49 protein-coding genes and 1 pseudogene (2 of these 50 cut by a window edge) are annotated in these 57,671 nt (G+C 69.5%); 26 read left to right on the top strand and 24 right to left on the bottom strand.

Features of this window, described 5'->3' with window-relative positions; translation table 11 throughout:
- On the top strand, positions 1 to 757 hold the 3' portion of the coding sequence (locus N4R40_RS08780; RefSeq protein ID WP_261606987.1) for a lysophospholipase. 92 nt of this gene lie to the left of the window's left edge; 757 of the gene's 849 nt are visible here — the last part of the coding sequence; its start codon lies off the left edge, out of view; the stop codon is at positions 755 to 757.
- A gap of 128 nt (positions 758 to 885) precedes the next feature.
- Here N4R40_RS08780 and N4R40_RS08775 read toward each other — a convergent pair.
- The 9 genes and pseudogenes from N4R40_RS08775 to N4R40_RS08735 form a co-directional block, all read right to left on the bottom strand.
- A pseudogene (locus tag N4R40_RS08775) lies at positions 886 to 1,050 on the bottom strand (4-aminobutyrate--2-oxoglutarate transaminase); the annotation flags it as partial.
- Between the two features lie 11 nt (positions 1,051 to 1,061).
- Complete coding sequence (locus tag N4R40_RS08770; RefSeq protein ID WP_261606986.1) at positions 1,062 to 2,534, bottom strand: FGGY family carbohydrate kinase; 1,473 nt, start codon at positions 2,532 to 2,534, stop codon at positions 1,062 to 1,064.
- A complete protein-coding gene (locus N4R40_RS08765; protein ID WP_053547078.1) occupies positions 2,531 to 3,334 on the bottom strand; it encodes a BtpA/SgcQ family protein in 804 nt (267 codons plus the stop codon). Before N4R40_RS08765 ends, N4R40_RS08770 begins: the two co-directional genes overlap by 4 nt.
- Positions 3,335 to 3,368: 34 nt before the next feature.
- A complete protein-coding gene (locus tag N4R40_RS08760) occupies positions 3,369 to 4,160 on the bottom strand; it encodes a DeoR/GlpR family DNA-binding transcription regulator (RefSeq protein WP_053547079.1) in 792 nt (263 codons plus the stop codon).
- A complete protein-coding gene (locus N4R40_RS08755; RefSeq protein ID WP_236967222.1) occupies positions 4,160 to 5,509 on the bottom strand; it encodes an amidohydrolase family protein in 1,350 nt (449 codons plus the stop codon). The genes N4R40_RS08760 and N4R40_RS08755 overlap by 1 nt, the downstream gene beginning before the upstream one ends.
- Positions 5,506 to 7,050, bottom strand: a complete 1,545-nt coding sequence (locus N4R40_RS08750; RefSeq protein ID WP_261606985.1) for an ABC transporter ATP-binding protein — start codon at positions 7,048 to 7,050, stop codon at positions 5,506 to 5,508. Before N4R40_RS08750 ends, N4R40_RS08755 begins: the two co-directional genes overlap by 4 nt.
- A gap of 28 nt (positions 7,051 to 7,078) precedes the next feature.
- Positions 7,079 to 8,164, bottom strand: coding sequence for a BMP family ABC transporter substrate-binding protein (locus N4R40_RS08745; protein WP_261606984.1), 1,086 nt, complete (start codon positions 8,162 to 8,164; stop codon positions 7,079 to 7,081).
- An 11-nt stretch (positions 8,165 to 8,175) separates the two neighbouring features.
- Complete coding sequence (locus N4R40_RS08740) at positions 8,176 to 9,201, bottom strand: ABC transporter permease (protein WP_261606983.1); 1,026 nt, start codon at positions 9,199 to 9,201, stop codon at positions 8,176 to 8,178.
- A complete protein-coding gene (locus N4R40_RS08735) occupies positions 9,198 to 10,409 on the bottom strand; it encodes an ABC transporter permease (RefSeq protein WP_261606982.1) in 1,212 nt (403 codons plus the stop codon). Before N4R40_RS08735 ends, N4R40_RS08740 begins: the two co-directional genes overlap by 4 nt.
- Before the next feature lie 123 nt (positions 10,410 to 10,532).
- On the opposite strand from N4R40_RS08735, the gene N4R40_RS08730 reads away from it, so the two are divergent.
- The 4 genes from N4R40_RS08730 to N4R40_RS08715 all read left to right on the top strand — a co-directional run bounded on the left by N4R40_RS08730 (position 10,533) and on the right by N4R40_RS08715 (position 13,227).
- Complete coding sequence (locus tag N4R40_RS08730) at positions 10,533 to 10,724, top strand: hypothetical protein (protein WP_261606981.1); 192 nt, start codon at positions 10,533 to 10,535, stop codon at positions 10,722 to 10,724.
- Entirely contained in the window at positions 10,700 to 11,107 is a 408-nt protein-coding gene (locus tag N4R40_RS08725; RefSeq protein WP_261606980.1) for a hypothetical protein, read from the top strand. The genes N4R40_RS08730 and N4R40_RS08725 overlap by 25 nt, the downstream gene beginning before the upstream one ends.
- A 9-nt stretch (positions 11,108 to 11,116) precedes the next feature.
- Positions 11,117 to 12,166 carry a lipoate--protein ligase family protein gene (locus N4R40_RS08720; protein ID WP_261606979.1) on the top strand — a complete coding sequence of 350 codons (1,050 nt, stop codon included), beginning with the start codon at positions 11,117 to 11,119 and terminating at the stop codon, positions 12,164 to 12,166.
- Positions 12,167 to 12,276: 110 nt separating this feature from the next.
- Positions 12,277 to 13,227 carry a DNA-methyltransferase gene (locus N4R40_RS08715; protein WP_261606978.1) on the top strand — a complete coding sequence of 317 codons (951 nt, stop codon included), beginning with the start codon at positions 12,277 to 12,279 and terminating at the stop codon, positions 13,225 to 13,227.
- 1 nt (position 13,228) lies between these two features.
- On the opposite strand, the gene N4R40_RS08710 is transcribed toward N4R40_RS08715, so the two are convergent.
- The 4 genes from N4R40_RS08710 to galT form a co-directional block, all read right to left on the bottom strand.
- Positions 13,229 to 14,752 (bottom strand): carboxylesterase/lipase family protein, encoded by a 1,524-nt coding sequence (locus N4R40_RS08710; protein WP_261606977.1) that lies wholly within the window; start codon positions 14,750 to 14,752, stop codon positions 13,229 to 13,231.
- A 163-nt stretch (positions 14,753 to 14,915) separates the two neighbouring features.
- Entirely contained in the window at positions 14,916 to 15,752 is an 837-nt protein-coding gene (locus tag N4R40_RS08705; protein ID WP_261606976.1) for an alpha/beta fold hydrolase, read from the bottom strand.
- Between the two features lie 136 nt (positions 15,753 to 15,888).
- Positions 15,889 to 17,061, bottom strand: coding sequence for a galactokinase (galK, locus tag N4R40_RS08700; RefSeq protein WP_261606975.1), 1,173 nt, complete (start codon positions 17,059 to 17,061; stop codon positions 15,889 to 15,891).
- A complete protein-coding gene (gene galT, locus N4R40_RS08695; RefSeq protein WP_261606974.1) occupies positions 17,058 to 18,245 on the bottom strand; it encodes a galactose-1-phosphate uridylyltransferase in 1,188 nt (395 codons plus the stop codon). The genes galK and galT overlap by 4 nt, the downstream gene beginning before the upstream one ends.
- Positions 18,246 to 18,349: 104 nt before the next feature.
- Between galT and N4R40_RS08690 the strand changes: the two genes are divergently transcribed.
- Positions 18,350 to 19,318, top strand: coding sequence for a LacI family DNA-binding transcriptional regulator (locus N4R40_RS08690; RefSeq protein WP_407665857.1), 969 nt, complete (start codon positions 18,350 to 18,352; stop codon positions 19,316 to 19,318).
- Between the two features lie 10 nt (positions 19,319 to 19,328).
- Here the strand turns inward: N4R40_RS08690 and galE are convergent, their stop codons facing one another.
- Positions 19,329 to 20,306 carry a UDP-glucose 4-epimerase GalE gene (gene galE / locus N4R40_RS08685; protein ID WP_261606973.1) on the bottom strand — a complete coding sequence of 326 codons (978 nt, stop codon included), beginning with the start codon at positions 20,304 to 20,306 and terminating at the stop codon, positions 19,329 to 19,331.
- A 129-nt stretch (positions 20,307 to 20,435) separates the two neighbouring features.
- On the opposite strand from galE, the gene N4R40_RS08680 reads away from it, so the two are divergent.
- Positions 20,436 to 22,199, top strand: a complete 1,764-nt coding sequence (locus tag N4R40_RS08680) for a glycoside hydrolase family 35 protein (protein ID WP_261606972.1) — start codon at positions 20,436 to 20,438, stop codon at positions 22,197 to 22,199.
- Positions 22,200 to 22,298: 99 nt separating this feature from the next.
- On the opposite strand, the gene N4R40_RS08675 is transcribed toward N4R40_RS08680, so the two are convergent.
- The 9 genes from N4R40_RS08675 to N4R40_RS08635 all read right to left on the bottom strand — a co-directional run bounded on the left by N4R40_RS08675 (position 22,299) and on the right by N4R40_RS08635 (position 33,188).
- On the bottom strand, positions 22,299 to 23,060 hold the full coding sequence (locus N4R40_RS08675; protein ID WP_261606971.1) for an alpha/beta hydrolase: 762 nt from the start codon (positions 23,058 to 23,060) through the stop codon (positions 22,299 to 22,301).
- Complete coding sequence (locus N4R40_RS08670; RefSeq protein WP_261606970.1) at positions 23,057 to 25,285, bottom strand: beta-galactosidase; 2,229 nt, start codon at positions 25,283 to 25,285, stop codon at positions 23,057 to 23,059. Before N4R40_RS08670 ends, N4R40_RS08675 begins: the two co-directional genes overlap by 4 nt.
- A gap of 34 nt (positions 25,286 to 25,319) precedes the next feature.
- Positions 25,320 to 26,351, bottom strand: a complete 1,032-nt coding sequence (locus N4R40_RS08665) for a serine hydrolase domain-containing protein (protein WP_261606969.1) — start codon at positions 26,349 to 26,351, stop codon at positions 25,320 to 25,322.
- 27 nt (positions 26,352 to 26,378) lie between these two features.
- Positions 26,379 to 27,821, bottom strand: a complete 1,443-nt coding sequence (locus N4R40_RS08660; protein ID WP_261606968.1) for an aldehyde dehydrogenase (NADP(+)) — start codon at positions 27,819 to 27,821, stop codon at positions 26,379 to 26,381.
- A gap of 49 nt (positions 27,822 to 27,870) precedes the next feature.
- Positions 27,871 to 28,944: a mandelate racemase/muconate lactonizing enzyme family protein gene (locus N4R40_RS08655; RefSeq protein WP_261606967.1), complete on the bottom strand. Its 1,074-nt coding sequence runs from the start codon at positions 28,942 to 28,944 to the stop codon at positions 27,871 to 27,873.
- On the bottom strand, positions 28,941 to 29,840 hold the full coding sequence (locus tag N4R40_RS08650) for a 5-dehydro-4-deoxyglucarate dehydratase (RefSeq protein WP_261606966.1): 900 nt from the start codon (positions 29,838 to 29,840) through the stop codon (positions 28,941 to 28,943). The genes N4R40_RS08655 and N4R40_RS08650 overlap by 4 nt, the downstream gene beginning before the upstream one ends.
- Positions 29,837 to 30,772, bottom strand: a complete 936-nt coding sequence (locus tag N4R40_RS08645; protein ID WP_261606965.1) for an NAD-dependent epimerase/dehydratase family protein — start codon at positions 30,770 to 30,772, stop codon at positions 29,837 to 29,839. Before N4R40_RS08645 ends, N4R40_RS08650 begins: the two co-directional genes overlap by 4 nt.
- Positions 30,769 to 32,100 carry a Gfo/Idh/MocA family protein gene (locus N4R40_RS08640; RefSeq protein ID WP_261606964.1) on the bottom strand — a complete coding sequence of 444 codons (1,332 nt, stop codon included), beginning with the start codon at positions 32,098 to 32,100 and terminating at the stop codon, positions 30,769 to 30,771. Before N4R40_RS08640 ends, N4R40_RS08645 begins: the two co-directional genes overlap by 4 nt.
- A gap of 83 nt (positions 32,101 to 32,183) precedes the next feature.
- A complete protein-coding gene (locus N4R40_RS08635; protein ID WP_261606963.1) occupies positions 32,184 to 33,188 on the bottom strand; it encodes a LacI family DNA-binding transcriptional regulator in 1,005 nt (334 codons plus the stop codon).
- 62 nt (positions 33,189 to 33,250) lie between these two features.
- On the opposite strand from N4R40_RS08635, the gene N4R40_RS08630 reads away from it, so the two are divergent.
- From N4R40_RS08630 to N4R40_RS08555, 16 genes are all read left to right on the top strand, one after another.
- Entirely contained in the window at positions 33,251 to 34,318 is a 1,068-nt protein-coding gene (locus N4R40_RS08630; protein WP_261606962.1) for a M24 family metallopeptidase, read from the top strand.
- A gap of 450 nt (positions 34,319 to 34,768) precedes the next feature.
- Complete coding sequence (locus tag N4R40_RS08625; RefSeq protein ID WP_261607119.1) at positions 34,769 to 36,457, top strand: ABC transporter ATP-binding protein; 1,689 nt, start codon at positions 34,769 to 34,771, stop codon at positions 36,455 to 36,457.
- A complete protein-coding gene (locus N4R40_RS08620) occupies positions 36,454 to 37,581 on the top strand; it encodes a Gfo/Idh/MocA family protein (protein WP_261606961.1) in 1,128 nt (375 codons plus the stop codon). Before N4R40_RS08625 ends, N4R40_RS08620 begins: the two co-directional genes overlap by 4 nt.
- The gene (locus N4R40_RS08615; protein WP_261606960.1) at positions 37,578 to 38,492 is read left to right on the top strand and encodes a DUF6807 domain-containing protein; all 915 of its coding nucleotides are present in this window, start codon (positions 37,578 to 37,580) and stop codon (positions 38,490 to 38,492) included. The genes N4R40_RS08620 and N4R40_RS08615 overlap by 4 nt, the downstream gene beginning before the upstream one ends.
- On the top strand, positions 38,489 to 39,229 hold the full coding sequence (locus N4R40_RS08610) for a cupin domain-containing protein (RefSeq protein ID WP_261606959.1): 741 nt from the start codon (positions 38,489 to 38,491) through the stop codon (positions 39,227 to 39,229). Before N4R40_RS08615 ends, N4R40_RS08610 begins: the two co-directional genes overlap by 4 nt.
- Positions 39,230 to 39,288: 59 nt before the next feature.
- On the top strand, positions 39,289 to 40,383 hold the full coding sequence (locus N4R40_RS08605) for a Gfo/Idh/MocA family protein (protein ID WP_261606958.1): 1,095 nt from the start codon (positions 39,289 to 39,291) through the stop codon (positions 40,381 to 40,383).
- Positions 40,380 to 41,312, top strand: a complete 933-nt coding sequence (locus N4R40_RS08600) for a glycoside hydrolase family protein (RefSeq protein WP_261606957.1) — start codon at positions 40,380 to 40,382, stop codon at positions 41,310 to 41,312. Before N4R40_RS08605 ends, N4R40_RS08600 begins: the two co-directional genes overlap by 4 nt.
- A gap of 175 nt (positions 41,313 to 41,487) precedes the next feature.
- Complete coding sequence (locus N4R40_RS08595) at positions 41,488 to 42,780, top strand: ABC transporter substrate-binding protein (RefSeq protein WP_261607118.1); 1,293 nt, start codon at positions 41,488 to 41,490, stop codon at positions 42,778 to 42,780.
- Positions 42,781 to 42,861: 81 nt separating this feature from the next.
- Complete coding sequence (locus tag N4R40_RS08590) at positions 42,862 to 43,854, top strand: carbohydrate ABC transporter permease (RefSeq protein WP_261606956.1); 993 nt, start codon at positions 42,862 to 42,864, stop codon at positions 43,852 to 43,854.
- On the top strand, positions 43,851 to 44,792 hold the full coding sequence (locus N4R40_RS08585) for a carbohydrate ABC transporter permease (RefSeq protein WP_261606955.1): 942 nt from the start codon (positions 43,851 to 43,853) through the stop codon (positions 44,790 to 44,792). The genes N4R40_RS08590 and N4R40_RS08585 overlap by 4 nt, the downstream gene beginning before the upstream one ends.
- A gap of 6 nt (positions 44,793 to 44,798) precedes the next feature.
- Positions 44,799 to 45,461, top strand: coding sequence for a hypothetical protein (locus tag N4R40_RS08580; protein ID WP_261606954.1), 663 nt, complete (start codon positions 44,799 to 44,801; stop codon positions 45,459 to 45,461).
- Between the two features lie 17 nt (positions 45,462 to 45,478).
- Positions 45,479 to 46,999 carry an arabinosylfuranosidase ArfA gene (arfA, locus tag N4R40_RS08575; RefSeq protein ID WP_261606953.1) on the top strand — a complete coding sequence of 507 codons (1,521 nt, stop codon included), beginning with the start codon at positions 45,479 to 45,481 and terminating at the stop codon, positions 46,997 to 46,999.
- Positions 47,000 to 47,112: 113 nt separating this feature from the next.
- Positions 47,113 to 48,309 carry a Gfo/Idh/MocA family protein gene (locus N4R40_RS08570; protein ID WP_261606952.1) on the top strand — a complete coding sequence of 399 codons (1,197 nt, stop codon included), beginning with the start codon at positions 47,113 to 47,115 and terminating at the stop codon, positions 48,307 to 48,309.
- 1 nt (position 48,310) lies between these two features.
- On the top strand, positions 48,311 to 49,483 hold the full coding sequence (locus tag N4R40_RS08565) for a dihydrodipicolinate synthase family protein (protein ID WP_261606951.1): 1,173 nt from the start codon (positions 48,311 to 48,313) through the stop codon (positions 49,481 to 49,483).
- A gap of 133 nt (positions 49,484 to 49,616) precedes the next feature.
- The gene (locus tag N4R40_RS08560) at positions 49,617 to 50,486 is read left to right on the top strand and encodes a sugar phosphate isomerase/epimerase family protein (protein ID WP_261607117.1); all 870 of its coding nucleotides are present in this window, start codon (positions 49,617 to 49,619) and stop codon (positions 50,484 to 50,486) included.
- 10 nt (positions 50,487 to 50,496) lie between these two features.
- Positions 50,497 to 51,534 (top strand): LacI family DNA-binding transcriptional regulator, encoded by a 1,038-nt coding sequence (locus N4R40_RS08555; protein WP_261606950.1) that lies wholly within the window; start codon positions 50,497 to 50,499, stop codon positions 51,532 to 51,534.
- Between the two features lie 155 nt (positions 51,535 to 51,689).
- On the opposite strand, the gene N4R40_RS08550 is transcribed toward N4R40_RS08555, so the two are convergent.
- Entirely contained in the window at positions 51,690 to 52,553 is an 864-nt protein-coding gene (locus N4R40_RS08550; protein ID WP_261606949.1) for an AraC family transcriptional regulator, read from the bottom strand.
- Between the two features lie 83 nt (positions 52,554 to 52,636).
- Between N4R40_RS08550 and N4R40_RS08545 the strand changes: the two genes are divergently transcribed.
- The 3 genes from N4R40_RS08545 to N4R40_RS08535 all read left to right on the top strand — a co-directional run.
- Positions 52,637 to 55,849: a DUF5107 domain-containing protein gene (locus tag N4R40_RS08545; protein WP_261606948.1), complete on the top strand. Its 3,213-nt coding sequence runs from the start codon at positions 52,637 to 52,639 to the stop codon at positions 55,847 to 55,849.
- Positions 55,846 to 57,141 carry a cellulase-like family protein gene (locus N4R40_RS08540; RefSeq protein WP_261606947.1) on the top strand — a complete coding sequence of 432 codons (1,296 nt, stop codon included), beginning with the start codon at positions 55,846 to 55,848 and terminating at the stop codon, positions 57,139 to 57,141. Before N4R40_RS08545 ends, N4R40_RS08540 begins: the two co-directional genes overlap by 4 nt.
- A 294-nt stretch (positions 57,142 to 57,435) precedes the next feature.
- A protein-coding gene (locus N4R40_RS08535) for a glycerate kinase (RefSeq protein ID WP_261606946.1) crosses the window boundary here: on the top strand, positions 57,436 to 57,671 show its start. Its footprint extends 967 nt past the window's final position; 236 of the gene's 1,203 nt are visible here — the first part of the coding sequence; its start codon is at positions 57,436 to 57,438; its stop codon lies beyond the right edge, outside the window.

Raw genomic sequence — 57,671 nt, 5'->3', positions numbered from 1 at the left:
TGTGGGGGAGCACGCGGGGCGCTACGCCGCACTGATCGAGCGTCTCGTCGCCGACGGATACACCGTGTACGCCGACGACCACCGCGGACACGGACGGACCGGGGTGCGTCAGCACGACGGCGAGCTCTCGAAGCTCGGCCGGCTGGGCCCCGGCGGACATCGCGCGGCGGTCGCCGCGGTCTGGCAGTTCACGCAGATCATCCGCGCCGAGAACCCGGACGTGCCACTGGTCATTCTCGGCCACTCGTGGGGCTCGTTCCTCACCCAGATCCTCGTGAACGACCATCCGGACGCGTACGACGCGGTCGTCCTGAGCGGCTCGTCGCTACGCTGGCCCGGCTCGCTCAACTCCGGCGACCTCAACAAGCCGTGGAAGGCACCGGATGCCCTCGGCACCGAATGGCTGTCGTCCGACCCCGCGGTGCACCGCGCGTTCCTCGATGATCCGCTGACGACCTCGACCCCCCTGCCGGAGCTGTTCGGGCCGCTCGACGTCCTCCGCCTGATCGGCAAGCCGCGCAAGGACCTCGGTGTGGACCTGCCGCTGCTCCTGATGGTCGGCCGCGATGACACGGTGGGTGGCCCGCGGAGTGTCCACCGCCTCGCCGACGCCTACCGCACTCGCTCGGGACTCACCGACATCACGACCCTCGTCTACCCGGGCGCGCGCCACGAGATCTTCAACGAGACGATGGCCGGCGATGTCTTCGCCGATCTCCTCGCCTGGCTCGACGCACGATTTCCCGCGCGGGACTGAACCGTGTCACGCCCGCGCAAATAATCCCGCCCGCGGCGGAAGACCCCGGCATCCCCCCCACCCCCGCCCCGCGTACGCGACCTCGAGCCGGCCTGGGCGGTGCGCAGCTGGGGCGTCATCCGGATCGTCGTGAGCGGCGGCAGGAAACGGATGACGTTCCCGTACGTCCCGCAGGTGACCACGATCACGCCCTCGGCGATGCAGGCCTTGGCGACGGATGCGGCGAGCGCGGCATCCGGTTCGCCCGTGTCCGCGACGACGAACTCGACGGCCACCATCGCGCCCCGGCATCGCGCCTAGACGCTCAGAGGCGCCCGAGGGCGCGCATCGTCGGGGCCGTCACAACGCCGAGCTCACGCCAGAGTGCATACGCGTCGTCATACCGGTCGGTGAGCGCCGGATCCGGGTCCACCGTAGGGCCCGACCGCACGAACCGCTCGATCGACTCGGGGCCGGGAAGCACCCCCGCCCCGCAGGCGGCGAGGACCGCGGCCCCCAGCGCCGCGCCCGGGTGGTCGACTACCGTGCCCAGCGGCGCACCGAGCACACTGGCGTGGATCTGCTTCCACAGCAGCGACGTGGCCCCGCCGTCCGTGACGACCGCCCGTTCCAGCGCCAGGCCACGGTCGCGGAAGGACTCCGCGTTGTGACGGAAGGCGAACGCGACGCCCTCCAACCCAGCCCGGTAGAGGTCCGCGCGCGTGTGCCCGAGATGGAAACCGGCGAAGACGCCGCGCAGCTCGGGATCGTTCAGCGGCGTCTTCTCGCCGAGGAAGTAGGGCAGACAGAGCACCTCACCGGCCCCGCGCCCGGCGGCCTCGGCGTCCATGGCGGCCAGGTCCTCGATACCGAGCGCGCCCTGCACCCAGCGCACGAGGCTGCCGCTGGTCGCCATGCAGCCGTTCGGCAGGTATCGCCCGGCGATCGGGTGCTCGTCGAGGAAGAACCGCTCATCCGTGACGGGCTCGGGGCTGACCACGAGGATGTCCCCCGCCCCGCCGAGCTTTATCAGCCAGTCCCCGGGCGCCGACAGTCCCGCGCCGAACGCCGAAAGGACATGGTCCGCACCGCCGGCCACCAGGGGCAGTCCGGCCGGGAGACCGAGCAGGGCACTGCCCTCGACGCTCAGTTCACCGACCACGTCGCCGCCTGTCACCGGCGACGCGAGCCGTGACCCGATCTCCGGAAGGGCGCGCAGGACCGGCTCGTAGGGCAGCGCGGCCAGATCGAACAACCCGGACTCGATCGCCCAGTTGCGCTCGACGTGCACGCGCGCGCCGAGCGCGACCAGCAACCAGTCGTACGACCCCATCACCGCCGCCGTCCGCCGCCACGCGTCGGGTTCGTGCCGCGCCAGCCACCGCAACTTCGGCGCGACAGACTGCTGACTGACCGGTGACCCGGTGCGCGCGAGCGTGTCCGCGGCCCGTAGACCACCGGCCAGCTCGGTCACCTCGAGCGCGGCGCGGGTGTCGTTCTGCAGGATCGCCGGGCGCACCGGGATGCCCGCCGCGTCGACGGCGACCACCGCCGGCACCATGCCGCTCGTCGCGATCGCCGCGATGCGGTGCGCGCCGATCCCGCGCACGACCTCCCGCACCGCGCCCGCCGCGTTCGAAAGCCACATTGCGGGATCGGCCTCGGCCCAGCCCGGATGCGGAGAGTGCAGCCGGTTGCTGCGGCTCGCCTGGGCGACGATGCCGCGGTCGGGATCGAGTACAGCCGCCTTGACGGCGGTCGTGCCGATGTCGATACCGATCGTGAATGCGGCCGTCACCCCTTGGCCGCCGCGACGAAACGACGCGCGCGATCGGGATCGACGGGGTTCCAGGTTTCACCGTCGACCTTCAACGACGAACCGACGATGCAACCGTCGGCGATCGCCAGCATCTCCGCGATCGTCTCCGCCCGTGCGCCGGTGTTCAGCAGCACGGGGACCTCGTCCGGCACGGCATCGCGGACCTCGCGGAGCGTGGACACGTCGGGCCCGGCACCCGCCATCGGGCCGGAGACGAGGATGCCGTCGGCGAGGGACGACACCACGGTCGAGCGCGCTACCTGTGCGGGCGTGCGCGTTCCCAGCGGGGAGGCGAACTCGGGCGTCACGTTCATCAGCACGGCCAGGCCGTGTGCGTCGAGCCGGCGGCGCTCGCGCAGGGTGGTTGCGGCATCCGTGTTCCACAAGCCCATGTCGGACTCCCAGACGCCCGTGACGACCTCGCGCAGGAACGATGCTCCGGTCGCGACCGCGGTCGCCAGCGCGATCCGCGGGTCCCAGAGGAAGTCGACGCCGAAGGGGATCGACGTCGGGCGGCACTCCGTGACGACCCGACTCATCACTGCCGCCGATTCCGGCCCGGCGTGCAGCTGATAGGGCCGATCATTCTCGTTGCAGAACATCACGGCGTCGAAACCGGCGTCGACGAGGATGCCGACGTCCCGATGGACGTGCTCGACGAGGGCGTCGACGCCGCCCTGGGCGTCGTAGAGCGGGGTGCCGGGCAGCGCGGGGACGTGCGCCATGGCGATGAGGGGCTTGTCGACACCGGGGAATGCCGAGCGGAACAATGAGGGCATGGAAACTCCAGAGAACAGGTGATGGCTATCGGGGTCAGACGTCCGTGGCCCGCACCGGCGGGGGGACAAGGATGGTGTCGGCACCGGCGGCCGCGGCTGCACGGACGGTGAGGTCGGCGTCGGCGGCGTCGGTGACGAGGGCGGACACCCGCGTGAGCGGGGCAATGTTGACCAGGTGGACACGGCCGAGCTTGGTGGAGTCCACGCCGACGATCAGCCGGGAACTCGCCGCGATGGCGGCGCGCTTCACGCTCGCCTCCTGGGGGTGGTATTCGGTGAGCCCGTGCTCGGCGTCCACGCCGGCGACGCCGATGACGAACGTGTCGCAGTTGTAGCGTGCGAAGGTCGCCTCGGCGTCCGTCCCCACGAGGCTCATCTCGCCCGACCGCAGCCGCCCGCCGGTGAGGATGATGGTGGTCCCCTCGTCGTCGGCGAGTGTCGAGGCGACCAAGATCGAGGGTGTCACGACGGTCAGGCTGAGCCCCCTGCCGCGGATGGCGCGGGCGACCGCACCCACCGTCGATCCTCCGTCGAGGGCGACCGTCTCGCCGGGACGCAGCAAATCCGCGATGCGCTCGGCGATGTGCATCTTGGATTCGACGGCCGTCCCGGCGCGCAGACCGTACGACGGCTCGAAGGCGGTGCCGGTCAGGGCGATGGCGCCGCCGGAGATCCGGCGCACGACGCCCGCCTGCTGCAGCGTCTCGATGTCGCGCCGGATCGTCATCTCGCTGACATCGAACTCGGTGGCGAGCTGGGCGAACAGCACCTCGCCGTTTCGCACCACCCGCTCCTCGATCCGGGCGCGGCGTTCGCGCGCATCCATCACAGCCACCTTCCGTCGGCCGGCGCGCCCGCCGTCCGCGCGACGAGCGTGTCGTAGTCAGCCTGCTGCTGGATGAGCGCGGCCTCAACGTCCAGCGTGCGCACCACGCGATCGGTCATGAGCCACCGCCCATCGACCATGCTGTGGCTGACCGAGGCTCCGCTGACGCCGTAGACGAGCGCCGCCTCCAGGCTCTGCGCACCGACCGGCCCGCGCGGGATCTCGGCGAGTGGGACCGCGATCAGATCGGCGACCGCGCCGACGGCGATCAGACCGTCGTCGGCACCGCCGTCGAGCGCACGGTGCCCGTTGACCGTGGCGATCCCGAGGATCTCGCGGGGGCTGACGTTGTTCGGGGACCGCGAGGTGAAGGCGGCGAGCTTGCCCAGCATTCGCATCTCCTCGAACAGGTCCACGTTCGTGTTGTTGCAGACGTTGTCGCTTCCGAGCGTCACCGTCACGCCGGCGTCGAGCGCCGCGCGCACGGGTGCCGCCGGAACCCCCGACTGCATGGCGACCGAGGGGATGACGGCCATCGCGGCACGGGTGCCGGCCAGCAACGGCAGCTGGTCGACGGGGACGGTGTTGCAGTGGGCGAGGATCGTGGGCACGTCCAGCATCCCCATCTCGGCCATGACCTCCAGCGCCGGCCGCCCGTACGCCTCCTGGCACAGCGCGTCCTCCTCACCGGATGTCGAGAAGTGCACGTGCAGTCCGACGCCCAATCGGCGGGCGAGGTCGCGCTCGGCGCGCATGGCCTCGACCTGGTTGTCGACGAAGTACGCGTGCGGACCGACCCACCCGCGGACCACCCGGGACACCCCGGCCATGGACTCCGCGAACCGGGTGGCCTCGGCGAGTTCCCGTGCTCGCGCGTCGTCATCGCCGAGCTCGACGATGCCCCATCCGATCGCCGCCCGCAGGCCCGACCGCATCACCGTGGGTGCGATGTCGTCGGCGTAGAAGTACTGGTCCGCGAAAGCCGTCACACCGTGCCGGATGAAATCCGCGCAGCTGACCGCCACCGAGGCGGGCACGAGATCGGGGGTGAGGTGCGCCTCGCGGGTACGTAGCACCTCGAGGTAGCCCTCCATGCACAGGAGCGAATGCCCCTGCGCGACGCCCCGCATGAGGGACATCGGCGTGTGCGCGTGGGTGTTGACCAGTCCGGGCATCAGCAGGGACGCGCCGAGGTCGGCGACGTCCGGGCCGGCCGGCCGCGCACCCCGCAGCGGCGAGACGGCGCTGATCCTGCCGTCCGAGATCTCGACGACGCCCGGCTCCAGGGCGTCTCCGGTGCCGGTCCAGACGAGGTCGGCCACGATGAGGCGGGGAGTGGTGGAGGTCATGCGTCGGCCTTTCCGCCGGCCATCAAAGCGCCGAGACGCTCCCGGTCGACGTCGTCTCGGGGGAAGGGACCGACCAAAGTGCCGTCGTACATGACGGCGACCCGGTCGGAGAGGGCGAGGATCTCATCGAGCTCGGTGGACACGAGGAGCACGCCGCTGCCCTCGGCCCGCGCCGCGGACAGGGCGCGGTGCACGAACTCGATCGATCCGACATCCAGGCCGCGGGTGGGCTGGTTCGCGAGGACGACCTCAGGCCGGCCCGAGAGCTCGCGCCCGATCACGACCTTCTGCAGATTGCCACCCGAGAGCGACCCGACCGGGCGGTCGGGTGCAGCCCCGCGGACCTCGTAGTCGGCGATGATCTGCTCTGCGAAGCGTCGGCGGGCGCCACGGCGGATGAGGCCCGCACGGCTGAACCGGGCGGAACGGTAGGCGGTCGAGGCGGCGTTCTCCTCGAGCGTGGCCTGCAGGTTCAGACCGACCTGCATCCGGTCCCCTGCGATGTGGGCGATCCCGGCGCGGCGGGTGGCGGCCGGGTCGGCATCGGTGAGGTCCGTGTCGCGCATCCGGACGGCGCCGCCCTCGAGGCGCCGCAATCCCGCCAGCGCATCAATCAGTTCGTCCTGTCCGTTACCGCTGACCCCGGCGATGCCGAGGATCTCGCGTTCGCGAAGTTGGAGATGCACGTCCTTGAGCCCGGGGGTCCCGTCGGCTGAGGGCGCGACCCGCGCCTCCCGCACCTCCAGCAGCACATCACCGGCCGCATCCGGGGCGCGATCTGCGGTGAGCAGGACGTCGCGACCGACCATGAGCCGGGCGAGTTCCGCGTCGTCCGCCTCGCCGCGGACCAGATTCCCGACGACCCGACCACGGCGCATCACGATGATGCGGTCGGCGATCGCGCGCACCTCGGGAAGCTTGTGCGAGATGAACACGACGGACCTCCCGCTCGCGGCGAGGCGGCGCACCATCACGAGCAGGTCGTCTGCCTCCTGCGGGGTCAGCACCGCCGTGGGTTCGTCGAGGATGAGCAGTCGCGCCTCGGCGGCGAGCGCCTTCAGGATCTCGACGCGCTGCTGCGCACCGATCGGCAGGTCGCGCACCCGCGCGGCCGGATCGATCACGAGCCCCGTCTCGGCGGCGAGCTCCGCCACCCGGCGTCGCGCGCCCCGGTCGTCGTAGAGTCCGCGGCGACGCGGCTCCCGCCCGAGCAACACGTTCTGGGCGACCGAGAAGCTCGGCACGAGCTCGAAATGCTGGTGCACCATGCCGAGCCCGAACGCGATCGCGTCCTGCTGGTCGCGGATCTCCACAGGTCGGCCATCGATCAGGATTTGCCCCGCGTCGGGATGGTGCACCCCGAAGAGCAGATTCATCAGCGTGCTCTTACCGGTTCCGTTCTCGCCGATGATGGCGACGACCTCCCCTGGCGCGACCTCGAGCGAGACGTCCGCCACCGCCAGCACACCGGACGCGGCGAAGTACTTCCGCATCCCGCGCATCTCCAACCGGGGCGGGGTCTCGCTCGAGGTCTCGATCATCGTGAGAGGTCCTTGTCGTCGTTCGGGATCAGCCGGCGAGGCCGACGGCGGTGCAGGCCGCGCTGGACGGTTCGTTGAGGGCGTCGCAGACAACCAGCGAACCGCCGAGGATCTGCTCCTGCAGCTCCTCGATTTGCGTCTGCACATCGGGCAGCAGCGCGACCATCGCGGCCGGGCCGTTCTCTGCGAACACGGTGGATCCGTCGTCCCACGAGAGCCCGGTGACCCCGTCCTTCATACCGGCGGCGACGAAGCCGGGGGTGAACTCCCCGTCCTGGGCCGCGCGGATGAGGTTCAGGGTGGTCATGTCGACGCGCTTCATCACCGACACGAGGATGGTGCCCGGCGCGTCACCGTCCTGGTTCGAATCCACCCCGATCGCGTAGGCGCCCTGCTGGGCGGCCGCGGCGAACACGCCCTGGCCGGAGAGACCGGCGACGGCGAAGACGATGTCGTTGCCACCCTGGTACAGCGCGAGCGCCGCCTCCTGGCCGACAGACGGGTCGCCGAACTCGCCGTTGAGGTAGCTCGGCGTGACGACGCAGTCGGGGCACGCCGCGAGGACACCCTGCTTATAGCCGTAGAAGAACTGGTTCAGCCCCGGGTTGTCGATGCCGAGGACTGCGCCGACCTTCTTCGTCTGCGTGAGCGAGCCCGCGACGTAGCCGCCCAGGAAGCTCGACTCGTGCACATTGATCGCGTAGGCCTGCACGTTCTCGGGAAGCTCGTCGGCGAAGATGTCGCTCGGTACGCCGAAGAGCTGGTCCGGGTTCTCCTGCGCGACAGCGAGGAGCGAATCCGGGTCCAGCCCGGGCGCGATGATGATGCCGGGCTTGGTCGCGACGGTCGAGCGGAGGACCCCCTCCTGCTGCGAGACCGACTCAGCCTCGACGACGCGGCCGGTGACCCCGAGCTCGGATTCGGCGAGCTTCGTCCCAGCGATGGCCGAGTCGATGAAACCGCCGTCGCCCGCGGCGCCGGGGGTGACGAGCGCGTAGCTGAACGTGTCGGATGCGGGGGCGGCGCCCGTCGCATCGCCGCCGGCACAGCCGGCGAGGGCGATCGCGCTCACCAGCAGGACGCCGGCGCCGATCGACATTCGGGTGCGGGACATGGATGTTCTCCTCAGTGTGTGGATGCGGGTGCGGTGGTGGTGCGTTCCGAGGTGGCGGAAGGCGGGGGGCCGTCGGGCCCGGTGCCTGCCGCCGCCGGCGGTCTGGGCGGACGTCGCAGCCGGATGCGGGTGCTGCGGTTCCACAGGTCGATGAACCGTCCGCGCGACGTGGCGTGCACCCCGACGAGGACCAGAGCGACGAAAGCGGCACCCTGCGGGATGAACTGGGTGAGATTCGCCGGCACGTCGAACTGCTGCAGACGGATGCTGGCCGCGCTGGCGAGGCCGAAGACGGCGGCGGCGGGGATCAGCAGGCCGGGCTTGTTCAGCGCGAGTAGTGCCGCGGTGATCCCGATCCAGCCACGGTCGGCGCTCATGTTGCGGGTGAACAGACCGAGGTCGCCGATGGACAGGAACGCGCCGCCGAGACCCGCGACCGCGCCCGCCGCGACCAGCGCCCACAGCTGCGTGCGACCGACCTTCAGACCGGCGCTCGCGGCGGCCGTCGGCGCCTCACCGACGGCGAGCAGGTGCCGGCCGCTGCGGGTGCGGAACCACACGGCGACGACGGCGACGAGCAGGAAGGCCACGTAGACCATCCAGTTGAGGTGCGCCAGCAGGTGGTCCAGAAAGGGCACCTCGGTCGCGAACGGCACCTCGACCGGCGGGAACTTCGCGACGTCCGGTTTGAAGGTACCGACCCCGTCGAGGTAGGACCGCATGACGAATACCGTCAGTTGCAGGACGAGGATGTTCAGCCCGATGGCGAGCACCACGAGGTCGACGCCGATCCGGTGCGCGCCGGCCATGATCGCACCGATGACCGCACCGGTCAGCGCAGCCGCGATCACCCCGATGAAGGGGTTCCCGGTCGCGGCGCCGACGAGGATGCCGACGAAGGCGCCGCCGAGGACCTTGGACTCGATCGCGAGGTTGAGCACCCCCACTCGCGCCGAGATGAGCGAGGCGAGCGCCGCGAACAGGATCGGCGTGGTCAGTCGTATGCCGCTGTTGAGGAAGTCTGCGAAGACGTTCACGGGGTCACCTCCTCGGCGTGCGGGCGGATGGTCGATGCAGCGTCGTCCCAGCCACCGGCGCGGTGCCCGTCCGGCGCCTCCGGGGCGGGGGGCGAAGGCGGAGGCGGAGGCGGAGGCGGAGGCGCGCCAGCGTCGATCATGCCGTTCGCGCGTCGCCGGTCGGTGAACCGCTCCAGGCGGGCGAGCAGCGGTGCCTGCGCGGCGACGAAGACGATCATGAGCGCGAGGACCGTCGAACCGATCTCACGGGGGACGCCGAGGACGATCTGGAGACCGTTGACGGCGCCGACGGTGATACCGGCGTACAGCACTCCGACCACGGCTGCACCGATCGCGGTCGTGCCGCCGAGGATGGCCGCTGTCAGGCCGGTGAGTCCGGTACCGTCGCTGAATCCCTCGATGACCCGGTAGTTCGTGCCGAGCACCTGCACCCCACCGCCGAGGCCCGCCAGCGCGCCGCCCATGAGCCCCGCGCGCAGCACGGCGCCGCGGCTGGACATCCCCGAGTACCGGGCGAAGGCCGGAGCCTCTCCCCCCATCCGCTGCTCGTAGCCCCGCGTCGTGCGGGAGAGGTAGAACCAGACGCCGAGCGCGGCGAGCAGGGCGAGCGGGAAGGCCAGGCCGAACTTGGTCGACGTGTCGAACAACGGCAGCTTCGCGGTGTCGAGGATGGGCTGGGTGTATCCGACCGTGGATGCCTCGAAGCGCAGCGGATAGTTGACCAGGAAGTCGAGGAGGAGCCCGGCGACCGTGTTCAGCACGATCGTGATGATGAGCTCGTTGACCCCGAGATAGACCTTCAGCACCGCCGGGATCACCCCCCAGAGCGCCCCGACGATCGCGGCGATGAGCAGGCAGAACACCGGGTGCACGCCCAGGGGCAACGGCACCGCGTATCCGACGACCGCGGCGGCCAGGCCGCCGAGGGCGTATTGGCCTTCCTGGCCGATACTGAAAAGCCCGCTGCGGAGGCTGACGACCGCTCCCAGTGCGCAGAAGATGATGGGGGCGGCGAGGGCGAAGGTGCCACCGATGTTGCAGTAGCCGGGATCACAGGTGAAGCCCGCCTGGACGACGGTGGCCGCCGCATCCCATGCGGACACGCCGAGCGTGGAGACGAGGATCCCGCCCACCGCGAGCGCCAGCAGAACGGCGACGCACGGCAGCAGTACGCGCCGTCCGATGCGTTCGATGCGCTCGCGATCCATGGGGTTCCCTCCGCGGCCATGACGTATGACCTGAAAGAAGAGTGTCGAGCGGCTGTTACAAAATCACACGTCTCGCATTACATGGACGTTAATTGTTCACAGGGCGCGGGTCAGGAGTGCTTCGTGGATGCGCGATTCGAGGCATCCACGAAGGGCGGGCGCGGTCCGTGGACGCGCGCTCTTGAGCTCATCCTGGGGCGGACCCTCGCCGACACCGGCTGGCTCGTGCTCACGATCGTGGTCGGCATGGCGGTGCGGACCGTCGTCATCGTGGCCGGATCGGGTGGTCGGTGGAGGTCATCCGGAGCTTCGTGACGGCGCCGCTCGTCGGTTTCATCGTGTTCGCGTCGCTGTTGATCGCGGGATGGTTGCTCGTGCTGGCGAGCTGTGGACTCGTGCGCCTCGCGTGGATGCGGCGTGCGGGGGCGAATGCTCCGGCATCCGCCTGGTGGAGCATCGCTGTCGTCGCGGGGCTCGCGCTCGCCGTGCCGGCGACCTTCGCCGTGGGGCTCTCGGACACGACGTCGGTGTCGCTCGAGGGCGGCGACGCCATCGGCGCGTTCCTGTTCGGCGAGGTGTGGCTCGAGCATCCGTGGCAGTACTTCGTCCTGTGGATCGCCCGGCTCGGCACGTACGCGACGGCGATCAGCCTCGTCGGTGTGATCGTCTCGCGGTGGCAGACGCGGCGGCGCGCCTAGGCTGGGAGCATGCACGGCGAATACAAGGTTCCTGGCGGCAAGCTCGTCGTCGTCGATCTCGAGGTGCGGGGCGGCAAGATCGCCGATTTCCACCTCGCCGGCGACTTCTTTCTCGAGCCCGACGACGCGCTGCTGGACATCGACGCGGCGGTGAACGGCCTGCCGGTCGAATCGGATGCGGGAGCCATCGCCGCCGCCGTCCGTGCCGCACTGCCCGAGGGTGCGCAGCTGCTCGGGTTCACGCCGGAATCGGTCGGCACCGCCGTGCGCCGCGCCCTGGTCACTGCCCCGGGATGGCGGGACTTCGCCTGGGAGATCGTGCACGAGAAGGCCGTGTCGCCGCGCATGAACCTCGCGCTCGACGAAGTGCTCACGACCCGCGTCGGCGACGGGCGCCGCGCGCCCACCCTGCGGATCTGGGAGTGGGACGAATCGGCGGTCGTGATCGGCTCGTTCCAGTCGTACCGCAACGAGGTCGACCCGGAAGGAGCCGCACGCCACGGGTTCGACGTCGTCCGCCGGATCTCCGGGGGTGGCGCGATGCTCATGGCTGCCGGGTCGATCGTGACGTACTCGCTGTACGTGCCGGCATCCCTCGTGGCGGGCATGACCTTCGCCGACTCGTACGCGTTCCTCGACGAGTGGGTGCTGCAGGCATTGCGCTCGCTCGGGATCGAGGCGGTGTACCAGCCGCTCAACGACATCGCGTCGCCCTCCGGGAAGATCGGCGGTGCCGCGCAGAAGCGACTCGCCAACGGCGGGGTGCTCCACCACGCGACGCTCAGCTACGACATGGACGGCCAGGTGATGACCGAGGTGCTGCGCATCGGTCGGGAGAAGCTGTCGGACAAGGGCACGACGTCGGCCGCGAAGCGCGTCGACCCGCTGCGGTCGCAGACAGGACTCTCGCGCGAAGCGATCATCACGCGGTTCACGGACACGTTCGCGCGGCTGTATGCGGCCGAGCCAGGGCACATCAGCGCGGAGGAGTACGCCGAGGCGGAAGCCCTGGTCGCATCGAAATTCGCGACCGACGCCTGGCTGCACCGCGTTCCGTGAGCCCCTCGCTCCCGCCCGCCGCCCATGTCCCCATTCCGGCGGGTCGTGTCCCGATTTCGGCACAGCATGTCCCAGTTCTGGCTGGGACGACCACCGCAAATCAGCCACAAGTGGGACATGGGTCCGTGGCGCCCGGCCGCGTCGAGATCCACCAGGGTGACAACCTCGCCGTCGCGCGCGGGCTCGCCGATGGCTCCTTCACCCTCATCTATCTGGACCCGCCGTTCAACACCGGCCGCCGCCAGGGCAAGGCGATCGAGTCTGCCGCGCGCCCCCCGGACCGTATTCAGTCTGCGCGCAGTGGTGATGAGCCGGCACCCGCGGAAACACGCGGCGGGCTTGTCGCGCCGGAGGCGCGCGGACTGAATACGGCACGGGGTGGGCCGGTGAAGACCGGCTTCCGTGGGACGGCGTATGAGCGGTTGCGCGGCGATCTCCGACAGTACGACGACCGGTTCGACGACTATTGGGATTTCCTCGAGCCGCGGCTGCGCGAAGCGTGGCGGCTCCTCGCCGACGACGGGACGCTCTACCTGCACCTGGACTACCGCGAGGCCCACTACGCGAAGGTCCTCCTCGACGCCCTGTTCGGGCGTGAGTGCTTCCTGAACGAACTGATCTGGGCGTATGACTACGGCGCGAAGAGCAAGAGCCGCTGGCCCACCAAGCACGACACGATCCTGGTCTACGTGAAGGATCCCACGGCGTACTGGTTCGACTCCGACGGTGTCGATCGCGAGCCGTACATGGCACCCGGGCTCGTGACACCCGAGAAGGCCGCGCGCGGGAAGCTCCCCACCGACGTCTGGTGGCACACGATCGTGCCGACCTCGGGGCGCGAGAAGACCGGCTATCCGACGCAGAAGCCGGAGGGCATTCTGCGTCGGATCGTGCAGGCATCCAGCCGTCCGGGCGACCGCGTGCTCGACCTGTTCGCCGGCAGTGGCACGACCGGCGCGGTGGCCTCGGCACTCGGCCGCGAGGTCGTGCTCGTCGACGACAATCCCGAGGCGATCGCCGTCATGCAGCGCCGGATGCCGGACGCCACGCTCGTGGGGTGACTCAGACGAGCGGCCGCACGCTGGCGTATCCGTCGGCGATCACCGCGTCGGCCGATGCCGTGCCTCCGAAGATCCGGGTCGTCCCCGATCGCTCGGACCAGGGTTCCCAACCGGGTGCGTGCGCGCGGATGAGGCCGAGTGCCGCGCCGTGGATCGTGTCGGCCAGACCCTGCGGCGGGTCGTCCCCGGCGATCGCGGCCACCCTCTCCGCGTCGAGGCAGTCGAACCAGAAGGGCACGTCGAGGCAGTGCAGCGCCCAGCGCCGGGTCGGAGACGGCCAGACGAACCGGTAGACCCACGTCGGGGCGCCGAGCGGCCTGGTCCCGGCGCCTCGGGCCTCGGCGACGCGCACCAGCGGTGCCCGGAACAGGGTGTCGCCGGCGAACCGGCCGAGTACGGCGGCAGTCCCGAGGCGACGCTGCGCGAGGTTGGCGCAGAGATATGCGCGGCGACGTGCGTGCGGCACGCCGAGTGCGCGCAGTGCCAGGCTTGCCGGGATGAGACGCAGCTTCGCCCGGAGGGAGTCGGTGACCATCGTGAACTCGTCGTCGTTGGTCCCGAGCACGAGCGGCTTGTCGGCGCCGACGCCGGCGGCGATCGAATCGGGCGTCGAGCGCGTGAGGAGCTCTCCGTCGATGACAGGCCCGTAAGCGAGCCCTTGGGAGAGGACCGCGCGGACCGGTGCCAACCGGTCGCGCGAGGGGGCCTCAGCCGCCCGCTGCTGCAGGGCGACCAGGTCGGCTTCGTCGACGGACGCGAAGCCGGTCCGAGTGGGCTTGACACCGGCGAGGTGCGCGAGCCGCTCGGAGATCGCGCGCGCCCGAGCGGCGGGCACATCGGCGAGCGCGCCCGACATCGACCAGACCGCGTGGAAGAGGTGTTGCGCCGCGGGCATCCCGAGAAGGGTCAGCGCGCCGCCGCCCCCGGCGGACTGGCCCGCGAGGGTCACCCGCGCGGGGTCGCCGCCGAACGCGGAGATGTTCTCCTGGACCCATTCCAGCGCGGCGAGCCAGTCGCGCACCCCGCGGTTCGCGACGGCGCCGTCGATGTGTCCGAACCCGTCGAAACCGAGACGGTACGACACCGATACCGTCACGACGCCGTCACGGGCGAACGCGCGGCCGTCGTACCAGGGGCTCGCCGGCGTGCCCGAGACGTACCCGCCGCCGTGGATGTAGACCAGCACCGGTAGGCCCGCCTCGGGATCTCCGGGGGCAGGGGTGCACACATCGACGTTGAGCGTCGATTCGCCGGCGAACACCGGCTCGGGGATCAGGGTGTCGCCCGGATCGGTGCGGCAGGCGGTCGGCCCGTGCACGAGGGCGTCCCGCACGTCGGGCCACGGCTCGGGGGGCACGGGCGACGCGAAACGCAACGCGCCGATCGGAGCCTGTGCGAACGGGATGCCGAAGAACACCGCCGAGGCCGACTGTCGACCGTGCGCATCAGTGGTGGTGCGCCAGCGCCCGCGCACCTTCCCGGGCGTGATCCTGACGACGGGGTCGGTGCGTGCGGGGGTGGTCATGGCGTCGGCGTCCTCCTCAGGGCGTCCCCCCAGTAAACCGGATGCCGCCGCCGCCGCGTGCGCCGCGCCGCCGCCTCGAGTGCACGGGATCTCGCCGAGTGCGCCGGTCGTGGGCGAGCCCGGGCCGGCGCAGTGGGTAAGAACCAGCGCATTCGGCGGCGGGCTATTCCGCGAGGAATGCCAGCAGGGCCGCGTTGACCTCGTCGCCGTGGGTCCAGAGGAGTCCGTGCGGCGCGTCCTCGATCTCGATGTAGGTGGCCTTCGGAAGGAGCTCGCGGAACTTCCGCGCGGTCTTGTCGATCGGCAGGATGTTGTCGGCGGTGCCGTGCAGGATGAGCGCGGGAACCGTAATCGCCGGGATGTCGCCCCGGAAGTCCGTGGCCCAGGTGAGCGGCGCCGCCGCGATCGCGGCGTTGCCGGCGTGGCGTGCGGACGCGACCGAGGCATCGACCGCCTCGTGCGAGATCCGCTGCCCGAGCGTGTCGTCGAGGTTGTAGAAATCGCGGAAGAATCCGGTGAGGAACGCGTGCCGGTCGTCGCGGACGGCCTGCGCCGTGCCGTCGAAGAAGGCCTGGTCGCCGGCGCCGTCGGGGTGCTCATCCGTGATCAGCAGGTACGGTTCGAGCGAGCCGAGGAAGGCTGCCTTCGCCACGCGACCCGCGCCGTATCGGGAAAGGTAGCGTGCGATTTCTCCCGTGCCCATCGAGAACCCGACGAGGACGGCATCCTGCAGATCGAGGTCTTCGATCAGGGCGTGCAGGTCGGCCGCGAACGTGTCGTAGTCCGAACCGGATGCCGTTTTGGTCGATGCGCCGAACCCGCGGCGGTCATACGCGATGACGCGGTACCCCGCATCCAAGAGTGCAGCCTGCTGCTTGTCCCACGACTCACCGTCGAGCGGGAAGCCGTGGATCAGCACGACCGGTTGCCCCGCACCCTGGTCGGTGTAGAACAGTTCGACGTCTGCTGAGTTCTCGGTTCCGACGGTGATGTAGGCCACGATGTCTCCTCCCGGCCGCGGACGGATGCCGCGGCTCGCCCCCGACGTTACGACGGCGGCCTCTCCGTCTCCACCCCTTGACAGCGCGAGCCACCCGCTGTTCACGCGCCGCGCCGCGCTCCTCGAGGGCGCCGGGTCAGGCGTCGCGGCGTGCGCCCTCGGAGGGGTGCACGGTGAAGACGTTCGGCTCGGTGAAGCCGGCATCCGAGAACGCGGCCTCCACCGCGGCGCGCACCGCATCGACCTGCGCGTGCTCGACGAGCGCGATGGCCGAGCCGCCGAAGCCGCCGCCGGTCATCCGCGCACCGATCGCACCGGCCGCGCGAGCCGTGTCGACCGCGAGGTCGAGCTCGGGAACCGAGATCTCGAAGTCGTCGCGCATCGAGACGTGCGAGGCGTCGAGCAGTGCACCGATCGCGCGCGGCCCCTGCTCGCGGAGGGTCTGGACGGCATCCAGTACGCGCTGATCCTCGGTGACGACGTGGCGGACACGGCGGAACGTGACGTCATCCATCAGCTCTTCGGCGCGTGCGAGGTCACCGACGGACAGATCGCGCAGCGCCGGCACGCCCATGATCGCGGCGCCCTGCTCGCACGAGGCGCGGCGCTCGCCGTAGCCGCCGGTGGAGTGCGCGTGGCTCACACGCGTGTCGATCACGAGGACTTCGAGACCCGCGGCGGCGAAGCCCAGCTCGATCACCTGAGCGTCGAAGCTGCGGCAGTCGAGGAAGATCCCGGCGTCGGCCTGGCCGCGCATCGAGGCCATCTGGTCCATGATCCCGGTCGGGGCTCCCACAGCCTCGTTCTCGGCGCGCCGACCGGCCTGTGCGAGCGCGATCCGGTCGAGGCCGAGATCCCAGACGTCGTTGAGGGCGGATGCCGTGGCACCTTCGATCGCGGCGGACGAGGACAAGCCCGCACCCACCGGGACGTCGGATGCGATCGCGATATCGACCCCCGTGAAGGTCTCGGCGTCGCGTCCGTCCAGCAGGGCCCACGCGATGCCGAGCGGGTAGCGGGCCCACTCCACGATCTCGTCGCGGCGCGCGGGGAAGAGCGCGCCCAGGTCGGCGAGGGCGACCTCGACCGGCACCGGGTCGAAGGTCGAGACGACCCGGATGCGGCCGTCGGTGCGGAGACCCAGGGCGACGACCGTGCGGAAGTCGATCGCGAACGGGAAGACGAAGCCGTCGTTGTAATCCGTGTGCTCGCCGATCAGGTTGACGCGGCCGGGGGAGGACCATCGGCCCGCGGGCTCGGTACCGGTCAGTTCCTGGAAGAGGCCTTCGGCCTGTTCGGCGGCGGTCACAGCTGTACTCCTTCAATGGCGGCCCGCAGACGGTCTGCGGCGGTTTCGGGCGGGACATCGCCGATCCAGGCGCCCATGGCGGCTTCGGATCCGGCGAGGAACTTGAGCTTGTCGGCAGCGCGCCTGGGCGATGTGATCTGCAGGTTCAGGCGGACGGTGTCGCGGCCGATGTTCACCGGGGCTTGGTGCCAGGCGGCGATGTACGGCGTCGGCGAGTCGTAGACAGCATCCAACCCGCGCAGCAGGCGCAGGTAAATCGGGGCGAGTTCGTCACGCTCCTCGTTCGTGAGAGCGGTGAAGTCGGGCACATGACGGTGCGGGAGCATGTGGATCTCGATCGGCCACCGGGCCGCGAACGGCACGAAGGCGGTCCAGTGTTCGCCGCGCAACAGCACGCGCGGGCCCTGCTGTTCGAACTCGAGGATGCGCTGGAACAGATCCGGCGCGGTGCGATCGATCGAATCGAGCAAGCGGGTCGTCCGCGGAGTCACGTACGGGTAGGAGTAGATCTGCCCGTGCGGGTGCTGGAGAGTGACGCCGATCGCCTCGCCGCGGTTCTCGAACGGGAACACCTGCTCGACGCCGGGGAGGGCCGACAGCGCGGCCGTGCGGTCGGCCCATGCTTCGATCACGGTGCGGGCGCGGGTGACCGACTGCGTGCCGAACGAGCCTTCGCGCTCCGGCGAGAAGCAGACGACCTCGCAGCGGCCGACGCTCGTGCGGGTGCGCCCGAGGCCGAGATGCGTGAGATCGTTGAGTCCGCGGGGCGGGTCGGAGGCCTCCGGCAGATCGCCGACGGCTTCGGCGAGGGCCGGGCCGAACGACGGCGACTTGTTCTCGAAGACGGCGACGTCGTAGAGCGAGGGGATCTCCGACGGGTTCGTCGGCGTCTGCGGCGCGAGGGGGTCGAGTTCGGCGGGGGGCAGGAACGCCCGGTTCTGGCGAGCGGCGGCGATCGAGACCCAGTCGCCGGTGAGGATGTCTTGGCGCATCGTGGCCGTCGCCGGGCGCGGGTCGATGTCGCGCGCGTCGACGGCGCGCTCCGCGCCGAGAGTCGTGTCGGGGTCATCGAAGTAGATGAGTTCGCGGCCGTCGGCGAGGCGTGTGGTGCGCTTGGTGACGCCGGCGCCGAGCGTCTGCACGTCGGCCGCCGCGGGGGCGGTGGACGGGGTGTCGGGGTGCATCGTTGCGTGCTCCTTCGCAGGTGGTGACGGCTCTAGGCTACCGCGTTTCCGTGTTATCGTCAACACGACCGGAAAGACCGGATTCCTGCCCGTAGGATGGCGGAATGACGCGACGTGTTTCCATGGCCGATGTCGCCGCTGTCGCCGGCGTGTCCGCACAGACCGTTTCGCGCGTCGTGAACGACAGCCCCCGCGTCGATCCCGCGACGCGGGCGAACGTCGAAGCGGCGATGTCGCAGCTCGGCTATCGCATGCACCGCGCCGCGCGGGCACTCCGGACGGGGCGCACCGACACGATCGGTTTGATCGTGGCGAACCTGTCCTCGGTCGGCAACTCGCGCATGCTGCAGGCGCTCGCCGACCATGCCGCCGAGCGCGGATTCGCCCTCACCGTCGTGACGGCATCCGGTCGTGAGGCGGTCGCCGACGCGTTCGCGCGCCTGAGTGACCAAGGGATCGACGGCGCCGTGATCCTCAACGAAGCCACGGCGCTCGCCCGCGGGCTCGATGTGCCACCGGGGCTCGCTCTCGTCGTCGTCGACTCGCCGGCCGATGACCGCTTCGCCGTCGTGCAGACCGATCATGCCGCCGGCGCCCGTGCGGCGACCGAGCACCTGCTCAGCCTCGGGCGTGGAAGCGTGCACCACCTGGGCGGCCCCGTCGGGTCGTTCGCGGCGGCCGAGCGTGAACGTGGCTGGCGTGACGCCCACGAGGCGGCGGGCATCGCGGCACCGGAGCCGATCCGCGGGGATTGGACCTCGGCATCCGGCCACGCCGTCATCGCTCCGCTCGCGGGAGAGGTCACTGCGCTGTTCGCGGCCAACGACCAGATGGCACTCGGAGCGCTCCGCGCCTTCGCCGAAGCAGGTCGGACAGTGCCTGACGACGTCGCGGTGATCGGCTTCGATGACGTCGAGGATGCCGCGGAATACTCCCCGCCGCTGACCACCGTCAAGCAGGACTTCGACGAGTTGGGCGCCGCGGCCGTCGCCTCGCTCGTGACGCTCATCGGTCGCGGCGAGGCGGCACCGGTCGTGCTCACGCCTCATCTCGTCCCGCGCGCGAGCGCCTGAGGAAACGGGGTCAGAGCGCGGCGCGGCGGGCTTCCCAGCCCGTGCGGACCATCTCGTCGACCGTGTAGCGGTTCTGCCACTCGAGATCACGGGCGGCGAGGTCGCCGGTCGCGACGATCCGGTCGGGGTCGCCCGCGCGGCGGGGCCCGCTCTTCGGAGTGAAGGGGATGCCGGTCACCCGGGCCATGGCATCCATGATCTCGCGGACGCTCAACCCGTTCTGGGAACCGAGGTTGTACGCCGCCTCGACGTGTTCGCCGGCCGCGAGGCGCTGGGCTGCGACGACGTGTGCGGCAGCGATGTCGCCGACGTGGACGTAGTCGCGGACGTTCGTGCCGTCCGGAGTCGCGTAGTCCTCACCGTTGATCTGCGGCACGTCGCCGGCGAGGAGCTTCTCGAACACGATCGGGAACAGGTTGTGCGGGCTCGTGTCGTAGACGGCCGGGTCGGCGGAGCCGACGACGTTGAAGTAGCGCAACGAGGTGTGGCGGAGCGGATGCTCGGAGTCTGCCGTCGCGATCGCCTGGTCGCGCAGCAGCCATTCGCCGATGAGCTTCGATTCGCCGTACGGCGACGCGGGACGCTTGGGAAGATCCTCGGTGACCAGGTCGACGTCGGGGGTGCCGTAGACAGCGGCCGAGGAGGAGAACACGATGTTGTGGACGCCGGCATCCGCCATCGCCTGCAGGACGACACGCGTCGCGTCGACGTTCTGCTCGTAGGTGTGCAGCGGCCTCGTGACCGAGACGCCGGCGTACTTGAAGCCGGCGACGTGGATGACACCCGTCACCGCGTGGGTGCGCAGGGTCTCGACGAGAAGCTCACGGTCGAGGATCGTCCCCTGGACGAACGGCACGCCTTCGGGCACGAAGCCCGCGTGACCGCTCGACAGATCGTCGATCACGACCGGGTCGATGCCCGCCGACGCCAACGCGCGCACGACGTGCGCTCCGATGTATCCCGCTCCACCCGTGACCAGCCAGCTCATCTTTCGCTCCTCGCGTCGGGACCACTCTACGCGGTCGGGTTTCCCGTCATGTTTACGTCAACATGGTAGTCTCACGACATCCCCAGCGGCGCGGAGAATCCCCGAGCGCCGACGCACGGTAGGAGCAGCATGACCAGTCACACGTTCGAGATCGGCGCCGAGGACTTCCTCCTCGACGGACAGCCGCACCGGGTGATCTCGGGGGCGCTGCACTACTTCCGCATCCACCCCGATCAGTGGCGCGACCGCATCCGCATGGGGCGGATGATGGGGCTCAACACGATCGAGACCTACGTTGCGTGGAACGAGCACGCGCCGACCCGCGGCGAGTTCGACACGACAGGGCGCCTGGACCTCGCGCGCTTCCTCCGGGAAGTGCAGGAAGAGGGGATGCACGCGATCGTGCGCCCCGGTCCCTACATCTGCGCCGAGTTCGACGGTGGCGGATTCCCCGCCTGGCTGCTCCGCGACCCGGCGGTCGGCGTCCGCACGCTCGAGCCCCGGTATATGGCGGCCGTGAGCGAATACCTGCGCCAGGTCATGGAGATCGTCGCGCCGCTGCAGATCGACCAGGGCGGGCCGGTCATCATGCTGCAGGTCGAGAACGAATACGGCGCCTATGGGTCGGACCACGCGTACTTGCGCGCCCTGACCGATCTGTTCTTGGAGACCGGCGCCACCGTGCCGCTGACCACGGTCGATCAGCCGATGGACGACATGCTTGCCGCCGGCAACATCCCCGGCCTGCACGCGACGGGGTCGTTCGGCTCGCGGGCGACCGAACGCCTCGCGGCGCTCCGGCGCCAGCAGCCGACGGGACCGCTCATGTGCTCGGAGTTCTGGTGCGGCTGGTTCGACCACTGGGGCGCCCACCACCACACGACCGACCCCGCGGTGTCGGCCCGGGAGCTCGATGACCTTCTGGCCGCCGGAGCGTCTGTCAATATCTACATGCTGCACGGCGGCACGAACTTCGGACTCACCAACGGCGCGAACGACAAGGGAGTTTGGCAGCCGACGATCACGAGCTACGACTACGACGCGCCGCTGGATGAGGCAGGCCGACCCACCGAGAAGTTCTGGGCCTTCCGCGAAGTCATCGCGCGCTACGCGCCGGTGCCCGAGTACGACCGGGTCGACCGCGCGCTGTTCGTCGTTCCGGAGCCCGCGTCTCTGCGCAGCGTCGGTGCGCTCGGCGACCTCGTCGCCCCGGACTGGCAGGATCACGCCGACGTGCCGACGATGGACACCCTGGGAATTTCGCGCGGGCTGGCTCGCTACCGGGTGCAGCTGGATCAGGGGCCGGCGGCGGGAGTGCTCGCCTTCGCCGAAGTGCGCGACCGCGCCTGGGTGAGCCTGGATGGACAGCCCGTCGGCGTCCTCGCCCGCGAGGATCACGCCTGGTCGATCACCCTCCCGCGGGGCGAGGGCCTGCTCGAGTTGCTCGTCGAGGACCAGGGTCGGGTCAATTACGGCCCGCGGATCGGCGAGCCCAAGGGCTTGATCGGCCCGGCGACCTTCGCTGGTGTGTCAATTGCAGGCTGGAATGCCTCGGCGGTGCCGCTGGACGCGTTCGAGAGTGGATCCAGCCTGCAACTCGCACCGCAGGAGGCGCCACTCACCGCCGGCGCACACGTGTTCGAGGCGACGGTGGCGCTCGAGGCGCCCGCCGACCTCGCGCTGTCGACCGACGGGTGGGGCAAGGGGCTCGTGTGGGTCAACGGCTTCTGCCTCGGTCGCTACTGGCGTTCGGGGCCGCAGCGGACCCTGTTCGTTCCTGCACCCGTGACCCGCGCGGGCGAGAACCTCGTCACGGTGCTCGAGTTCGATTCCCTCGGGACCGACACGGTGCGCTTCGTGCCGGACCTCGACCTCGGTCACACCGAGTACTGACCGCACTGCGGTTCGGTCGACAGGAGATTCTGCGCCGAAAGGGCCGTGACGACCGGAAATCGCCCTCCGTGTGCAGAATCTCCTGTCCGCGAGACGGGCTCAGCGGCTCAGGCGCGCCGCGATGCGCTCGAGGGTGAGAGCAGCGGCCGGCCCGTCGGGCCGGTTGAGGAAGCCGTGGTCGGTGCCGGGCTCGATGCGACAGTCGACCTCGCGCCCCGCCGCGGCGAGGCTCGCGGCGAAGACCTCGGCCGACACGCGCAGTTCGTCGACCTCGCCGTTGATGATGAGCGTCGGCGGGTAATCGGCCAGCTCCGCGACCGTCGCGAGCCCCGGCGCTGCCTCGACCGGCGCCGTGGATGCCGGGGCGCCGAGGTAGTTCTCGTACATGTCGCGCACGACCTGTGGCCCGAACCGGTCGGCGAACGGGTCGTCGTCGAGCGCCTGACGGAGTCGGGCATCGGGCGCGGGCTGAACGGCGAGCAGCGTCGGATAGGCCAGCACGACGAGATCCGGTGCCGCCGCTGTTCCGGCGAGGCGGAGCGCAGCCGCGGCTGCCAGGTTCCCGCCGGCGCTGGCCCCGCCGATCGCGAGGCGGTCGATGCCGAACTCCGCGCGACGCGCGTGTGCCCATTCCCAGGCGGCCACGACGTCGTCGAGCGGTACCGGAAAGTGGACGCCGCCGATCGCGAGCCGGTAGTCGACGCTCACAACGGTGGTGCCGGCGGCGGCCAGGGTGCGCGCGACGAAGTCGGCTTCGGGCATATCGATGTCACCCGCGGCGAATCCGCCGCCGTGCGCCCAGACGAGACCGGAACCATTCGGCGCGGACGCCGGGTAGACGCGTACGAGCTCCGCGGTCATGCGAGGTCCACCCTCTGCCAGTCGCCGCGCGCGCGCAGGGAGACAACGTCCACCGCACACAGCTGCTCGGCGCCGATGCGCGCGCGTGCGGCGGCCGGAAGCCCGATCGTCGTGTGCGGCGACAGTGGCAGGACATGCAGCGTGACGGCGCTGCCCGGGCGGATGCCGGCATCCTGCACCGACACGGACCAGCGCTCGCCGTCCCAGAAGCGGTCATCCACCGTGTGTCCGTCGACGCGGATCTCGGCGACGTCGCCCGCCCAGTCGATGTCGAGCACGGCGTCGGCTTCCCCTGCCCACGCGGGCACATCGAGGGAGAACACCGCCGCGAACTCATCGATCGCGGATCGGCTCGGCGCGGAGTGCCGCAATTCACGGAAACCGTAGTCCGTCGGCACAGTGCGGGCCTCGGTCACCAAGCGCGGAGCGAGGGTTGCAGTTGCCGGGGCCTCCGCGGTGGGGAGCGCGAGGGCTCGCCAGGATCCGGTGACCACGTCGAACACCTCGGCCGGCCCGACGCCGCGATGGAAGAGCGTGCCGCCCGACCACGACAGTTCATCGGACGTGCGCAGAAGCGAACGGCCGTCCGCGCCATCGCGCACCCAGAGGAGCGCGGCGTCAGTCGCGGGGAGGACGAGGATGCGCCCACCCTCGACCGAAAACATGCCCGTGCCGGTATGAACCTCACCATCGATCGCGATGCGGGGCTCTATCCCCGGCTCAGCCACCAGCACGAGCGTCGGAGCGGCTCCCGGCAGTTCGGTCAGGAGCGAGGCCGTGGCCCACGCGATCCGCGATCTGCCGATGCGCCACGCGACCGGCCAGCGGGCGATCGTCCCGCTCGGGATCGTGATCTGCGGAAGGGAGATCTCGGCGGAATCCAGTGTGATCCGCAGCGCGGCATCCACCGGCTCGACCTGCTCATGAGGCTGATGGTGCGATACGACGACGACACCCTCCGAACCGTCGGAGCGCAGTGCCCAACGCAGCGTCGATCGATCCGACTGCCCATCCGGCAGTGCGTCGGGCAGCGTCGACGTCATCTCCGCGAGGCGGTCGCCGAAGGCCGCGAGGAACGCATGCTGCGCGCGCAGCGGTGCGGCCGAGGCGTGCAGGTCGCCCGACTGTCCGATCGGCGCGTGGAAGTCGTACCCGAACTCGGGCATGTCGTTGGGATACGCCGTCGCGTGGCTCTCCTGCAGCTGCGGCGCGGGGTTCGTGCCCCCGACGTACATGAAGTAGCCCTGCCACGCCGAGCCGTTGCCGATCGTGACGTTCGCGAGCGCAGCGGTGTCGGCCGCGCTGAGCACCGGGCGGCGATGATAGGCCGTCGCCATTCCGGACCCCAGCTCGCACGTGGCGGGCGGGAAGCCGTGCAGGTCGGTCGCCGCCCCGATCCCCTCGTCGAATCCCTGGGCGGCGCGAACGTCGGCGCCGACGCCCGGGTCATCCCACTCGTGTGAGAAGAAAAAGTGTGCGCGGAAGCTGGGGTGCCAGGGGTCTTCCGGATCGACCCAGAATCCGTCCGCGTAACCGCTGAACAGCGGAAAGGCTTCGCCGGGCGGGAGCTCTGCGCCACCCCACGCGGTCGCGGTCCACAGCGGCGCCGCCATGCCGGCCTCGCGCGCCAGGCGCTTGAGGGTCAGCAGGTGCTCGGGTCGGTCGTACAGCTCGTTCTCGAGCTGGATGCCGACGATCGGGCCGCCGGGTCGGGCACGCCCGTCGAGGGCGCCCGCCAACTGGCCGAACCACTCGGTGACGAGCTCCAGATAGGCGGCGTCATCGCTGCGGTGCTCGATCTCGGCATCCTGCACCCAGTCGGGGAAACCGCCGTTGCGGGATTCGCCGTGCACCCACGGCCCGATACGGAGGATGAGCTCCAGACCCGCCGCCTCGACCTCGTCGATGAACGCCGCGACGTCGAGATTGTCGTCGAATCGCGCGTCGCCGCGCGCCGCCGAGTGGTGATTCCAGAGGACGTACGTCGAGGCGAGCGTGATGCCGGCCGCGCGCAGCTGGCGGAGGCGTTCCGCCCACCGGGCGCGGGGGAGTCGACTGTAGTGCAGCTCGCCCGAGACCGGCACGAACCCGACGCCGTCGCGCAACAGGGCGCGGTCCGTGACCGTCAGACCGCGGGCGGCCTCCGCGGCGATCGGCATGGGGGCGAGTCGGGCGGGCGTGGGCCACCCGCGGTGCTGGACGGTGGCCGAAGACGGAATGTTCACGATGCCATTCTCGCGGTTCCCGAGGGCGGGCGCATCACCGCGCGGAGACGATCGCGTTGTCGAGGAGGTCGATGTCGACCCCGTCGCGCTGGGCCTGATTGGTCATGAGCACCCAGGCAAGACCCGCGTCGGGATGGATCCACAGCTCAGTCCCCGACCAGCCGCCGTGACCGTAGCCGTCCCGCGCGATGAGACCCGGCGCGCGGGTGCGGAGGTTCCAGGTGAACCCCCAATCCTGACCGCGCTCGGCCGGGTACGGGTCGAGTCGGGGGATGTCGCCGGTGAGCGGCCGCAGCATCATGTCGAGCGTCGCCGGCCGGAGGATGCCGTCGGTCTTCCCCGCGTGGATCCGCAGCAATTCGGTGCCGAGCGCGAGCAGGTCTTCCGCGCGGCCGGAGAGGCCCGCGCCGGGCGCCCGGGTCTCGACGAACCGGTCGAGGTTCAGCCCGGCGGCGGCCAGGTCGGGGATCGGGACGACGTCGACCGGGTCGAGCGTGAGGCCCGTGGCGTCGATCTCCGCGGCCCACTCGCCGACCTCGGCCTCCCAGGAGCGGCCCGTGGCGTGTTCGATGAGTGCGGCGATCCCCTCGAAGGCGATCGTCGAGTAGCGGGAGGCGCTCCCGGCGAGGAAGTCGCGGCCACGCGCTAGGAGTTCTTCGCGCAGCGGAAGCGGGGGATCGAGGGTCGGCTCACTGATGCCCGACGTGTGACTGGCCAGATGCCACAGCCGCACGGGGTCGTCGCGCCAGCGGCCGAAGGTGGGCAGTGCGTCGGTGATCAGGGTGTTCGGCGTGAGCAGGCCGCGCTCGATCACCCGCGCGGCGGCGATGCCGACGAGCGGCTTCGTGATCGAGAAGAGACGGTAGGTGTCGTCGGGCTTCGCCGGTCGGTCGCCGGTCGCGCCGAAAGCGTCGAGTGCGAGGATGCCGTCGGCGCTCGCGACGCCGAACACGGCGGTCGGGATGCGCCCGGCGTCCACGTGGTGGCGGGCGACGTCCATGGCGGCGCCGAAAGTGGAGGAGTTGATCACGATTTCCATTGTGTCGGGCGCGCGCGACGATGTCACGGGAAGCGCCTTCCCGCGCGTCGGTGATCAGCGAGCGTGGAGCACTCCGTTGCGTCGATGCGGCAGGGCGGCCAACGACTCATCGCGGAGCTCCGTGGGGAGGAGGCGCTGCGGGGCGTCCTGGAACGCGAGGGGACGCAGAAAGCGCCGGATCGCGCTGGCACCGACCGAGGTGTGCAGTGATGTCGTCGCCGGCCACGGACCGCCGTGCTGCTGCGACCACGTGACCGCGACGCCCGTCGGCCACCCCGCGAAGAGCACACGGCCGACCCGATTCTGCAGGAGAGCCAGGGTGTCCTGGACGTCGTCCGATTCTTCGGAATGCAGCGTCGCGGTGAGGCTTCCCGGAACGACCTCGAGCGCCGCGTGCAGCTCTGCGTCGCTGTCGTATCGGACGAGCAGGGTGACCGGGCCGAAGACTTCTTCCAGCAGGGTCGAGGCACGCTCCGCGACGGCCCCCGCATCCGTCTGGAGCACGACCGGCCGAGCGCCGTCGACGGTTTCGGCGCCGTATCCGACGATCGTCACCGAGGGGTCTTCGAGCAGGTGCTGGATGCCGTCCGGGAACGCCTCCGTGATGCGGTCGGTCAGCAGCGGTCCGCCGGGCACCGGTGCCACGTTCCCGCCGACCGACGCCTCGAACCCCGTGCCGGTCGGCACGAAGACGACGCCGGGCTTCGTGCAGAACTGTCCGACGCCGAGCGTGAACGAGCCGACGAGACCTGCCGCGAGCTGCGTGCCACGCGCCGCCGCCGCGGCGGGGGTGATGACGACCGGGTTGACGCTGCCGAGCTCGCCGTAGAACGGGATCGGGTCGGGGCGTCCTGTCGCGAGGTCGAAGAGCGCCCGGCCGCCGGAGACCGATCCGGTGAACCCCGCCGCCTGGATCACGGGGTGTTGCACGAGGGCGTTGCCCGCTTCTCGGCCTTCGATGAGAGCGATCGATCCTCTCGGCGCTCCGGCCGCGACCAGCGCGTCGGCGGCGATCTCGGCGGTCCGGCGGGAGAGCTCGAGATGTCCGGAGTGCGCCTTGACGATGACGGGATTTCCCGCGGCGAGGGCGGATGCCGTGTCGCCACCGCAGACGGAGAATGCGAACGGGAAGTTCGACGCCGAGAAGACCGCTACGGGGCCGACGCCGACGAGCAGGCGACGCAGCTCGGGCCGTGGCGGAGTCGCCGACGGGTCGGCGTCGTCGACCGTGAGTTCGCGGTAGGACCCCTCCTCGACGACGGCGGCGAACAGTCGCAGCTGCCCGGTCGTGCGTGCGACCTCGCCGGTCAGGCGCGGCACGCCGAGACGCGTCTCGCGGTCGGCGATTTCGACGAGTTCGCCGGCATGCGCATCGAGGGCGTCGGCGAGGGCGCGGAGCCAGCCGGCGCGAGTGGCCGCATCCGTCGCCCGCCAGATCGGAGCGGCGACGGCCGCGGCCGCGGTGAACTCCTCGAGCTGCTCAGTCGTGGTGGTCATTGCGGGTCCTTTCGTTGGCGGCGGCGGGGCGCCACGTGGGGGATGCGGGTCATCGGAAGCGCAGGCCCAGTCCGGCGTGGGGATTCTCGGTCAACACGCCCCGATCCATCGTGACGGGGGAGCGGTCGCGCAGGGCGCCGAGCGCACCGAACCCGGCATCCTCGACGTCCTCGACGAGACACTCGGCGGCGAATGTCAGCGCGAGCTGGCCGGACAGCTCGGGCAAGAGGTGCGGATGGAGCGCCGCCCCGGCATCCGCCGCGAGGGCGGTGATGCGCAGGAAAGGCGTGACGCCACCGACGCGGATGATGTTGGGCTGGACGATCTGGGCAGCTCCCGTGCGGAGGAAATCATCGAATCGATACGCGGTGTGCAGGTTCTCGCCGACCGCGATCGGGATGCCGGAGGAACCGCGGAGGCGGCGTGACAATTCGACGTGGCCCGCAAGGTCGTCGGCGCGCAGCGGCTCTTCGATCCACGCGGGGTGCACAGCGGCGAGATCCTCCAGCGACGCCGTCGCGCGCTCGAGGCTCCACCGTTGGTTCGCATCGATCATGAGCGCGCGGCCTGGTCCGAGAACATCCCGGACCGCGTGCAGGCGATCGAGGTCTTCGGCGACGTCCGGCTTGCCGACCTTCACTTTGACGGCGTCGAACCCGGCATCCACCCACCGCTGCACCTGCGCGACGAGCTCGTCCTGTGTGTAGTGCAGGTTCACGCCGCTGCCGTAGCCGCGCACGGATTCGCGACGACGCCCGAGGAGTTCTGAGAGCGACCCGTTCTGCGCGCGCGCCGCGGCATCCCACAGCGCGAGGTCGAGACCGGCCAGGGCGATCGTCGTGACCCCGCCGCCGCCGGCCTCGTGCAGGTGCTCCCACGCGGGCGTCCACAGTGCGCGTGGGTCGGCATCGCGCCCCACGGCGAAAGCCGAGATGTCGTGCTGCAGGAGGGCGAGCACGGCTTCCGCGCCGATCTGCGGCGTCCAGGAAAAGCCCCAGCCCTCGACGCCGTCGCTGCGGACGACGTGCGTCGCGATGACCCCGACCGAGGTCACATCCGCACCCCACGGGCGCGTCAACGGCACACGCACCAGCCGGGCATCGAACGAGACGATCGTCGTCACAGCAACGCGCGCCCCGCGTCGAGGATCTCCGCCAGGCGAGCCTCCTGAGCGGGCGTCGGATCGACCAGCGGCGCGCGGACGCCCCCCACCGGCAATCCGCTGAGGCGCAAGCCCGCCTTGATGAGCGAGACCCCGAACCCGGGTGTCTCATCGCGGAGCGCGACGAGCGGCGTATAGAACGCGTCGAGGATCTCGAAGCGACGCGCTTCATTCCCGTCGACATAGGCGCGGTAGTACGCGCCGGCCACCTCGGGGATCATCGCGAAGGCGGCCGATGAATACAGCGGAATGCCGATGCCCCGATACGCGGCCTGGGTCAGCTCGGCGGTGAGCAGGCCGTTGAAGAACGCGAAGTCGTCGCGACCGGCCTGCGCGACCGCACGCACGATCAGTTGCGCCGCACCGATGTCGCCGACACCGTCCTTGAAGCCGACGACTTTCGGGTTTTCGGCGAGACGCCGCATGGATGCCGGAGTGAACTGGGCATTGCCGCGGTGGTAGACGATCACCGGAAGATCGGATGCCGCGGCGATCGCCTCGACGTACGCGACGAGCCCTGTCTGTGGTCCGCCGACGAGATAGGGCGGCAGGACGAGCAGAGCATCGGCGCCCGCCGCGGCGGCCGAGCGTGCGACCTCGAGTGCGTGCCCCAGCGGCCCGCCCGCACCGGCGATGACGGGGACGGCTCCGGCGATCGTGTCGACGGCGGTGCGGATCACCGTCGAGACTTCGGCGGTCGACAGGGCGTGGAACTCGCCGGTACCGCACGCCGGGAAGATGCCGCCGGGGGAATGCGACAGCCCGGTCGCGATGTGCTCGGCGAGGAGGTCGGTCTGGACCCGTCCTGCGCTGTCGAAAGGAGTGACGGGGAAGAAGAGGATGCCGTCGAAGTTCATACCGGCACGTCCTTTCGGGTGGAGGGAGTGTCGGTGTTGATGAGGCTGAGTTCGGCGCGCCAGTGGTGCCCGGGCCTCCAACCGAGCAGGCGTTTCGCCTTCGCGTTGGAGAAAGCGGGGGTCGTGCCGGTGAGTTCGGATGCCAGCGCCTCGGTGCCCGGGTAGAACCGGGGGATCAGCGTGGTAAGGGGTTCGCGGGCGAGTGCGTCGTCGGCGCCGACGAAGAATGTCTCGCCGTTGGGGATGTCTGCCAGCGCCGACAGCAGCGTGTCGGCGAACGTCGCCACGTCGCGCGCATCGACGTAGTTGAAGATCGCGGGCGCCGACAGCGCAGGATCGTCCAGGCGCTGCCGCACGGTATGTCCCTGCTGGGTGGGAGCGCCCGCCCACTCTTCCGGTGCGATGACGTAGCACGGGCGGAACGCGGCGAAGCGGACATCGTCACCGGTCTGGCGGCGCAGCATGGTGATCGTCTGCTCGATCAGCAGTTTCGACAGGGCGTAGGCGTTCCACGGCATGGGCGGGGAGTTTTCGTCGAGCGGCAGTCGCTCCGGCAGCCACCCGGTGGCTCTGTAGCCGAGGACGGTCGGGCTGGATGCTGCCACGATCTTCGGAATGCCAGCCGACACCGCGCCGCCGAGGACGGAGATCGCCAGGCCGGTATTCACCCGGAGGATCACGTCTTCCGGTGCGCTGAACGGCACCGCGATCGCCGCAAGGTGGATGAGCGAATCGGCACGCGCATCTCGGAGTGCGGCGACGGTGGCGTCGGCGTCCGTCAGGTCGATCGCCCGCTGCTCGACGTCCGCCAGTTCGGGGGCATCGGAGACGACCCGGTCGAACGAGACCAGCTCGTGCCCGACCGAGGCGAGGCCCGCAACGAGGCTCCGTCCGAGACGACCGGCTCCACCGGTGACGACGATCCGGCTCATGAGCGGGACAGGAGGGAAATACCGAGGTCGGCGGTGAGGACGGGGAGCCCAGTCTCGAGCGAACGGTTGCCGGCGATACCGACCGCGATCGACTGGACGCCGTCGCTCCAGTCTGCGGGCCGCGCGAGCGGGTCATTGCCCGGCCCGATGAAGACATCCGAGAGGAGCAGCGCGTCGCCGCCGCCGTGCCCACCGTCGCCGTTCACGATCGGAATCTCGACGGCCTCCTCCCAGTGGCGCTGAACGAGGAGGCGCTCGCCCTGGGGGCGAAGAGTCGCGTGACCGTCGCCGCCGGACGCGCTGGGGTCGAGCACGGGATGCAGCCCCTCGTCGACGAGCACGGCACCACGCTCGATGACCTCGAGCTCGGCGCGACCGCGCGTGCCGTTCACCGCGACGCGATACCCCTCCCAGGGTGCGTGCGCGTTGAGGGAGTAGCTCAGCGTCGCACCCGAGGCGTAATCGACGACGAGAGCGAGATTGTCCTCGATCGTGATGCCGGGACCGAACACATCGCGGTCGCGGAGATACCCGTCGTGTCCCTCGGCGTCGAGGTAGAGCGCCGTCAGGCGGGGATCATCCCGGAGGTCGAGTTCGAACGGATCATGCGCTCCGTCGTGCGTGCCACGCGTGGGTCGGTCGTCGAGTCCGCGCTCCTGTGCGTTGGATGCGCCGTAGAACCGGAGTCCACCCGAGGCATACACGCGTCGGGGAGTGGAGTGGATCCACCAGTTGACGAGGTCGAAGTGGTGGCTGGACTTGTGGACGAGGAGCCCACCCGAGTGTTCCTTCAGGCGGTGCCACCGCCGGAAGTAGTCGGCACCGTGCTTGGTGTCCAGCATCCAGGAGAAGTCGATCGAGGTGACCTCGCCGATCTCGCCGTCTTGGATGACCTGGCGCAGCGCGCTGTTGCGGGGTGAGTAGCGATAGTTGAACGTCAGGACGACCGAGCGGCCGGTGCGCTGGACGGCATCTTCGATGGCGGCGGCTGAGGGGGCGTCGATCGTGAGGGGTTTTTCGACGACGACGTCGGCGCCGGCATCGAGCGAGCGCACGATGAGCTCGGCGTGCAGGTCGTCACGCGCGCAGATGATGACGCGGTCGATCTCGTTACCCGTGATCATCTCTTCGAGTCGGTCCGGATGCCAGATGTGCGGCGCCGCGAAGCCACGCTCCGTGACGGCTTCGACGGCATGCGCCGCGCGCACGGGATTGGGCTCGCAGATCGCGACGAGCTCCGCCCGGTCGGCGTACGTCGAGGTGATCGCATCGACGTACATCTGCGAGCGGTGGCCGGCGCCGAGGAGGGCGTAGCGGGTGCGGGACATTGAACGGAATCTCTCCATCGGGATGTTCAGGAAACGTTTTCTCACGGTAGCACACGGCAACACCGGGTTCTGAGCGGCTCTTTTCAGCGGGGCGGAACGGGTCCCGTGCTGCCGCGCAGGACCATCTGGGGGATGAGGACAGTGGACGGCGGCGAGTCCGTGCCGGCCAGTCGCGCGCTCATCGCTGCCCACGCCCGGCGTCCGAGTTCGAGGGCCGGAACGGCGGCCGTCGTGAGGGGAGGGGACGTGTAGCGCGCGAAAGGAATGTCATCGAACCCCGCGATCGACAGGTCCTCCGGTACGCGGATGCCGCGCTCGGTGACTGCCGAGAGCAGCCCCATCGCGACCAGATCGTTGAAGGCCAGCACCGCCGTGGCGCCGGTCTCGACGACGGCGTCCACGGCGCGCGCTCCGCTGTCGAAGTCGACGCCCGACGCGAGCTCGATGATCGTGAGGTCGGAGTGGATCTCACGGGCGTCGGCCAGTGCGCCGCGGCGGGCGGCGCCGGAAGCGCTTCCCCCCACGCCCGCAAGGAAGGCGAGCGTGCGATGCCCGAGTCCATACAGGTGCTCGACCAGCTCGGCCATCGCGACGCGGTAGTCCGCGGCGATGGTGGGTGCGCCGTCCTGCGGGGGTCTGTTGATCACCACAACGGGCTGGAGGGTCGGGAGGAGCGCGGCGAGGTCTTCCGCCGGCATGCGCGGAGCGCAGAGGATGACGCCGTCGGTGCGCCGCCGCGTCGCGGTGCTGAGAGCGTGTTCGGTCTCGACCTGCTCGTTCGTGTCGGCGATGAGGACATGGAAACCCTCGTCGGACGCGGCGCGACTCAGGCCCCGCAGGATCGACTGGAAGGTCGGGTTGGCGAGATCGGGAATCACGACGGCGATCGTCTGGGTGCGGCCGAGCACGAGGCTCCGTGCCAGCGGGTTGGCGCTGTAGCCGAGTTCGGCCGCGACGCCGCGCACGCGGTCGGCGAGCGCGGCGTCGACCGACGTGTTGCCGTTCATCACTCGCGACACCGTCGAAAGTGAGACGCCGGCCGCGCGGGCGACATCCGTGATCCCGACCCGACCTGTAGAACCTGCCATCGGCACCTCTCCCTGCTCCCCGCGCCATACTATCGAGAAAGCGTTTTATCGAAGGGGATCGGATGCCGCCACTCGAGCTCTCACGCCGGCAAGAGCGCCGTGTCAAACAGGACCGATTGGCCGCTGTCCGCACCGGTGCCGGGGGAGCGCCGCTGTTGTTGACGTCGCACGAGGCGATCTCCTGGTACCTCGACGGCATCCGCACGCACGTCTCGCTCGCGGGGCCGGCGGTGCTGGCTGTGCGGGTGGACGATGACGGAGACGCTCTTTTCGTAGCCGCGAACGAGGCCGATCGGCTGATCGCGGAAGAGCTCGAGCCGGGAGATGCGCAGCGGCTGGTCCGCGTACCCTGGCAGGTTTCCCCGGCGGCAGCGGCAGCCGACGCGAGCCGCGTGGCGCTGATCGCCGAAGCCGATGTTGCGGCGCAGCTGCGCGCGGCGCGTGCCGCCCTGCTGTCCGGGGAAGTGCAGCGGTATCGCGACCTCGGCACAGATGTCGCCGAGGTGCTCACCGACGTCGCGGCGACACTCGCGCCATCGACGAGCGAGCGGGATGCGTCCGCAGCGCTCGCCGCCGGGCTGAGCGCGCGGAGGATCGACCCGCTGGTCGTGCTTGTGGCGGGCGCCTCGAGGGTTCTGTTTCGGCATCCGCTGCCGACGGACGCGGCTCTCGGGGGACGCGCCATGCTCGTCGTCTGCGGTCGCCGCCACGGTCTGATCGCCAATGCGACCCGGTGGGTCGGGCATCCCGGGGTCGATGACGAACGGATCTTGGACGTCGAGGCCGCGTTCTTCGCGGCCACACGCCCGGGTGGCCTCCTCGACGAGGCGTTCGCCGCCGGGTGTGCCGGCTACCTCGCTGCGTGCTTCGCCGCAGACGAATGGCGGAACCACCATCAGGGCGGGCCGACCGGATACGCGGGACGCGATCCCCGCGCGACCGGCGACAACGGCGACGTCATCCGCGAGAATCACGCGTTCGCGTGGAACCCCAGTGCTCCGGGGGCGAAGGTCGAAGACACTGTGCTCGTGACGAGCCGTGGCATCGACGTGCTGACGGCCGATCCGCGTTGGCCGGCGGTGATTCGCGGGGGTCTCGCGCGTCCGCTCGCGCGGCCGTACGGCCGCTGAGATTCATGCGACAGCGGGTGATCCCATTGCGGGCTGATCCCCGTCCTGTCGCTCGATCGCGCGCAACGAGAGCGCGACGAACGCGGCGATTCAGCGGGCACCCTCGGCGCGGAAATGGGTGTTGTCGGTGAGTCCTTCCGGCCAGGCCGCACTTTCACCGGGGGAAAGTGCGACAAGAGCAGGGCGGATGCCACGGCTCCCGCGTCTTCGTAGAGCCAGGTCGTGAAGACGGTGAGATCGATGAGCGGCAGAGCGAGCTCGTGCGCGAGATCGCGCACGGCATTCGGTCATCGCATTCTCGCTCTCTTCGCCATTTCCCTGGCGTCTCTGCCGTGCCGGCGATACTGTTGCAGTGTGCCACGGATAGCGCTTTCCCAGTCTCTCGACGTCATTGACGGCGCCCATCCGGCGCGATCGGTGCTGCGCCTTCTCTCGCGCCGTCCGGGCAGAATGGCGGTGGCCATCACGGCATTCGCGCTCAAAGAGATTCCGCTGTGGTTTCTCCCGGTGGTGACCGCTTCGATCATCGACATCGTCGCGACGGGCGGTCAGGTCAGCGCGGTGCTCTGGTGGTTCTTGCTCGCCGCCGTACTACTCGTCCAGAACTATCCGAACCACATCGTCTACACCCGCAACTTCATGACGGTCGTCCGTGACACCGGTGCCGAATTGCGCAACGCGCTCGCCGCCCGGTTGCAGAGCCTGTCGCTCGGATACCACTCGCGGGTGAGCTCATCGATCGTGCAGACCAAGGTCGTCCGTGACGTCGAGAACGTCGAACTGATGCTCCAGCAGGTCACGCACCCGCTCTTGTCCTCGGCGATGGTCATGATCGGTGCGGTCGTGATGACTGCGATCGCGGTGCCCCAATTTCTGCCGGTTTACGCGCTCACCGTGCCGATCGCGATCGGCATCCGCTACGGCATGCGCAACCGTTCCCAGGTCCGCAACGAGGTCTTCCGGCGCGAGGTCGAGGGGTTCTCCGCGCGGGTTGGCGAGATGGCCTCGCTCATCCCCGTGACGCGCGCGCACGGACTCGAGCAGACGGCCGTCACCCGCGTCACGCGCGGTGCGCAGGGCGTGCGCACGGCGGGGCTGCGACTCGACATGCTCAACGGTCACGTCGCCTCGATCTCGTGGGTCACGATGCAGTTGCTCGGAGTGGGATGCCTCGTCCTCGCCGCCGTCTTCGCGCTCACCGGCATCCTTCCCATCACCCCGGGCGAAGTGGTGCTGCTGTCGACCTACTTCGCACTCTTGACTCAAGGGTTGACCTCCCTCCTCTTGCTCATCCCGGTCGGCGCGAGGGGGCTCGAATCGGTGCGCTCGATCGCCGAGGTGATGCAGGAGCCCGACCTCGAGCAGAACGAAGGCAAGCAAAGCGCAGACCGCGTCACCGGCGCCATCACGATCGAGCGCGCATCGCACCGCTACCCGGGAGCGGACGCCGACGCCCTCCACGAGATCGACCTGTCGATCCCTGCCGGCGCGACTGTGGCATTCGTCGGGTCGTCGGGGTCGGGTAAGTCGACGTTGCTCAATCTCGTGCTGGGCTTCGTGCGCCCGACCGGTGGTCGCCTCCTCCTCGACGGCGTGGACATGCAGGAGCTCGACATGCGCACCGCGCGCCGCTTCGTGTCGGTGGTCCCGCAGGAATCCGTCCTGTTCGAAGGGTCGATCCGTGACAACATCGCCTACGGCTTGCCCGACATCTCCGACGCTCGCATCATCGCTGCGCTGCGCGACGCGAACGCGTGGGAGTTCGTCCAGTCCCAGCCGGATGGCTGGGACACGGTGGTCGGCGAGCGGGGCGCGCGGCTCTCGGGCGGTCAGCGTCAACGACTCGCGATCGCGCGTGCACTCGTGCGCGACCCGCGCATCCTGCTGCTCGATGAGGCGACGAGTGCGCTCGATCCCGAGTCGGAAGAGCTTGTGAAAGAAGCACTCGCACGGCTGATGCAGGGCCGCACGACTCTCGTCGTCGCCCACCGACTCTCCACAGTGCGCCGGGCCGATCGCATCGTGGTCCTCGAGCACGGGCGCATCGTCGAGCAGGGTGCACACGACGACCTGATCGAAGCCAACGGGCGCTACGCGCATCTTCATCTCACGCAGGTAGGGCTCGGAGGAGCAGCATGACCGATGTCACACACACGCCACTGATCACCGCGATCATCGGGACGGGGGCGATCGCGCACGCTCACGCCGACGCGATCACAGGGCTTGCGCCACGGATCAGACTCGTGGCGGTCGTCGACCTCGATCGCTCGCGGGCCGAGGCTTTCGCTGCGCGGTTCGCGCCGGATGCCGCGATCTACCCCGATCCTGCGGCGCTGTTCGCGGGGGAGTCGCTCGATCTCGTCCACATCTGCACGCCGCCGCAGACGCATGTGCCTCTCGCTATCGCCGCGTTGCGCGCAGGAGTGCCGGCGCTCATCGAGAAGCCCACAGCGCTGAGCCTCGCTGAAATGGATGAGCTCGTCGCCGTGTCGCACGAGACCGGCGTGCCCGCATTGACCGTGTTCCAGCACCGGTTCGGCGCCGCGGCACTGCGGCTGAAGCAGATGCTCGACAACGGCGCGCTGGGGCGCCCGCTCGTCGCGACCTGTGAAACCCTCTGGTACCGCGCGCCCGAGTACTTCGACCTGCCGTGGCGAGGACGCTGGGAGATCGAAGGCGGCGGGCCGACGATGGGTCACGGCATCCATCAGTTCGATCTGCTGTTGGCCACCCTCGGGCCCTGGGCGAAGCTGACGGCGTTCGCCGCGCGCCAGGCGCTCCCCACCGACACCGAAGACGTCTCGATGGCCGTCGTCGAGTTCGAGAATGGGGCGCTCGCGACGGTCGTCAACTCGATCGTTTCGCCACGCGAGACCTCGCGACTGCGTTTCGACTTCGAGTTCGCGACGGTCGAAGTCGAGCACCTGTACGGCTATCGCAACGCCGATTGGACCTTCACCGCCGCGCCCGGCCATGAAGACCTCGCGGAGGAGTGGGCGCAGAATGCGTCCGACGCGATCAGCAGCCACCGCAGTCAGATCTCCGCGATCGTGGATGCGTTGGTCGCCGAAGGCACCCCCGGCGTCAGCGTCGACGACGCTCGCCGCACGCTGGAATTCGCGGCAGCCACCTACGCCTCCGCCTTCCGCGGCACCCCCATCCGCGCGGGAGAGATCGCCGGCGATGACCCGTTCCTGAGGTCCATGGGCGGCGACGCCGTTCCCTGGTCACCGATCAAGCCCGCTCTGGAGAAGAACCGATGACCCTCGAGATCGACCACGACGGCGCGACGGGATTCACCGTCCGCGACGGCGATGTGGAGCTGTTCCACTACACCTACGTTCCCGATTCGCCGCAGCTCGAGTCGCCCAAGCCGTTCCTTCATCCCCTCCGGACGCGCGCGGGTCACCTGATGAGCCTGTTCCGTCCCCACGACCACGTGTGGCACAAGGGCATCGCCTGGTCGCTGCCGGTTGTCGGCAACGAGAACTTCTGGGGTGGGCCGACCTTCGTCCGCGATCAGGGCTACGTGCAGCTTCCCAACGACGGCACGCAGGTGCACCAGGTGATCGATGAGCTCGCGGTGGATGCGCTGGGCGTCGCCCGCTTCGCGCACCAGCTCGAGTGGATCCCGGAGAGCAACGAACGCGTATTCACCGAAGTGCGTACCCTCACTGCGCGCATCCTGGGCGACGATGCCTGGGCGCTCACTTTCGAGAGCGTGATGACGAACGTGACCGACGCCGAGATCGCGATCGGATCGCCCACGACGAGGGGTCGCGACAACGCCGGCTACGGCGGCCTGTTCTGGCGGGGTCCGCGCTCGTTCACCGACGGGGTCCTTGTCACGGCCGACGGCACCGGCTCCGGCGCCGACGTGCGCGGACAGCGCCACGAATGGATGGGTTTCGAGGGCCAACACGACGAGATCGACGCGACGTCGCTGATCGTGATGGTGGATGCCGCAGACAACCCGCATCACCCGCCGCAGTGGTTCGCACGGTCTGAGGAGTTCGCCGGGCTGAACCCCGCACCGTTCTTCAGCGAGGAAGTCGTCGTGGCCGCCGGCGCTGCGGTGACCTTCCGCTACGCCGTGGGAGTGGCCGACGCCACTGCCGACGACGCGGAGGCGCTCGCCGGGTCGCTTCGGGTCGTACTCAAAGGCTCCCGGTGAGTGCGCCGTCGTCAGCGCCGCTGTTTCCCGGCGGCGTCGCGCTCAGCGATCTGCGTGTCTACGACGAAGAGAGCGGCGACGGATGCCGGGGCGGGACGCCGCATCTGCACTCGGCGTCCAGCGAGGGCTACGTCGTTGTCGGCGGATCGGGGTCGGTGCAGACTCTCTCAGCGCAGGGCTATGCCGAGCATCCGTTGACCGTCGGAGACGTACTCTGGTTCTCGCCCGGTACCGTCCATCGCCTCGTCAACGGCGGTGACCTGCACCTCTTCGTCATCATGGCCAATGCCGGACTGCCCGAAGCGGGCGACGCGGTGATGACCTTCCCCGATTATGTCCTCGCCGACCCCGACGCCTACGCGGCCGCGGCCACTGTCCCCGTCGGAGCCGGACGGGCAGATGCCGTCCGTACGCGCCGCGACCTCGCGGTCGAGGGCTACCTCGAACTCCGCGCCGCGGTGGAGCGCGACGGGCCGGGGGCGCTTGCGCGCCTGCACGCCCGCGCGGCGGCGCTCGTTGCGCCGCGCGTGGCGGACTGGACGCGGCTGTGGGAGCGCACGGTCGCGGCCGAGATGGAGCGGACTCGCGAGCAGCTCCAGGCGCTCGGGCGTGGCGATGCCGGTGGGCTTGCGGCGGCATCCGTCGTACGCGGTGATCCGACACCCGGGGACCGCGGTTTCGGCATGTGCGGTCGACTCAAGACGTGGGAGTGGCCGTCGATGCAACAGGATGGATAGCGCTTTCCCGCTCGGCCTTCTAGGCTGGGGGCATCCCTCCCCGAACTGGAAAGCGTGCGATGGCCGAATCCCTGCGTTGTGTTCTCGTCGGCACCGGCTCGGTGGCGCGCCTGCACGCGGCCGCTGTCGATGCCTACCCTGGAGCAACTCTCGTCGCCGTCGCCGATGTGAGTCGCGCTGCCGCTGATGCGTTCGCCGAGGTCTGGGGCGTTCCGGCGGTGTACGACGATCTGGAACGGATGCTCACCGCCGAGCATGCCGACGTCGTGCTGATCTGCACCCCGCCGGTCGCGCACCGCGAGCAGACGCTCGCCGCTTTCGCTGCCGGTGCGCATGTGATCGTCGAGAAGCCGCCGGCGCCGTCGCTGGAGGAGCTCGACGACATGCGGGGGGCCGCCGCGACTGCGGGAAAGCAGCTGGCCGTCGTCTTCCAGCAGCGCACCGGGACGGCCGCTGCGCATGTGCGCCGGCTGCTCGCCTCGGGCGCGCTCGGTCGGCCGCTCATCGCGACGTGCGAGACGCTCTGGTATCGCGGAGCGGACTACTTTGCGGTGCCCTGGCGTGGAAAGTGGGAGACGGAGGGCGGTGGCACGACGCTCGGTCATGGCATCCATCAGCTCGACCTCCTCGCATACCTCCTCGGTGATTGGGCGAGCGTCCAGGGGCGACTCTGGCGGCTCGACCGCGAGACGCAGACCGAAGATGCATCGACCGCCACGATCACCTTCCGAAACGGTGTGGTGGCACAGGTGACGACGAGCGCTGTGTCGCCGCGAGAGACGAGCTCGATTCGAGTCGACACGCAGAAGGCGACCGTCACGGTCGATCACCTCTACGGTCACGGGCACGAGAACTGGCAGATCACCCCGGCGCCGGGGTTCGAGGCCGAGGCTGCGGCATGGGCGCTTCCCGACGTCGAGGAGCGCAGCGATCACGCGCCGCTCCTGGGCGGTGTTTTCGACGCACTGCGATCGGGGATGCCGTTGCCCGCGACTGCTACGGACCCCGCGCGGTCGATCGAGATCGTCGCCGCCATTTATGCCTCCGCCGCGGCGGACGGCGCGCTGGTCACTCCCGACGACCTGGCGTCGCATCCCACGCACCGCCGCGGTTTCGCGAGTCCCGTGATCGACATGCGGGATGCGGGCAGGTGAGCGCTGAGCTGTACCGCGACCCCGTCTACGACGGCGCGACCGACCCTAAGGTGGTGATCGACCCGGCGGGCGGATGGTGGATGCTCTACACGCAGCGCCGCGCAACGCACCCGGCTCCGGGGCCCGGGGTGGCCTGGGTGCACGGCAGCCGTATCGGAGTCGCGAGGTCGGGCGACGGCGTCCAATGGTCGTACGCCGGAACGCTCGAACCGGATGCCGGCGGACTGACGTTGCGTGCAGGCCGGCCGCCCGAGAGTGTCGATGTGACGCATTGGGCACCCGAGGTCATCCACGACGGGGTGCAGTGGCGGATGTACCTCACCGAGATCGACGGCGTACCCGACCGGTGGCCGGGCTTCGCGCGCCACATCGTCGAATACCGCTCGGATGATCTCGAGCACTGGAGCGGGCGGGGCCACATTCCTCTGTCGAGCGATCGCGTCATCGACGCGGCCGTCGCCCGAACGCCGGACGGGCGCTGGCGTTTCTGGGCCAAGGACGAGGCCGCCGACAGTGTGACGACCGTCGCCGTCTCGGAGGATCTCGAGACATGGCGCGGCGACGGCATCGCGATCGGTGGTCGCGCCCACGAAGGCCCCGATGTGTTCGAACTCAGCGGGTTCTGGTGGATGATCGTCGACGAGTGGCGCGGCATGGCGGTCTATCGCTCGCCGGATGCGGTGTCCTGGGAGCGCCAGGGCGGGCCCGACGAGGTGATCCTCGGCCTAGGCGCCGTCGCCGGACCCGGCTTCGGCCACCACGGCGCTGCGGTGCGTGACGGCGAGACCGTGTGGTTCTACTACTTCGGACATCCCGCTCGGGCGTACGTGCCGGATGCCGCGACCGACTCCATCGATGATCGGCTCTGTGCGGTGTACCGCGCGAGGCTCATCGTGACCCGCGGCCGGCTCGAGGTCGCCGATCGTTAGGCGAATAACGGTGCGTCAACGATGTCGCACATTGTGCTTGCGAAACGTTTCAAAGGACGCTACGGTTGCGGGCAAGCGCTTTCCCGATGCACCACATTCTTGAGGTCGGCGCTGACACTGCACACGGACAACGAACGTTCGTCGATGAACACGGACGTTCACAGAAAGGACAATGATGTTCAGCAAAAAGCGGGTCTCCGCCATCGTCGCTGTGGCGACAGGCGCGGCGATCGTCTTGGCTGGTTGCGCAGGCGGCTCCACGGCTGAGCCGTCGGCCACCTTCGATCCGAACGAGGAAGTCACTCTGGATCTCGCGTTCTGGGGCAACGACGTGCGCGCCGAGCTTTACAACGAAGCCATCGTCGCTTTCAACGAGGAATACCCGAACATCACGGTGAACCCCACGTTCCTGGGCTTCCCCGAGTTCTGGGAGAAGCGTCAGACCGAGGCCGCCGGCGGCAACCTCCCGGACGTCATGCAGTTCGACTACTCGTATCTGCGTCAGTACTCCGAAAACGGTCTGCTGTTGGACCTCAACCCTTACCTCGGCAACATCATCGACACCGAGCCGCTGTCGGAGAACATCCTGCAGATCGGTGTCGTCGGTGACGCCACCACCGGCATCCCGACCTCCACCAACGCGTGGGCGTTGTTCACCAACCCTGTTCTGCTGGAGACTGCAGGCGTGGACGAGTGGGAAGGTGGCGACTGGGAGAGCTACGGCGACTGGATGGGTGAGGTGACGGCGGGCTCCGGCGGTGCGTTCTGGGGCGGCGCTGACTTCACCGGCCGCATCCAGAACTTCGAGATCCAGCTCCGTTCGGAGGGGTCGTACCTCTTCAGCGAAGAGGGCGAGCCCGGTTTCGATGAGGAACGCCTCGCCGAGTTCTGGGAGTCCGGCGCGGATGTCCGCGACGGCGTCATCGTTCCGCAGCAGCGCGTGGAGGAGGTCACCCCGAAGGGAGCCTTCGACAGTGCGCTCACCGCGAGCGAGCTGACGTGGGACAACTTCGGTGCCGGCTACCTCGCCGGTTTGGGCGAGAGCTACACCGAGCTCGGCATCCTCGCCCCTCCGGTCACCAAGGAAGGCGCGAAGGACCTGTACCTGAAGCCGTCCATGCTGCACTCGATCTCGTCGAAGAGCGAGCACCCCGAAGCAGCCGCGACTCTCGTCAACTTCCTCGTGAACTCGCCGGAGTCGGGCGCGATCTTCGGCACGAACCGAGGCCTCCCGGCATCGGAGACCGCCTTGGAGGGTGCTGATCTCGACCCGCTGAGCCAGCAGGTGCGCGACTACGAGGCGTCGATCGCCGACCGTCTGGGCGACGCCCCGCCGGTTCCGATCATCGGCTACGGCACGCTGGAGGAGAAGTTCCGTCAGCTCGGCATCGAACTCGCGTTCGGCACGATCACTGTGGACGCCGCCGTCTCGCAGTTCTTCTCCGAGATGGATGTCGTTCTCGGCTAGCACTCAGATCCTGGGGCTCGGATGCCTGCATCCGAGCCCCAGGCCACCCTTTTCACTCCCTCATCACTTCAGGAGTAACCCGTGAGTACCACTGCGACCAGAGTGATCGTCACCGGCGATCAATCCCGCCGAGGTCTGTTGCGCAAGCGCCGACCCGAACTCGTCGATCGTCCGGGGCAGCGGTCCCGCGAACGACGCGAAACACTGGCGGGCTACGGCTTCCTGATCCCGTGGCTGATCGGGTTCTTCGGCCTGACGCTGCTCCCGATGGGGTACTCGCTCTACCTGTCGTTCACGAACTACAACATCTTCTCGGCGCCGAAGTGGATCGGCCTCGACAACTACGTGCGGATGTTCACCTCCGACCCGTCGTTCATCCAGTCGGCGCAGATCACGATGGTCTACGTGTTGATCGGAACCCCGATCACGCTCGCGGCGGCTCTCGGTGTCGCGATGCTCCTGAACTTCCGTGACCGCGGCGCGGGCTTCTTCCGCTCGGCGTTCTATGCGCCCTCGTTGATCGGCGGATCGGTGTCGGTTGCGATCGTGTGGCGCGCGATGTTCGCCGCCGACGGCCCGGTCGACAACGGTCTGAGCCTTTTCGGCATCAATCTCGGCGGATGGATCGGCAACCCCGATCTGGTCCTGCCGGCGATGATCCTGCTGTCCGTCTGGCAGTTCGGCGCCACGATGGTGATCTTCCTCGCCGGTCTCAAACAGATCCCGAAGGAACTCTATGAGGCGGCCGAGATGGATGGCGCCGGGGCATGGCATCGCTTCCGCGCGGTCACGATCCCCATGCTGTCGCCGGTGATCTTCTTCAACCTCTTGCTCGGGCTGATCGGCGCGTTCCAGGTCTTCGCGTCGGCGTACATCATCTCCAACGGGTCGGGTGGTCCCGCCGGAATGACGAACTTCATCACCCTGTACCTCTACAAGCGAGGCTTCAGCGACGGCCAAATGGGATACGCGTCTGCGATCGCGTGGGTCCTGCTGATCGTCGTCGCCATCATCGCCTTCATCCTCTTCCGCACGCAGCGGAACTGGGTTCACTACTCGGGAGACAACCGATGAGTACCTCCAACGCTGCCACCACCTCCGGCGCCGCATCGACCCCGGTGTTCGCCGCTCAGCAGACCCTCGTCACCGGTCCGACCCAGCGTCCGCGCCGGGTCACGCGCAAGACCTGGCAGACCGTCATCTGGCTCGTCGGACTGCTGGCCCTCACCGCGATCGTCCTCTACCCGCTGCTGTGGCTCTTCCTGTCCACGTTCAAGCCGAACAGCGAGTTCGGCCAGAATATGGGCCTCCTGCCGCAGGCGCCGACGTTCGACAACTACATCAAGGTCGCGGAGGGGATCGCCGGCATCCCGATGTGGAAGTTCTTCGCGAACTCCCTCCTCCTGGCCGTCTCCGCGGTCGTGGGAACAGTGCTGTCTTCGGCGCTCGCCGCGTACGCGTTCGCACGCATCCAGTTCAAGGGTCTCGGCATTCTGTTCGCCGCGATGATCGGCACACTCCTGCTGCCGTTCCACGTCGTGATCATCCCGCAGTACATCCTGTTCAACAATCTCGGCCTGGTCGACACGTTCTGGCCGTTGATCCTCCCGAAGTTCCTCGCCACCGAGGCGTTCTTCGTCTTCCTGCTCGTCCAGTTCATGCGGCAGATGCCGCGCGATATGGACGAGGCGGCGCGCATCGACGGAGCGGGACACCTCCGCATCTTCTGGGCGATCATCCTGCCCCTGATCAAGCCGGCCCTCATCACGTGCGCGATCTTCGCTTTCATCTGGTCGTGGAACGACTTCCTCGGGCCGCTGCTGTACCTCACGAGCCCGGAGAACTACCCGCTTCCGATCGCGCTGCGTCTCTACAACGACCAGACGACCTCGAGCGACTTCGGCGCGACCGTGACGGCATCCTTCGTGGCTCTGCTGCCCGTCCTGGTCTTCTTCCTCGTGTTCCAGCGCTTCCTGGTGGACGGTGTCGCCACGCAGGGACTCAAGGGATAGTGCGACGTGAGCGATCGAGATGAGCGGCGTCGCGAAAAGACGGCGCGGCGCGGAGAGCTTTCCGGAGCAGGGCCCGTGCGGGAGGAGCGCGCTCCGGCGCGGTTCCCGGGCGCATCGGCGAAGTTCGCACTGTTCGGCGAGGTGCTCACGGTTGGGCTCCTCATCACCCTCGTCGGGCTCCTGATCATCACCCTTCCCACCGCCCTCGTGGCCGGAGTGCGGCACATGCGTCGATTCGTCGCGGCAGATGACTCGAACCTGCGCCTGTTCTGGGCCGACGTGCGCGCCGCGCTCGTGCCCGGTCTCGTCGTCGGGGTGGCCACTCTCGCGGTGACGCTTCTCCTTCTGCTCGACATCGACCTCGCCCGCTCCGGGTACCTTCCCGGAGGAGCCCTGGTCGAAATCGTCGGATGGGCGGGGCTCGCGGCCCTCGCCGTCGCGCTCCTGGTGGTCGCATCGGCCTGGATGCCCGAGACCGGCTGGCGTGCGGCGATTCGCGCAGTGCCAGCCATCGTCGCCGCGGACGTCGCCGGTGCACTGTACGTCCTCGCGACCGCCGTGTTCGTCGGCGTCGTCACTTGGGCGCTTCCCCCCCTCTTCATCCCCGCCATCGGGTGCGCCGTGCTTGCCGTGGTCGCCATCCCGGTCCGCCGCCGCCGCGACGCCTGACTCAGACAAGGAATCTCATGTCCCGCCCCACCGCCCACATCGACCCGCGGAACGAGATCGGCACGATCGATCGCCGCATTTTCGGCGGGTTCGTGGAGCATCTCGGACGTCACATCTACGACGGGATCTTCGAGCCCGCTCATGAGAGTGCGGATGCCGATGGCTTTCGCGGGGACGTCATCGATCTCGTGCGTGAACTCGGGGTGTCGACGATCCGGTACCCCGGAGGGAACTTCGTCTCGGGGTACCGCTGGGAAGACGGCATCGGACCGGTCTCGGAGCGGCCGCGTCGCCTCGATCTCGCGTGGCATGCCACGGAGACCAACGAGGTGGGCTTGCACGAGTTCCAGGCGTGGCTCGATCGCGTCGGATCCGAGCTCATGCTCGCCGTCAATCTCGGCACGCGCAGCACCGAAGAAGCACTCGATCTGCTCGAGTATGCCAATACGTCGGTGGATACGACGCGCACGCGCGAGCGAGCGGCGAACGGGCGCGCGGAGCCCTTTGGTGTCACGGTGTGGTGCCTCGGCAACGAGATGGACGGGCCCTGGCAACTGGGACATCGGGGCGCAGACGACTACGGCAAGCTCGCCTCGCGGACGGCCAAGGCGATGCGGCAGTTGGACCCCTCGATCGAACTCGTCGCCTGCGGGTCATCGGGACGCACCATGCCGACGTTCGGCGCCTGGGAGCGCACGGTGCTCGAGCACGCGTTCGACGACGTCGATTTCATCTCATGTCATGCGTACTACGAGGAGCGCGACGGCGATGCGCAGGAGTTCCTGGCATCCGCCGTCGATATGCACCGCTTCATCGAGCAGGTCGTCGCCACGGCCGATCACGTCGCCGCCATCAAGAAGAGCGACAAGCGCATCATGATCTCGTTCGACGAGTGGAATGTCTGGTACCTCACCCGGTGGGAGGCGCAAGCCCGCACCTACGGCCCGGATGAGTGGCCGATCGCCCCGCGGCAACTCGAAGACCAGTACAATGCGCTGGATGCCGTCGTCTTCGGTGACCTGTTGATCACGTTGCTGCAGCACTCAGATCGTGTGCGCTCGGCATCCCTCGCGCAGCTCGTCAACGTCATCGCCCCGATCATGACCGAGCCCGGTGGCATCGCCTGGCGTCAGACCACCTTCTTCCCGTTCTCGATCACGTCACGTCTCGCGGACGCCCGTGCGGTCCGCGTTCCGGTGAGATCCGGCACGTTCACGAGCGCGCGCTTCGGTGAGGTCGCCACCGTGAACGCCGTCGCGACCATGGACGACGAGGGCATCAGTCTGTTCGTCGTCAACCGCTCGACGACGGATGCCGAGGATCTGACTGTCGACCTGACGGCAGTGGCTGCCGAGTTCGGCCGCGAGCTACGGATCGTCGAGACCCACCTTCTGCATGACGACGATCTCTATGCCGCGAACACACTCGGTGCGCCCGAACGGGTCGGTGTGCGGGGCATCGACGGCGCGAAGGTCACCGGCGGATCGCTCGCGCTCATGTTGCCCGCCGTCTCCTGGGCGGCCGTGCGCCTGGGCTGATTCCACGCGCTTGCGCAGGTCGCACATCACGTGCAACACTGACGGAAAGCGTTTACCCAAACTTCCGGACCGTCGCTGACGACGGCCGGTTCCCTCACAGAAAGCAGGACGTCGTGACTGACACCACTCTCGCCCCCGACGCTGTCGCCACCGCTCCCCAGGTCCGCGAGATCGGCATCATCATGAACGGTGTGTCGGGGCGCATGGGCTACCGCCAGCACCTCGTGCGCTCGATCCTCGCGATCCGCGACCAGGGCGGCATCGAGCTGTCCGACGGCTCGAAGGTGACCGTCAAGCCGCTCCTCGTGGGACGCAGCGCGGGCAAGCTCGCCGAGATTGCCGCCGAGCACGGGATCGAGGACTACACGACCGATCTCGACGCCGCCCTCGCCGACCCGCGGTGGGAGATCTACGCCGACTTCCTCGTGACGAAGGCGCGCGCCACGGCCCTGCGCAAAGCCATCGCGGCCGGCAAGACGATCTACACCGAGAAGCCCACTGCCGAGTCGACGGCGGAAGCCCTGGAGCTCGCGAACCTGGCCGCCGCGGCCGGCGTGAAGACCGGTGTCGTCCACGACAAGCTGTACCTCCCGGGCCTCCAGAAGCTCAAGCGGCTGATCGACTCGGGCTATTTCGGACGCATCCTGTCGGTGCGCGGCGAGTTCGGCTACTGGGTCTTCGAAGGCGACTGGCAGCCCGCCCAGCGCCCCAGCTGGAATTACCGTACGGAAGACGGCGGCGGGATCATCGTCGACATGTTCCCGCACTGGAACTACATCCTGGAGAACCTCTTCGGCGGCGTCGAATCCGTGTACGCGCAGGCATCCGTGCACATCGCCGACCGCTGGGACGAGAACGGTGAGCACTACACCGCGACCGCCGAAGATGCCGCGTACGGCATCTTCGAGCTTGCCGGCGGCGTCGTCGCGCAGATCAACTCGTCGTGGACGACCCGCGTCGACCGGGACGAGCTCGTGCAGTTCCACGTCGACGGCACGCACGGCTCCGCCGTCGTCGGTCTGTTCGGTGCGAAGATCCAGCACCGTAACGCCACACCGAAGCCGGTGTGGAACCCGGACCTCGCCGACGGCCACGACTACGACGCCGACTGGGCCCAGGTCCCCACGAACGAGATCTTCCAGAACGGTTTCCGCCAGCAGTGGGAAGAGTTCCTGGAGTCCTACGTCCTGGGAACCGGCTACCCGTTCGACCTGCTCGCCGGTGCGCGCGGCGTGCTGCTCGCCGAGGCAGGCCTCCAGTCCTCCGCCGAGGGCCGCAAGGTCGAGCTGCGCCCGCTGGACCTCGGCTGACATGACCCGGCTCACTCTGCTCGGCGCGGACGGCGCCCTCTCGACCGCTGATCTGCTCGCCCCGGCGGGCTATGAGAAGCCCACGGCCGGGCTGCGCTCGCGCGTCGCCTACGCGGCGGCGCACGTCGTGCCGAAGGTGCACGGCGACAACACTCCGGGTCAGCCCGCCGACATCGACTGGGACGCCACGCTCGCCTTCCGCCGCCACGTCTATTCGTGGGGGCTCGGTGTCGCCGACGCGATGGACACCGCCCAGCGCAACATGGGCTTGGATGCCGCCGCCACGCGCGAGCTCATCTCACGCTCTGCCGAGACCGCGCGCGAGGAGGGTGGCTCGGTCGTCGTCGGGGTCAACACCGACCACATCGACGACGAGCACATCTCCCTCGACCAGGTGACCCGTGCCTACATCGAGCAGCTCCATTTCACCGAAGAGCAGGGCGCCGGCCCCGTCCTCATGGCTTCGCGCCATCTGGCGCGCGCGGCGTCGTCGGCGGAGGATTACCGCCGTGTGTACCGCGCCGTCCTGCAGGCGGCGACCCACCCGGTCGTGCTGCACTGGCTGGGGACGGCGTTCGATCCGCAGCTCGCCGGATACTTCGGCGCCGACGACTGGCCGACGGCATCCGAGGTCCTCCTGCAGATCATCGAGGAGAACGTCGACAAGATCGCGGGCGTCAAGATGAGCCTGCTGAACGCCGAGTCGGAGGTATCCGTTCGCAGTCGTCTGCCCGAGCCCGTGCGCATGTTCACGGGCGATGACTTCAACTACGTCGGTCTGATCGGCGGCGACACGATCGGTCAAGGGGAGGGGCGCTCCGACGCGCTCCTCGGTGCGTTCGCGGCGCTGACGCCGGTGGCGTCGGCCGCGATCCAGGCGTTGGATGCCGGTGACCCCGCGCGCTACGTCGAGATCCTCGGGCCGACCGAAGAACTCAGTCGTCAGGTCTTCGCGGCGCCGACCTTCTATTACAAGACGGGTGTCGCGTTCTTGTCGTGGCTCAACGGCCATCAGACGGCGTTCCAGATGGTCGGCGGACTGCACTCCGCGCGGAGCCTCGTGCACCTGTCGCGCATCGTCGAGCTCGCCAACGCCTCGCACGCCCTGGAACTCCCCGACCTCGCCGCCGAGCGCTGGCACACCATGCTGCGCGTCAACGGAGCCTCCGCATGACCGTGTCCCACTTCCGGCGCCCCTTGTCCCACTTTGGGCAGACCTTGTCCCACTTTCGGTCGTTTGCGGCATCCCAGAACAGCCACTTTTGGGACATGGTCGCGAGCGGGAAGGCGGCGACGCAGTGAGTGCTGTGGATGCTGTCGACCCGCGCCTGTCGATCAACCAGGCCACGATCAAGCACGCCGACCTGGCGACGGCCCTCCGGGTGACCGCCGAGGCGGGCGTGCCGGCGATCGGTCTGTGGCGCGAGCCTGTGCAGGCGGTCGGACTCGCGACCGCCGCGCAGATGCTCACCGACTCGGGCCTGCGCTTCACGACCCACTGCCGCGCGGGGTTCTTCACGATGCCCGAGGGGGCAGCGCGACGGGCATCGCTCGACGACAACCGCGTCGCGATCGATGAAGCGGCCGTGCTGGCCGCAGCGGGGGCACCGGGCTCCACCGCGATCCTGGTGCTCGTCGCCGGCGGGCTGATGGACGGGTCTCGCGACCTGATCGGGGCACGTGAGCGCGTGCGCGATGCGATCGGCGAACTCGCCCCCCACGCCCGGGCGGCGGGAGTCACGCTCGCGATCGAGCCGCTGCATCCGATGTACGCGTCCGACCGCTGCGTCGTCTCGACGCTCGGTCAGGCGCTCGACATCGCGGCGGACTTCGCCCCCGAGGTCGTCGGTGTGACGGTGGACACCTTCCACATCTGGTGGGATCCCGATGTGCTGCCGGCGATCGAGCGGGCCGGGCGCGAGGGGCGCATCGCGACCTACCAGGTCTGTGATTGGAAGACGCCGCTCGCGGCGGATGTGCTCCTCAGTCGCCACTACCCCGGCGACGGGGTCATCGATTTCGGGCCGATGACCACCGCCGTGGTCGCCAGCGGCTACGACCGCGACATCGAGGTTGAGATCTTCAACGAGGAGATCTGGGCGACCGACCCCCGGGATGCTGTCCGCCGCACCGCCGCGGGCTTCGCTTCCGCGGTGTCGCCGTACCTCACACCATAGAATCGCGATCGTGACCGACAGTTCCGACATCCCGCGCTCGGGCGCCGTGACACTCCACGACGTCGCCCGCGAAGCGGGGGTCTCACTCGCCACCGCCTCACGTGCGTTGAACGGGTCGGCGCGGAAAGTCGCCGATTCGTACCGCGAACGTGTCGAGGCGGCGGCGGTGAAGCTCGGCTACAGCGCCAACCTGTCGGCCCAGGCGACCGCGCGGGGCAGTTCCGCGATCATCGCGCTGCTTGTGGCCGATATCGCCGACCCCTACTTCGGCGAGATCGCCTCGGGAGTCGCGCGCGGCGCCGACGAGGCCGGTCTCGTCGTCACGGTGGCGATCACCGAGCGGGACCCGGAGCGCGAAGTGCGGCTCGTGCGGGCCTTACGCGGACAACGCCCGCGCGGACTGATCCTCGCGGCTTCGCGGGCATCCCAGGAACTCGCCCCCGACCTCGCCGCCGAACTCGATCTCTTCGCGGCCGGCGGTGGACGGGTCGTCGCGCTCGGCGCCGAGTCGGACAACGTCCGGGGGGTCGCGATCGACAACCGCGGGGGCGCCGATGCGCTCGGAGCCGCCCTCGCCGACCGTGGCTACCGTCACGCCATCGTTCTCGCCGCGGCGGAAGGGGTCGTCACGAGCGACAGCCGGCTCGCCGGATTCACCGAGGGCTTCACCCGCGCCGGCGGCGTCGTCGCCGAGGTGTACCGGGGCGGGTTCACGCGCGAATCCGGTCATGACCTGATGGCACAGGCGCTCGCCGAGGGTGTGGATGCCGGCACGGTCGTGTTCGGCATCAGTGACGTCGTGGCGATCGGCGCCCTGTCGGCGCTCCGTGAAGCGGGCCGCGCCGTCGGCGATGACATCGCGTTGGCAGGATTCGATGACATCCCGACCGGCCGCGATGTGACTCCGGCGCTGACGACGGTCCGCATCCCGCTGGAAGAGGTGGGCTATCAAGCGCTCCGCGCCGCGATCGACGCGGAATGGGCGCCCGAACGCGCACACCTGGGCCTCGAGGTGCAGTTGCGGGCATCCACTCCGCCGCGCGGCTGACCGGCCGTCACCCGTCTGATCCTTTTCTTCCGGGGTCAGTTGTGGTCGCTTCCCGGTGCGGATGCGGCACCTTCTGCCGCGCGAGTCGGCGCCGCCGTCAGTGCCCTATGTGTCGCCGCTACGGCTGCTCCCGGTGACCTGAGGAGCGCGGCGACTCACCCCTTGCGCAGCGCGCGGTAGGCCCGCGGACTCATCCCATGAGTCGCGCGGAAGCGCCGTGAGAAGTAGAACGGGTCATCCATCCCGACTGCCCGTCCGACCTCTGCAACGCTGGCGTCCGTGGTGTCGAGGAGGCGCCGCGCATGCGCCATCTTGACGCCCTGGTGGTAGGCGAGGATGCCGCCTCCCGTCGCCGTGCGGAATATCGCCGCCAGATGGGATGTCGACACGCCCACGGCCGCGGCGAGCTCGGGCACCCGCACGGTCGCATCGACGTGCTCGTCGAGGTGACGGAGGGTCCGCTGGACCGGACCGCCGTCGACGGGGAGCACCCGGTCCACCGCGAGACGCGTCAGGAGGTGCCAGGCCAGGCCGGCGGCTTCGATCAGCCGCGCGGTCGAGGGTCCCTGCTCCAGCGCACGCACGATGTCGTCGAGGAGCCCGGCGATCCGCTCCGGTGATCGCAGCGTGTGCACCGTCGCGCCGTCCACCGCGCCCAGCGCGATGAGCAGGTCGGAGACATCGCTCCCGTCGACGTGACACCACCGGATCGTCCAGGGGTCGGCGAGATCGGCGCCGTACGCGTGCGCGATGCCCGGCGGGAGGACAGCGACCATTCCGGGCTCGATGCGGACGGTCCCGGCGTCGGTGCGCACCCATCCGGCGCCGGACGAGCAGGCGATCACGATCGCTTCCCGCGTGCCTTCCGGGCGTTGTCGCCCGTGACGCTCCGCTCGGGGAAAAAACCCGGCATCCGTCACGATCAAGCGCCGCGTCACGGGGTGCCCCAACGCCTCCTCGACGGCCGGACGAGGGACGATCGCCAGGCGCTGATGCTCGAATCCCTCAGATAGCTCCATTCTTCGATGATGTCATCGAATCGTCCAGGTACTTCGAGCAATGTGCCATGGTTCGGCGGGCGACCCCGACCTACGCTGGCAGCGTGACCGACACCTCGAGCCGCATCGTCCTGCCCGACGCCCCCGCCGACCAGCGCGCACACCTGGATGCCGGGGGAGTCGCCTGCTGGAGCGAGCCCATCGTCATCGACACGTACGCCACCGCCGAGCCCGATCGCTATCCGCTGTTCCTGGATCGGCGCGTGTTCCAGGGCTCCCGCGGCACGGTCTATCCGATGCCGATGATCGATGCGATCGCCCACGAGAAGCATCCACACACATGGCAGGCGATCCACCTCGAGAACCGGTACGTGCGGCTCATGCTGCTCCCCGAGCTCGGCGGCCGCATCCACATCGGCTACGACAAGATCGCCGGGTACGACTTCTTTTACCGCAACAACGTCATCAAGCCCGCGCTCGTGGGCCTCGCCGGCCCGTGGATCTCCGGCGGAGTCGAGTTCAACTGGCCGCAGCACCATCGTCCCGGCACCTATCTTCCGGTCGACGCGCGCATCGAGCGTGAGCACGACGGCGCCGTCGTCGTCTGGCACAGTGACCTCGACCCGTTGCAGCGGATGCGGGGGAGCCACGGCATCCGCCTGCGACCGGAGAGCTCGCTGATCGAGGCCGAGGTCGCTCTCCACAACCGCACCGACACCATGCAGACGTTCCTGTGGTGGGCGAATGTCGCCGCCGGCGTCCATGATGACTATCAGTCGTTTTTCCCCGACGATGTGGGTTTCGTCGCCGATCACGCCCGTCGCGCGATCACCGCGTTCCCGCACGCCGATCGCGCGTACTACGGCGTCGACTATCCGGCGTTGGCCGCGGAGCAGCCGGGAGCGGATCGCCTGGATCTCTACCGCAACATCCCCGTGCCCACGTCGTACATGGTCACCGACACCGCCGAGGCGTTCTTCGGCGGCTATGACCGCGCCACCGATGCCGGCTTCGTGCATTGGGCCGACCCCGCGCTGTCGCCCGGCAAGAAGCAGTGGACGTGGGGTCACGGTCCGATCGGCCGCGCGTGGGACGCGCAGCTCACCGACGATGACGGCCCTTACGTCGAGCTCATGGCTGGTGTCTACACCGACAATCAGCCCGATTTCGCGTGGCTGCTGCCGGGCGAGACGAAGCGTTTCAGCCAGTTCTGGTATCCCCTTCATGGCTCGGGCCCCGCGCGTCAGGCGACGGTGGATGCCGCCATCTCGGTCGACGCGGACCGCATCGCGGTCACGGTCACCAGGGCCGTGCGCATCGAGATCGAGGTCGAGACGGCAGTCGGTGTGCAACGGAGCGGTGACACGGCGGCTACTCCCGACCGCCCGATCGCGCTGACGGTCGACGCGGAACCGACGCGCGTGACCGTGCGCAGCCATGGCGAGACGATGCTCGAGTGGAACCGGCTGACGACCGAGCCGATCGAGCCGTGGGTCGCGGCCGTGCCGCCCCAGCCCGACGAGATCAGCTCGTCCGACGAGCTGTATCTCACCGCCGTCCACCTGGATCAATACCGGCATCCCACGAGGTCGTCCGCGCCGTACCTGGATGCCGCGTTGCTCCGCGACCCGTCCGACAGCCGGGCCGCGACGGCGCGCGCGGCGCACCTGTTCCAGAGGGGACAGTACGACGAGGCCCGCTCTTTGCTCGACCGGGCGGTGGAGCGGTTGACAGCCCGGAACCTCAATCCGCGCGACGGTGAAGCGCTCTACGTGCGCGGGCTCGTCGCCGAGCGTTGTGGTGATCTCGCCGCCGCCGACCGGGATTTCGCCCGCGCGGCATGGTCCTCGCCGTGGGCGCCGGCGGCCCGGCTGGGGCGCGCGCGCATCGCGCTCCGCGAAGACCGTGCTGCGGCGGCGCTTGACCTCGCGCGCGCCGCCGGCGGGATTCCGGCCGCGCGGCGACTGTCCGTCCTGGCGCTGCGCCGCAGCGGGAGCGCGGCCGTCGCGGCGGCAGCCCTCGCCGGACTCGTTAGCGCCGACCCGCTCGACAGCGCGACGGCCGCTCTCGCCGGTGAGAGCACCTCCGCCGACCCGCGCGCGGTGCTCGATGCCGCGGTTGAGTTCGCCCGCGCCGGCGCGTTCGCCGAGGCGCTCGAGGCCACCGCGGACGACCGCGTGCCGACGGGCACCCATCCGGTCTTCGGCAACGTCGAACCCCTGCGGTTGCTCCTCCGCGCCGCATGGACCGACGCGGCCGGCGATTCCGCAGGGGCAGCGGATCTTCGCCGCCGAGCAGCATCGGCTGACCTCGACCTCGCGTTTCCGGCGGGTCTCGACCAGCTCGATGCGCTCTCGGCCGCGATCGTCGCCGAGCCGGGTCACGCCGTCGCACGCGCGTTGCGCGGCACGTGGATGCTGGATGCCGGCCGCCACGACGACGCACTCGCCGACCTCGTGATCGCCGCAGACGCGGAGCTCCGGCATCCGGTCGTGTGGCGAAACCTCGCTCTCGCGACGGTGCATTCGGGCGGCGATCTCGACGCGGCGGATGCGGCCTACGTCACGGCGCTGGAGATCAGCGCCGATGCCCGGCTCGTGTTCGAGCGCGATGTGCTGGCCGGCGTCCGGGGGCTCGACGCCGCCGCGCGGCTCGACCTCATGGCGCCGTACGGGGCACAGCTCGATGCGCGCGATGACCTCGCCCTCACTCACGTCCAGTTGCTCGCGGACGTCGGCCGATGGGACGAGGCCTGGGCGATCCTGTCGACGCGGACGTTCCGGCCGTTCGAGGGTGGTGAAGGCCAGGTGATCGCCGCGTATGACCGGGTCGCGTGTGTGCTCGGCCGCCGCGCGCTCGCGCAGGGTGACCCGCAGTCCGCACTCGATCTCGTCGTGGATGGGCTCGATGTGCCCGCGTGGCTCGGGGAGGGTCGGCACCCGGCCGACCCGCTCGCCGAGCGGCGGGTGGTCCGCGGCGACGCGCTCCGCGCGCTCGGAGACGCGGACGCCGCACGCGCCGCATGGCGGGCCGCCCGAAGCGACACTCCGCTCGCGGTCGGTGACCGGTCCGCGGACGAGACCGACTTCTGGCGAGGGGTGGCGCGTCTCCGGCTCGGAGAGGATGCCGGCGGCGATATCACCGCGCTCGAGGTGCGCGCCGATCAACTCGATGCGGCGCGGGGTGACGTCGACTACTTCGCGACCTCGCTGCCCGAACTCCTCGTCTTCGACGTCGACACGTCGGTGCGACGGCGGGAGACGGCCGTCGCTCTGCGTGGGTTCGCCGCCCGACTGCGCGCGGGCGGTGCCTCATGACCGACCGGTATCTCGGCTCCGGGACCGTGGACGATGATGTCACCGGGCTGACCGGTCCCGTCCCCGCGCACCTCCCATCTCGACTCGCGATCACGCTGTGGGACTTCTCCTGGTACACGCAAGCCGGGCCGGGCGATCCGTACGAGGACCTCGACGCAGCCGTCTCGGACGCGGCCGATCTCGGATACAACGCAATCCGCATCTGTGCCGCACCGCTGTTGCTCCATGGGGATCTCGGGCTCGAGCCGCTTCTCGACATCGAAGGCCTCGGCCTCGCGCCCGACGGCGAGATCTACGGGCGGCGCACACGTTGGTATGACGTTCGCGGCGGCTTCACCGTCGACCTTCGCGCGCGGCTGCACGAGCTTGCCGCAGCCTGCCGGCGGCACGGAATGGTCCTGGCGCTGGCGAGCTGGGAGTATCAGCAGTCGCCGGCGTTCGCGGCCTCGTCGCGCTGGTTCGAGGCGATCGATGCGGTCCCTCTCGAGGAGCGATACCGCGTGCTCGCCGGCGCGTGGGACCGGCTCCTCGCGGACCTCAACGACGCCGGATTCCGCGACCAGATCGCCCTCGTCGAGCTGCACAACGAGGTCGACTTCTCGATCCTCCCGGCCCTGGCTGACGGGGGTGCGGAGCAGGTCGCGTGGCTGAGAGCGCGGCATCCTGACCTTCTCGTCACCGCGAGCTACGGCAAGCCCCCGCATCTGGCGATGCATCGTGTGCCGCCGGGGCTCGGCGCCGGGCAGTTCCACGTGTACAGCTACGGCGTGCTCGACGCCCTGCAACAGCGCATCGACATCCGCGCGGAGGGATCGGGCGATTTCCCCGGGCCCGCGCTCCGCGACCTCCTTCGTGCGGATGCCCCGAGTCCGGCGGCGTACGGCCGGCCGGTGGCGTGGAAGATGGCGGCGACCGTCGTCACCGACCAGATGGTCTACGGGTACGACTGGATCGATCCGGATGCCTGGGACGACTGGCTCGTCGAGCATTACCCGCCGTTCCACGAGGTCATGCGGCGCGAGATCGCCGCGCGCGTGATCGCGATCGCGGCGTGGGCGCGGTGGCAGCAGGTGCCCGCCGTGATCGGCGAGGGGTGGGTGGGGTACACGCCCCTGCTCGGAGGATTCGAGGAGGGGCCGATCGGCCTGGCGCTCGCCGAGCACGGGATCGAGACCGCGCTCGCGCACGGCGTCTGGGGCGTCGTGCTGTGCTCGAACGCGGCCCCACACCATCCGATGTGGCAGTTGCAGGAGTGGCAGCGCGCGCAGAACGCCCGCATCCTCTCGGCGTGAGCCGCCCCGCCGGCCCCCTTCTCTCCCGTACCGTATTCAGTCTGCACGCGACGGCCGCCGCACGTCCGCCGCGTCATTCCGGGGGTCGGGCTCGCTCTGCCGCGCGGTCCAGACTGAATACGGTTCGGCGGAGTGCCGACTCCCGCCCTGCCCGTGAGGCGGGCGTGTGGCTTCGAGGGCAGCTCTTGCCGCATCCGAGACCTGGAAGCCCGAGCTGCTGCTTGGTAAGCGCTTACCGGCGCGGGTGATTCGAGGGTATGCTCGGCAGGTGACCCCGCCGAAGAGGAGCGTGCGATGCGCATCGTGATCGCCATCGACAGCTTCAAGGGCTCGATCACGGCTGCGGCCGCCGCGGACGCCCTTCGACGCGGATGGGTCGACGAGTATCCGGACGACGACCTCGTGCTCCTTCCGATGGCCGATGGCGGCGAAGGCACGCTCGACGCATTCGCGACCGGCGTCGCCGGGGCGCAGCGCATGCCGGTGACCGTACGCGGACCCCACGGGCGCGACATCGACGCATCCTGGCT

The sequence above is a fragment of the Microbacterium memoriense genome (genome assembly GCF_025398275.1).
Taxonomy (GTDB): domain Bacteria; phylum Actinomycetota; class Actinomycetes; order Actinomycetales; family Microbacteriaceae; genus Microbacterium; species Microbacterium memoriense.
Note: the sequence above shows the minus strand (reverse complement) of the source record. Positions and strands in the feature narration are given on the sequence as shown.

Bases quoted from the DNA above. Each gene is read 5' to 3' on its own strand.
- N4R40_RS08765 (WP_053547078.1), bottom strand. From the start codon at position 3,334: ATGCCCTCATTGTTCCGCTCGGCATTCCCCGGTGTCGACAAGCCCCTC.
- N4R40_RS08760 (WP_053547079.1), bottom strand. From the start codon at position 4,160: ATGGATGCGCGCGAACGCCGCGCCCGGATCGAGGAGCGGGTGGTGCGA.
- N4R40_RS08755 (WP_236967222.1), bottom strand. From the start codon at position 5,509: ATGACCTCCACCACTCCCCGCCTCATCGTGGCCGACCTCGTCTGGACC.
- N4R40_RS08750 (WP_261606985.1), bottom strand. From the start codon at position 7,050: ATGATCGAGACCTCGAGCGAGACCCCGCCCCGGTTGGAGATGCGCGGG.
- N4R40_RS08745 (WP_261606984.1), bottom strand. From the start codon at position 8,164: ATGTCCCGCACCCGAATGTCGATCGGCGCCGGCGTCCTGCTGGTGAGC.
- N4R40_RS08735 (WP_261606982.1), bottom strand. From the start codon at position 10,409: ATGGATCGCGAGCGCATCGAACGCATCGGACGGCGCGTACTGCTGCCG.
- N4R40_RS08720 (WP_261606979.1), top strand. From the start codon at position 11,117: ATGCACGGCGAATACAAGGTTCCTGGCGGCAAGCTCGTCGTCGTCGAT.
- N4R40_RS08710 (WP_261606977.1), bottom strand. From the start codon at position 14,752: ATGACCACCCCCGCACGCACCGACCCCGTCGTCAGGATCACGCCCGGG.
- galT (WP_261606974.1), bottom strand. From the start codon at position 18,245: ATGCACCCCGACACCCCGTCCACCGCCCCCGCGGCGGCCGACGTGCAG.
- N4R40_RS08690 (WP_407665857.1), top strand. From the start codon at position 18,350: ATGACGCGACGTGTTTCCATGGCCGATGTCGCCGCTGTCGCCGGCGTG.
- galE (WP_261606973.1), bottom strand. From the start codon at position 20,306: ATGAGCTGGCTGGTCACGGGTGGAGCGGGATACATCGGAGCGCACGTC.
- N4R40_RS08680 (WP_261606972.1), top strand. From the start codon at position 20,436: ATGACCAGTCACACGTTCGAGATCGGCGCCGAGGACTTCCTCCTCGAC.
- N4R40_RS08675 (WP_261606971.1), bottom strand. From the start codon at position 23,060: ATGACCGCGGAGCTCGTACGCGTCTACCCGGCGTCCGCGCCGAATGGT.
- N4R40_RS08660 (WP_261606968.1), bottom strand. From the start codon at position 27,821: ATGACCACCACGACTGAGCAGCTCGAGGAGTTCACCGCGGCCGCGGCC.
- N4R40_RS08650 (WP_261606966.1), bottom strand. From the start codon at position 29,840: ATGAACTTCGACGGCATCCTCTTCTTCCCCGTCACTCCTTTCGACAGC.
- N4R40_RS08645 (WP_261606965.1), bottom strand. From the start codon at position 30,772: ATGAGCCGGATCGTCGTCACCGGTGGAGCCGGTCGTCTCGGACGGAGC.
- N4R40_RS08640 (WP_261606964.1), bottom strand. From the start codon at position 32,100: ATGTCCCGCACCCGCTACGCCCTCCTCGGCGCCGGCCACCGCTCGCAG.
- N4R40_RS08635 (WP_261606963.1), bottom strand. From the start codon at position 33,188: ATGGCAGGTTCTACAGGTCGGGTCGGGATCACGGATGTCGCCCGCGCG.
- N4R40_RS08630 (WP_261606962.1), top strand. From the start codon at position 33,251: ATGCCGCCACTCGAGCTCTCACGCCGGCAAGAGCGCCGTGTCAAACAG.
- N4R40_RS08625 (WP_261607119.1), top strand. From the start codon at position 34,769: ATGGCGGTGGCCATCACGGCATTCGCGCTCAAAGAGATTCCGCTGTGG.
- N4R40_RS08620 (WP_261606961.1), top strand. From the start codon at position 36,454: ATGACCGATGTCACACACACGCCACTGATCACCGCGATCATCGGGACG.
- N4R40_RS08615 (WP_261606960.1), top strand. From the start codon at position 37,578: ATGACCCTCGAGATCGACCACGACGGCGCGACGGGATTCACCGTCCGC.
- N4R40_RS08605 (WP_261606958.1), top strand. From the start codon at position 39,289: ATGGCCGAATCCCTGCGTTGTGTTCTCGTCGGCACCGGCTCGGTGGCG.
- N4R40_RS08595 (WP_261607118.1), top strand. From the start codon at position 41,488: ATGTTCAGCAAAAAGCGGGTCTCCGCCATCGTCGCTGTGGCGACAGGC.
- N4R40_RS08585 (WP_261606955.1), top strand. From the start codon at position 43,851: ATGAGTACCTCCAACGCTGCCACCACCTCCGGCGCCGCATCGACCCCG.
- arfA (WP_261606953.1), top strand. From the start codon at position 45,479: ATGTCCCGCCCCACCGCCCACATCGACCCGCGGAACGAGATCGGCACG.
- N4R40_RS08565 (WP_261606951.1), top strand. From the start codon at position 48,311: ATGACCCGGCTCACTCTGCTCGGCGCGGACGGCGCCCTCTCGACCGCT.
- N4R40_RS08550 (WP_261606949.1), bottom strand. From the start codon at position 52,553: ATGGAGCTATCTGAGGGATTCGAGCATCAGCGCCTGGCGATCGTCCCT.
- N4R40_RS08540 (WP_261606947.1), top strand. From the start codon at position 55,846: ATGACCGACCGGTATCTCGGCTCCGGGACCGTGGACGATGATGTCACC.